Genomic DNA, 55149 nt, shown 5'->3' with positions numbered 1-55149 from the left:
ATGACCCGCTTCATCGGCCGCGAAGACTTCGTCAACCCGGTGTTCATGGACAAGACCTGGGGCGTATCCGACCAGGACATGTTCGACCGGGGCGCCGCCGAGCTGGCGAAGATGCCCACCGACAAACCGTTCTACGCGCTGCTGCAGACCCTCTCCAACCACACGCCTTACGCCCTACCGGCCGACCTGCCGGTGGAGAAGGTGACCGGATACGGCGCCCATGACGAGCACCTGACTGCCATGCGCTACGCCGACTGGGCCCTCGGCCAGTTCTTCGAGAAGGCGCGCAAGGAGCCCTACTTCAAAGACACCCTGTTCGTGGTGGTCGGCGACCACGGCTTCGGCAGCGACAAGCAGCTCACCGAAATGGACCTGTTCCGCTTCAACGTGCCGCTGCTGCTGATCGGCCCCGGCGTGCAGGAGAAATTCGGCAGCCTCGACCACACCGTCGGCACCCAAATCGACGTGGTGCCTACCATCATGGGCCGCCTGGGCGGCGAAGTGCGCCACCAATGCTGGGGCCGCGACCTGCTGAACCTGCCGGAAGGCGATCCGGGCATCGGCGTGATCAAACCATCCGGCAGCGACCAGACCGTGGCCATCGTCAGCGCCGACCGCATCCTGGTACAGCCCAGGGACTTCCCGGCGCGCCTGTACCAGTACCAGCTGGGCGCCGATGCCAGGGCCGAACGCATCCCCGGCGACAACGACCCGCGCCTGCAGAAATACCTGGAAGCCTTCCTGCAGACCGCCACCGGCAGCCTGTTGAGCAACACCGCCGGCGTCCAGGACGCGAAACAGAACCAGTGATGAACCAGGCCCCGCTCGATGCGGGGCTTTTTATGGGTGCGCCTGCAGGTAGAAAGTCCCTGCGCCGCTCCCGGATTTCATCTGGGCTACGATTTGCTACGAATCACCAGACCTTTCGCGCGCGCCAAATAAAAAACCCGGCCTTGATAAGGCCGGGCGAAGGGGGTGCGCTCAAGGAGCCATGGCGCACCTGGAGGAGCGAGGAGCAAAGCCGCGGATCAGGCGACCTGGGCGAGTTGAGCCTTGGCGGAAGCCAGGCCCTTCTCGTGGAATTCGGTGCCCAGGTTCAGGCCTTCGGCGTGTATGAAGGTCACGTCATGGATGCCGATGAAGCTCATGGCCTGGCGCAGGTAGGGTTCCTGATGATCCACCGGGCTGCCGGCGTAGATGCCGCCGCGAGCGGTCAGGACGATGGCGCGCTTGCCGGTGAGCAGGCCCTTGGGGCCGGTTTCGGTGTACTTGAAGGTGACGCCGGCGCGCAGCACGTGGTCCAGCCAGGATTTCAGGGTGCTGGGGATGGTGAAGTTGTACATGGGGGCAGCCATGACCAGTACGTCGGCAGCCAGCAGTTCCTCGGTCAGCAGGTTGGAACGCTGCAGGGCAGCCTTTTCGCTTTCGCTTTGCTGGTCGGCGGGCTTCATCCAGCCGCCCAGGAGGTCGGCGTCCAGGTGCGGAACCTGCTCGATGGCGAGGTCGCGGACGGTGATCTCATCGGCCGGGTGAGTGGCTTGCCACTTGGCGATGAAGTCCTGGGTGAGCTGGCGGGAAACGGAACCTTGCTGGCGGGCGCTGCTTTCGATGACGAGTACGCGGGACATATGGGCTACCTCCATCGGGGGGGTTGATTGCGTCGATGGGGCGCAGATTATTTCGTCACGAATCGATAAAAAAGCGTAAATATCCGCCTAAAAATATCAAGAAAATTGATTTGTAGCAGAAGGGGCACTAGGCTGGTTCCTGTGCCCGAATCCTGGTTTCGACTACGTGGGATTGCACGTCAGCTTGATCCGCAGCTTGATCACTGCACGGGTGAAATTGGCCGTCACATAGGCGCTCTTGCCACTCTCGATCACGGCTTTGCGCACCTTGGGGGTTTCAGGCCCGTTGACGAACACCGCCTTGCACTCCGCCGCGGTTCCACCCACGTTCTGGATATTGATGGCGGCCATGTTGCTTGCGATATCGGTGGTGTCGTAGACGATCTCGGCGCCGTTGTACTGCTTCTCCACCTCGATGGGGAAAGCGAAGGCCAGGGTTGGCAACAGGGCGAACAGGGCACAGCAGCGTTTCTTCATGGGCGGTCTCCAGTGCAGAGAACGCCAGCTTAACAGAGCGCCACAGGCGTCATCAGCGCCATCGGCGCACAGGATCTGCCGGCATGAGCAGCTAGAGGAGCAGCACCGCATGAAAGCCCCGCGCGTAACCCTGGACCAGTGGCGCACCTTGCAAGCCGTTGTGGATTACGGCGGCTTCGCGCAGGCGGCGGAAGCCACCCATCGTTCGCAATCCTCGGTCAGTTATACGGTCGCGCGCATGCAGGAGCAGCTGGGCGTCCCCCTGCTGCGCATCGAAGGGCGCAAGGCGGTGCTGACCGAAGCTGGTGAAGTGCTGCTGCGCCGCTCGCGCCAACTGGTCAAGCAGGCCAGCCAGCTCGAAGAACTGGCCCACCACATGGAACAGGGCTGGGAAGCCGAGGTGCGCCTGGTGGTCGACGCCGCCTACCCCAACGCCCGCCTGGTACGCGCCCTCTCCGCGTTCATGCCGCAAAGCCGCGGATGCCGCGTACGCCTGCGTGAGGAAGTACTCTCCGGCGTCGAGGAGGTGCTGCTGGAAGGATCCGCCGACCTCGCCATCACCGGCCTGGACATCCAGGGCTACCTGGGCGCCGCGCTAAGCCCGGTGGAGTTCATCGCCGTGGCCCATCCCGATCATCCCCTGCATCGCCTGCAACGCCAGATCAACTTCCAGGACCTGGAAAGCCAATTGCAGGTGGTGATCCGCGATACCGGCCGGACCCAGCCGCGCAACGTCGGCTGGCTCGGCGCGGAGCAACGCTGGACGGTGGGCAGCCTGTCCACCGCCGCCAACTTCGTCAGTAGCGGCCTGGGCTTCGCCTGGCTGCCGCGACACCTGATCGAGCGGGAGCTCGAGGATGGCCAGCTCAAGCCACTGCCCCTGGAACAGGGCGGCAGCCGTCATGCTTCTTTCTATCTCTATTCGAACAAGGACAAGGCCCTGGGGCCGGCCTCGCAGATCCTGGTCGAGCTGATCAAGACCTTCGACTCGGCGCCGCTGGACGCGCCATTCGCTGCCCCGCTCCCCAGCGCCTGACAGGAGGTCGCCCATGTCGTATTTCCAGAACGATGGTTGCCAGCTGCACTACGAGGACTACGGTCACGGCATGCCGGTGCTGCTGGTACACGGCCTGGGCTCCAGCACCCGCGACTGGGAGTACCAGATCCCTGCCCTTACCACCCACTACCGCGTCATCGTGATCGATGTGCGCGGCCACGGCCGCTCCGACAAACCCCAGGAGCCCTACAGCATCGCTGTATTCGCCGAGGACGTGGCCGCGCTGATCGAGCATCTGCGGCTAATCGACGTGCATCTGGTGGGCATCAGCATGGGTGGCATGATCGGCTTCCAGCTCGGCGTCGATCGCCCGGAGCTGCTGCGCAGCCTGACCATCGTCAACAGTGGTCCCGAGGTGAAGCCCCGATCCGCGAAGGACTACCTGGAGATTGCCAAACGCTGGACCCTCTCGCGCCTGCTCAGCCTCGACAGCATCGCCAGGGCCCTTGGCCACCTGCTGTTCCCGCTGCCCGAACAGGGCGACCTGCGCCGCAAGATAGAGGAGCGCTGGCCGCAGAACGACAAACGCGCCTACCTCTCCTCGCTGGACGCCATCATCGGCTGGGGCGTGCGCGATCGCCTGCAGCGTATCCAGTGCCCGACCCTGGTGATCACCGCCGACCGCGACTACACGCCAGTCTCCCGGAAGGAGGCCTACGTGAAGGAGTTACCGAATGCGCGACTGGTGGTCATCGAGAACTCCCGTCACGCCACACCGCTGGACCAACCCGAACGATTCAACGCCACCCTGCTCGACTTCCTGGCCGAAGTGGAGCGCAACAAGGAGCCGAAACCATGCTGAAAAAACTCGTCCTGGGCGCCTGCGCCCTGTTCGTTTCCCTCAACCTCCTGGCCGCCGACAAGCCTCACGTGCTGCTGACCACCAGCGCCGGGGAAATCGAGGTGGAACTGGACGCCGACAAGGCACCGGTCAGCGTGAAAAACTTCCTCGATTACGTGGACGCCGGTTTCTACAATGGCACCGTGTTCCATCGCGTGATCCCCGGATTCATGATCCAGGGCGGCGGCTTCGACACAGACATGAGCCAGAAGGAAACCCGCGACCCGATCAAGAACGAAGCGGACAATGGCCTGCGTAACCTGCGCGGCACCCTGGCCATGGCACGCACCCAGGCGGTGAACTCGGCCACCAGCCAGTTCTTCATCAACCACAACGACAATGCATTCCTCGACCACGGCAGCCGCGACTTCGGCTACGCGGTGTTCGGCAAGGTGGTGCGGGGCATGGATGTGGTCGACCAGATCGCCAACGTCCCCACCGGCAATCGCGGCATGTACCAGAATGTGCCATTGCAGCCGGTGGTGATCCTCTCCGCCAAGCGGCTCTGATCGATTCGGCCCGGATGTCCGGGCCACGTCCCTGCATCGATGCGACTGATCTCCATTACAAGCCGCATCGATTTCAACCCGGCGCCACTGGCTGGTCATATGGAGTCCCTATCCGGTTTCACCTGAAACCACCAACGGACCCAGAGAGGATCAGCCCATGAAGATTGCATCCGCCGTCAGCGCCGTGCTCGCCAGCCTCGCCCCCAGCGTGTTCGCCCAGGAATACCAGCGGGATATCGGGGCCGGCATCCCGGCCGTCGACTATCACTACGGCATGGAACTGGACGTTCAGCGCGTCCTGTATCGCACCGACGCCAGCCAGCGCGCGGGCGTGGTGCCCGTCACCATGGTCTACGAAGACAGCCAGGGCGAACTGCACAAGGTCCGCTTCCTGGAATGGGGCAGCCATACCAGCAACAGCTGACAAGCATGCGCAGGGAACCCGCACGGGTTCCCGATTCCACACCAGCCCCTCCCCCACCGAGACGGCCCCTCCTCGAATCCGGCGCCCCCCTGACGAACGGTTTCAACAGCGGGCGAAAGTACGCGCTTTTAGACCAGAGAATGGAAAATTTCCAGACGTGCGACAAACGGTCGCAGCACCTCAAGGACGGGGGATTCCAAGTGATCAAAAAACGCTCAACCAGGATACGCCGCAGGGGTTCACTGAACTAACCGTTTCCGATGGGTCAGATGAAGTCCCTTGTAAGCGAAACCCAACAGAGGAATACAAGCCCTATGAAAATGGCCTCGGTTGTAAGCGCCCTGCTCACTAGCCTCGCGCCCAGCGTATTCGCCCAGGATGGCCTGCAGAATCAAGGCACCGGCATCAAGCCGGTGGATTACCACTACGGGATGGATGTCGATATCCGCAAGGTACTGCACCGTACCGACACGTCCGACAAGGTCGGCGTCGTTCCCGTGATCCTCGTCTACGAAGACAGCGAAGGTGAAGTGCACAAGCTGCGCTTCCTCGAATGGGGCGGCAGCACCGTCTCCCCCGATCCCACCCAGCTCGGCTGATCAGTCCCGCCGGTAGGGCAGCAGGCCACGCGCCTCTTCGGCGTAGGCCAGCACGCCACCCCGCTCCTGCACCAGGAAATCGTCCACCGCAGCCCGCAAGCCGGGATGGGACAGCCAGTGCCAGGAGCGGGTGATCACCGGCTCGAATCCCCGTATCAACTTGTGCTCCCCCTGGGCCCCGGCATCGAAACGCTGGAGCCCCGCGGCGATGGCCTGGTCGATCCCCTGGTAGAAACAGGTTTCGAAATGCAGCCTGTCGAACTCCGCCAGACATCCCCAGTAACGCCCGTAAAGGGTGTCACCGCCCTGTAGCGAAAACGCCATGGCCACCGGCCGGCCGTGCTGCAGCGCCAGCACCACGCGAATCATCTCCGGCATCCGCTCAGCCAGCAGGCTGAAGAAGCTGCGCGTCAGGTAAGGCGCCTGGCCGCGCACCCGATAGGTGTTGGCGTAGCACGAATAGACGAAATCCCAGTCCGTCTCATCCAGTTCCTGGCCATTGCGCAACTGGAACTCGATCCCCTGCCCCGCCACCTGTTCGCGCTCCTTGCGAATCTGCTTGCGCTTGCGCGAACTCAGGGCGTCGAGGAAATCCTGGAAATCCCGATAGCCGTGATTGCGCCAGTGGAACTGGCAGCCGAGGCGTTCGAGCCAGCCGGCGCGGTTACGCAAATGATGATCGGCGAAGGCATCGGTGAAATTGATATGCAGCCCGGACAGGTCATCGGCAGCCACGTCGGCCACCGCCGCATCGAGCAGCTCGCGTGCCGCTGTGTCATCCACCGCCAGCAACCGCGCGCCGCCCACTGGCGTGAATGGCACCGCCACCAGCAGTTTGGGGTAGTAGGGAATGCCTGCACGTCGGCAAGCATCGGCCCAGGCCCAATCGAACACGTACTCGCCGTAGGAATGACTTTTCAGGTAAGCCGGCATTGCCGCCCTGAGCTCGCCATTCGCCCCGCGGAGCAGGTGATGGGCCGGATGCCAGCCGCTGCGGCCACCCACACTGCCGCTGTCCTCAAGGGTGGACAGAAAGGCATGACGCAGGAACGGCTGGTCGTCCGGCAGCAGGGCGTCCCAGTGCTGCGGGTCGAGTTCGTCTAGGCGGGAAAGGGTCTGGATCGGCATTGCGCCAGTCTGGCGCGGGCCGGGAAGGAAGAAAAGCGGGAACAAAAAAATGGGCGACCGAAGTCGCCCGAGGTGCCTTGCGTGCCTGTAAACCCAGAGTGACTCAACGCGATTTGCGTTTTTGCGAGTCTTTCCAGATGAAGTAACCAACACCGGCGAAGAAAGCGACCATGAGACCGACGGTGCCTATACCGGCAAAAACGACTGTATCGATGAACATGATCTGCCTCCTGCGTCTTGGCGTTGTTGCTTCGATGGGTTCAAGGTACCCGCACGGCAGGCGTGGAAAATTGACCTGGATCAACAGGCTCCGGGCGCCCGGGAGCAGCCTGTAGGGACACTGATCCAGGTCAATTTTTGGGGATGTGCGACAGCGAAAAAGGGTGGGAATGGACGTGCTTTGTGGGAGATTCCATGCCAGTCAGTTCCGTAGGTTGGTCCGAGGTACGAGGCCCAACGCTGCTCGGCGAGGCCGCCGCGTTGGGTTTCGCAAGCTCGCGGAGCGCCGCCCTTGCAGGGGCGAACTCATTCGCCAGGCAGGCCGGAGGTCTGCAATTGCGAACGCCCAGTTGGCCGGATACCTCCCTCTCCCCCAACCCCTCTCCCAGAGGGAGAGGGGAGCTGAAGCTGATGGGCCGAGACACCGTGAGCGAATTCATTCGCGAATGAATTCGCTCACACAACGATCGGATGCAGTGCTGGAGGTCGGGACGCGCAGTACCCCGCGCCCCCATATAGATAGAGAAGCTCAGCGCTTCTTCGGCTTCTTGGCTTTCTTGCCCTTGGACAGGGGCATGGCCTGCTCGAAGGCCTTGCGCATGTCGTTCAGGCGCTTCTCGTGGATGTCATGGATGCGCTTGTCGCGCTCGGCGCCGAAGTCGATCAGGTTTTCGTCGTTGCTCATCAGCGGATCCAGCGGAATGTGAGGTTGAGCCGGGGAGTGCAAGGGGTACGGGTCTTCGCCACCTGGTGCTGCCAATGATGCTGCGTCGGCCCGCTCATGACCAGTAGCGCGCCGTGCCCCAGTTCCAGGGAGTGCTCGATACGGCTGGCGCCCTTGCGTCGCAGGTCGAAACGGCGGGTGCCGCCCAGGTTCAGAGAGGCCACCAGGGGGTTGTGCCCCAGCTCGGGCTCGTCGTCGCTGTGCCAGCCCATGGAATCCTGGCCGTTGCGATAGTAGTTGAGCAGCACGCCATTGAGGGGCTGGCCCGTCGCCTCCACCAGCCGTGCGCGGATTTCCGCCAGCAACGGCGTCCAGGGCAAGGGTTGGTGAGTCAGGCCGGAATAACGATAGCTGGCCTCGGGATCGCCGTACCAGGCCACCAGGCGCGGCACCGGGTAATAGCGGCCATGCAGATAGACCTCGGGCTGTTCCCAAGGCGTTTCGGCCACGAGGCGCGCGAGCCAGTCGCTGGCCTCGTCCCGCGACAGGAAGTGCGGCTCGTAGCGCAGCTCGGCATCGGGCAGCTGGAGGGGGATATCGTCGAACAGGTCCACCGGCATCGGCTTCAGGGGAAGAGATGGCTCATTCTGCGCGCCTCAGACCTCCACATCCACCCACAGGCCCTGTCGCGGCAGCTCTTCCAGCGCCGACAGGTCTTCCTCGGCCACCTCGCCCGCCGCCAGTTCCTCCGGGGTATAGCCACGTCGTTGGCGGCGGCGCTGCTCTTCGCGCAACAGTTCCTCAGCCTCCTGGGGATGGCGCTTGTCCAGGCCCACGGCGCTTTCCTGCGCGCTCTCCTGCATGGGCGTGACTGGCGGAATGTCGGGGCGCGGCTTGACCACGTCCTGTTGGGCCGTGACGGGGACCAGGCTCTGCGGAATGGGTGGCAGCATGATGACGCCCTCCTTTGATCAGGCTGTCGGCCGTCTTCGGCGCTTCTTTACCGGCGCTCGCTACACTTTTGCGGATATATGGCCCGTATCCGGCGTCGCCCTGCGCCTTGGGTTCCGTTAACATACGCGGCTTTTTCATCTCAGGGAGACAGGCATGGCGCAGCAGTATCAACCGGGGCAACGCTGGATCAGTGACAGCGAAGCAGAGCTTGGGCTCGGAACCATCCTGACCTCGGATGGCCGTCTGCTCACCGTGCTCTACCCGGCCACTGGCGACACCCGCCAGTACGCGCTGCGCAATGCTCCCCTGACCCGCGTGCGCTTCGCCCCCGGCGACGAGATCACCCACTTCGACGGCTGGAAACTCAACGTCCAGGAAGTCGAGGATGTCGACGGCCTGCTCATCTATCACGGCATCACTGCCCAGAACGAGCGCCGCACCCTCCCGGAAACCCAGCTGAACAACTTCATCCAGTTCCGCCTGGCCAACGATCGCCTGTTTGCCGGCCAGATCGACCCGCACAAGTGGTTCGCCCTGCGCTATCACACCCTGGAGCACCGCTCGCGCCTGCTGCAATCGTCCCTCTGGGGTCTCTCCGGCGCCCGCGCACAGCCCATCGCCCATCAGCTGCACATCGCCCGCGAGGTGGCCGACCGCGTTGCGCCGCGCGTTCTGCTGGCCGACGAAGTGGGCCTGGGCAAGACCATCGAAGCCGGCCTGGTCATCCACCGCCAGCTCATCTCCGGCCGCGCCAACCGCGTGCTGATCCTGGTTCCGGAAAACCTCCAGCACCAGTGGCTGGTGGAGATGCGTCGCCGCTTCAATCTGCAGGTTGCCCTGTACGATGCCGAGCGCTTCGCCGAAAGCGATGCCAGCAACCCCTTCGAGGACACCCAGCTCGCCCTGGTTTCCCTTGAATGGCTGAAGGACAGCGAACGCGCCCAGGATGCCGCCTTCGCCGCCGGCTGGGACCTGCTGGTGGTCGACGAAGCCCACCACCTGGTCTGGCATCCGGAACAGGCCAGCCCCGAATACCGCCTGGTGGAGCAACTGGCCGAAGTCATCCCCGGCGTGCTGCTGCTCACCGCCACCCCGGAACAGCTGGGCCTGGAAAGCCACTTCGCGCGCCTGCGCCTGCTGGACCCGAACCGTTTCCACGACCTGGACGCCTTCCGCGCCGAAAGCGCCAACTACCGCCCCGTGGCCGAGGCCGTCCAGGAACTGCTGGACCAGGGCCGCCTGAGCGCCAAGGCCGAAGCCACCATCAAGGGTTTCCTCGGCGAAGAAGGCGAAAGCCTGCTCAAGGCCCTTGCCGAGGGCGACGCGGAAGCCTCGCCGCGCCTGGTGCGCGAGCTGCTGGACCGCCACGGCACCGGCCGCGTGCTGTTCCGCAACACCCGTGCCGCCGTGCAAGGCTTCCCCGAGCGCCAGCTGCACCCCTACCCGCTGCCCAACCCGGTGGAATACATGGAGCTGCCGATCGGCGAGCATCCTGACCTCTACCCGGAAGTCAGCTTCCAGGCGCAGCACGACAGCGGCGAGGAAGCCGAGCGCTGGTGGCGCTTCGACCCGCGCGTCGAGTGGCTGATCGACACCCTGAAGATGCTGAAGAAGTTCAAGGTGCTGGTGATCTGCGCCCACGCGGAAACCGCCCTGGACCTGGAAGACGCCCTGCGCGTGCGCTCCGGCATTCCCGCCACCGTGTTCCACGAAGGCATGAGCATCCTCGAGCGCGACCGCGCAGCCGCCTACTTCGCCGACGAGGAATTCGGCGCCCAGGTGCTGATCTGCTCGGAAATCGGCTCCGAAGGTCGCAACTTCCAGTTCGCCCACCACCTGGTGCTGTTCGACCTGCCGGCCCACCCGGACCTGCTGGAGCAGCGTATCGGCCGCCTCGACCGTATCGGCCAGAAGCACACCATCCAGCTGCACGTGCCCTACCTGGACAATAGCCCGCAGGAGCGCCTGTTCCAGTGGTATCACCAGGCACTGAATGCCTTCCTCGCCACCTGCCCCACCGGCAACGCCATCCAGCAACAGTTCGGCCCGCGTCTGCTGCCCATGCTCGAAGGCGGCGACGACAAGGCCTGGGATGCCCTGGTGCAAGAAGCCGAAGCCGAGCGCAAGCGCCTGGAAGCTGAAATGCACAATGGCCGTGACCGCCTGCTGGAACTCAACTCCGGCGGCGCCGGCGAGGGCGAGCGCCTGGTGGAGGAAATCCTCGAACTGGATGACCAGTTCGCCCTGCCTATCTATATGGAGTCCCTGTTCGAAGCCTTCGGCATCGACAGTGAAGACCACTCCGAGAACGCCCTGGTGCTCAAGCCCGGCGAGAAGATGCTCGACGCCGGTTTCCCCCTGGGCGACGACGAAGGCGTGACCGTCACCTACGACCGCAACCAGGCCCTGTCCCGCGAGGACATGCAGTTCCTCACCTGGGAACACCCCATGGTGCAGGGCGGCATGGACCTGGTGCTCTCCGGCTCCATGGGCAACACCGCCGTGGCGCTGATCAAGAACAAGGCGCTCAAGCCCGGCACCGTCCTGCTGGAACTGCTCTACGTCAGCGAAACGGTGGCCCCGCGCGCCCTGCAGCTCAGCCGCTTCCTGCCGCCCAAGGCCCTGCGCTGCCTGCTGGACGCCAACGGTAACGACCTGGCGGCGAAGGTCGCCTTCGACACCCTCAACGACCAGCTGGAAAGCGTGCCGCGCGGCAGCGCCAACAAGTTCGTCCAGGCCCAGCGCGACGTGCTCGCGGCGCAGATCAACGCCGCCGAAGCCAAGATCGCCCCGCGCCACGCCGAACGCGTGGCCGAGGCCAAACGTCGCCTGAAAGCCGAACTGGACGAAGAACTGGCCCGCCTCACCGCGCTCCAGGCGGTGAACCCGACCGTTCGTGACAGCGAGCTGGAAGCCATTCGTCACCAGCGTGACGAGGGCCTGCAACTGCTGGACAAAGCAGCCCTGCGCCTGGAGTCGATCCGGGTGCTGGTAGCGGGTTGATCGGGAAACCAGCAGAAAGTCCCTCCGCCGCCCCCTACGCCGCCCCCTCTCCGTTCAGGGAGAGGGTTGGGGAGAGGGCAGCCAGGCAGCACAAGTGCCACAAACAAGAAAGGCGCCCCGGGGCGCCTTCTTCATTCACTGTGGGAGGCTTTTGCAGGGCGGGGCGGGCGGCGCTCCGCGAGCGAAGCGAAACCCAACGCAGCAGACTTGCCCGGCAGTGTTGGGCCTCGTTCCTCGGACCAACCTACGGGACTGGCGGCTTCCCGGTTTGCCCAATAAATTCGCCCCGCAGGCTTTCCTCGCTCCGCTCTCCGCTTGACAGCCCCGCCCCCAGCCCGCAAATTACGCAAAGTGTAAATTGATTACGAAAACAATAACGCCGGCATCCGGAGCTCACACCGGAACGCCTGCCGCCGAGCGATTGCCATGGACCTCTATACCTATTACCGCTCCACCTCTTCCTACCGGGCGCGCATCGCCCTGGCGCTAAAGGGGCTGGAAGCCCGGCATATCCCGGTGAACCTGATCCAGGACGGTGGCCAGCAGCACAAGCCCGAGTACAAGGCGCTCAATCCGCAGGGCCGTGTGCCCAGCCTGCGCCTCGACGACGGCCAGGTCCTGACCCAGTCCCCCGCCATCATCGAATACCTCGAAGAACGCTACCCGCAGCCCGCCCTCCTGCCCCAGGGGCTGGAAGCGCGCGCCCGTCAGCGTGCGGTGGCGGCCATCATCGGTTGCGATACCCATCCGCTGCACAACGTCGCCGTGCTCAACCGCCTGCGCGGGCTGAAGGTGGAGGAAGCCGAGGTGACGGGCTGGATTCGCCACTGGATCGCCGAAGGCTTCAACGCGGTCGAAGCCCTGATAGGCGATGAAGGTTTCTGCTTCGGCGAGCCCGGCCTTGCCGACGTCTATCTGCTACCGCAGGTCTATGCCGCGCACCGCTTCGGGCTGGAGCTGTCAAACTATCCGAAGATCGCCCGGGTCGAACGCCTTGCCCTCGAGCATCCGGCCTTCATCCAGGCGCACCCCGATCAGCAAGCCGACAAGCCGGCCTGAGGCCACCTCCATGAAAAGCCTCGGATTCAAAGTCACCATCGGCGACTACCTCGCCCGCAGCGTACGCGGCATTTCCTGCGCGCCACCGACTGCCACCTCGCATTGACCCATACTTCCAATCAAATGCTTGAGGTGCCAAAAAATGGCTGACATCTTCGAAAACCCCATGGGCCTGATGGGCTTTGAATTCATCGAATTCGCCTCGCCCACCCCGAACACCCTGGAACCCATCTTCGCGATGATGGGCTTCACCAAGGTCGCCACCCACCGTTCCAAGGACGTGCACCTGTATCGCCAGGGCGAGATCAACCTGATCCTCAACAACGAGCCCAAGAGCCAGGCCGCCTACTTCGCTGCCGAGCACGGCCCGTCCGTGTGCGGCATGGCCTTCCGCGTGAAGAACGCCCACCAGGCCTACGCCCGCGCCCTGGAGCTGGGTGCCCAGCCCATCGAAATCCCCACCGGACCGATGGAACTGCGCCTTCCGGCGATCAAGGGCATCGGCGGCGCGCCGCTGTACCTGATCGACCGCTTCGGCGAAGGCTCGTCGATCTACGACATCGACTTCGAGTTCATCGAAGGCGTCGACCGTCATCCCAAGGGTGCCGGCCTGAAGCTGATCGACCACCTCACCCACAATGTCTACCGCGGCCGCATGGCTTACTGGGCGGACTTCTACGAGAAGCTGTTCAACTTCCGCGAGATCCGCTACTTCGACATCAAGGGCGAGTACACCGGCCTGACCTCCAAGGCCATGACCGCGCCGGACGGCAAGATCCGCATTCCGCTGAACGAGGAATCCTCCAAGGGTTCCGGGCAGATCGAAGAGTTCCTGATGCAGTTCAACGGCGAAGGCATCCAGCACGTGGCTTTCTTCACCGACGACCTGGTCAAGACCTGGGACGAGCTGAAGGCCCTGGGCATGCGCTTCATGACCGCGCCGCCGGCTACCTACTACGAGATGCTCCAGGACCGCCTGCCGAACCACGGCGAGCCGGAAGCCGAGCTGCAGGCACGCGGCATCCTGCTGGACGGCACCACCGGAGGCGGCAACAAGCGCCTGCTGCTGCAGATCTTCTCGGAAACCCTGATGGGCCCGGTGTTCTTCGAGTTCATCCAGCGCAAGGGTGACGACGGCTTCGGCGAGGGCAACTTCAAGGCCCTGTTCGAATCCATCGAGCGCGACCAGATCCGCCGCGGCGTACTGAGCACCGAATAAGGCTCGATCCGCTACGAAAAACCCGGCTTCGGCCGGGTTTTTCTTTTTCTACTGAGTCCCTGAACGACATCGGGTAGGGTGTGCACATTCCGAGACTCGGACTCCTGTCTATGCTTTCCATGGGGGTTGGAGGCGCACCACATGCAACTCGTCAGCGTCAGCATCGACAAGCCGGAATCGATCAACTTCATCTTCGGCCAGACCCACTTCATCAAGTCCGTCGAAGACATCCACGAAACCCTGGTCGGCGCCGTGCCCGGCATCCGCTTCGGGCTGGCCTTCTGCGAGGCCTCGGGCAACTGCCTGGTGCGTTTCCGGCACCGACGACGCCATGCTCGAACTGGCCAGCAGGAATGCCCAGGCCATCGGCGCCGGGCACAGCTTCATCATCTTCCTCGGCGAAGGCTTCTACCCGGTCAACGTGCTCAACAGCCTGAAGCTGGTGCCGGAGGTCTGCCGCATCTACTGCGCCACGGCCAATCCGACCCAGGTGATCCTGGCCGAAACCGACCAGGGACGCGGCGTGCTCGGTGTGGTGGACGGCTTCTCGCCTCGTGGCGTGGAAGGCGAAGAAGACATCGCCTGGCGCAAGGGCCTGCTGCGGCAGATCGGCTACAAGCTCTGAGCCCGGGGCAGCCTTGATTCTCAGTTTCGTAGCTCGGATGAAATCCGCGGAAAGTCCCACCGCCGCTCCCGGATTTCATCCCCGGGCCACGATTGGCTGCGACTTTCGCGCGCGCAAAAAAAGCTGCCATCGGCGGCAGCTTCAGTTTGCACCCTGGCGCGTCCTGCGCCCTTTCTGTTCCTGCAGGCAGGATGCCTGCGGCCGATGACAATCCAATGTCCGGATCGCTACAGGTAGATGTCAGTCGTCATCGGCATGCAGATCGTCCAGGGACACACGCTGGCGGTACTCGGCAACCGATACGGGCCACCCAAGCTGCTGGTGGATGCGCCGGCGCAGGCAATCGGCGGCGTCGGGTTCGCCATGGACCACGAAACTCCGCACTGGCCGCTGGCTGAAGCCCTTCATCCATTGCAGGATCTCGTCGGCATCGGCATGGGCGGAAAGGTTTTCCAGCATGACCACCTCGGCCCGGATGGGAATATCCTCGCCGTGGATTCGGACCTCCCGTGCTCCACCGGCGATCAGCGCGCCACGGGTGCCGCCCGCCTGGAAGCCCGACAGCAGAATGGTATTGCGTGCATTGGGCGCCAGCGCCTTGAGGTGATGCAGCACGCGCCCCCCGGTGGCCATGCCGCTGCCCGCGATGATCACCGCCGGCGAGCGCATCTGTTCGAGACGTTTGGATTCATCCACCGTACGGACAAAGCGTGCCACCCGGCAAACGCCCTCGCACTCCTGGCGACTCAGGCGATGCTCCGCGTGGAAACGCTGATAGAGCGCCGTGACGTCCGTGGCCATGGGGCTGTTCAGATAGATGGGCAGATCGGGAATGCGACCTTCCTGCTTCAGCCGATAGAGCAGGTACATCAGCAATTGCGCCCGGCCCACCGCGAAGGACGGCACGACGACAATGCCCTGCCGCATGGCGGTGCGGTTGATCACCTCGGCAAGGATTTCCAGCGTGTCTTCAGCGGGATGCTGGCGGTTTCCGTAGGTCGACTCCACCACCAGGAAGTCGGCGCTCGACACGCTTTCCGGCGCCACCATGAGCGGATCGTGCGGCCGCCCCAGGTCACCGGAGAAGAGGATGCGCCGGCCTCCGGCCGTCAGTTCCACCATGGCCGCCCCCAGGATGTGCCCGGCCGGCCGCAATTGCAGCCGGATGTCTCTGGCAACCTCACAGCCATGATGGAAAGCGACGGGCCGCAGGCGCTTCAGCGCACGCTCGGTATCCGCCTCGGTGTACAGCGGCCTGGCCGGATGATGCCTGGAGTAACCCCGCCGATTGGCGTACTCGGCCTCCTCTTCCTGAAGACGCGCACTGTCGCGCAGGAGGATCTCGGCCAGCGCACAGGTGGCCTCCGTGGCATAGATGGGTCCCTCGAAACCCTCGCGCACCAGCACCGGCAGATAACCGCTATGGTCCAGGTGGGCATGGGTGAGGACCACCGCATCCAGACGCTTCGGACGGATCGGAAACGGCTCCCAGTTACGCAGGCGCAACGCCTTGTAACCCTGGAACAACCCACAATCCACCAACACCCGCTGGCCATCATGTTCCAGCAGGTACTTGCTTCCGGTCACGGTACCGGCCCCGCCAAGAAAGCTGAGATGAGTTCCCATCGCTACGATTGCCCCCTGCGCTCCGAATGGAATCATGGGTAGCAAATCTAGCCTTTGACCCCATGACTTGCCGTGTCCTGGGTCAAGACACCCCGTGGCTCGATCACCCGCGGCAACGATCTTCAGGGTCCCTTAAGACTTCGCGCGGATACTGCCTCTGCATAAGCCAAACGCCCGGGGGCACCATGAACAGCGCCGAGTGGAACGCCTTGTTCCCATTCCGTTTCGGTCACCAGTCGCAGCAACACTACCTTTCCCTGCTGTTGGCCGGAGACGCCGGACGGGGTCAGGTCGAGGACTTCGTCCATCGCCGCTTTCTCAGCGTCCACGGTGCCGATATCCACCAGTACATGCCCGAGCTGCTGGGCATGCGCAACTTCCACGGGGCCCTCAGCGCCGTGGCCGGCATCCGCCTCGCCGAGCAGGAGGAGCTGTTCCTCGAGCAGTACCTGGAAGCGCCGGTCGAATCCCGGATCGCCAGCCTGACCGGTGTCCCGGTGGAGCGCCGACAGGTCGTGGAAGTGGGCAACCTGGCGTCGATAAGCGCCGGCAATGCGCGCCTGATCATCGTTGCCGTCACCTGGCTGCTGCACCAGCGTGGCCTGGAGTGGGTGGTATTTACCGGCGCTCCGGCGCTGATCAACAGCTTCCACCGGCTGGGTCTGGCCCCCCTGCATCTCGGCGAGGCCAACCCCAATCGCCTGGGCCGCGACCAAGAGCAATGGGGCTCCTACTACGAGCAGAAGCCCCAGGTGTTCACCGGCAACATCCACTTCGGCTACGAGCAGCTGCAACGCAACGGTGTCTTTGCGCACCTGGGTTTCCCTGAAGCCGACGAGGCGGCCCACCATGCAGCCTGAAGCCTTTCGCGAAATCCTGCGCCAGCACGCCAGCCACCTGCCGCAACCCCTGGCCCTGCGCGGTGATACCCGGCGCTACACCTATGCCCAGTTGCTGGCCGAGGTGGAACGGCGGGAAGGCCTGCTGCGCGCCGAACCCGAGGGTGTACTCGCCCTCGGCCTGGACAATGGCCCGGAGGCGCTGATCTGGGACCTGGCAGCGCTATTCAGCGGGCGCCCCTGCCTGATCCTGCCGCCCTTCTTCAGCCCCGCGCAACGTGCCCACTGCCTGGAACAATGCCAGGTCCGCCTCGCGGTGCTGGACGCCGGCTTCGCCAACGAGCTGGAAGGCGCCGGCTTCCAGTCTGACGGCACCTTCTGGCGAAAGCCCGGACAGGACCAGCCAACCCTGCCCGCCGGCACCCTCAAGGTCACCTACACCTCGGGCACCACCGGCCAGCCCAAGGGCGTCTGCCTGGGCGCCGATGCCTTGCTGCGGGTCGCCCATGAGCTGGAAGTCGCCAGTCGCCCCTGCGCACCGGCTCACTACCTGGCTGTGCTGCCGATGGCGGTGCTGCTGGAGAACCTTGGCATCTACGCGGCGTTGCTGGCCGGTGCCTGCGTCACCCTGCTGCCGCAGCGACAGATGGGCATCCAGGGCGCAAGCGGCGTGGACTGGCCAAAACTGCTGGCCAGCGTCGTCCTCAGCAGTGCCCAGAGCCTGATCCTCGTGCCGCAGCTGTTGCTGGGTCTGGTCACCGCCATCGAGCGCGGCCACCTGGACGCCGCGCAATTCCGCTTCGTCGCCGTGGGCGGGGCGCGTGTATCGTCGGACCTGCTGGCCCGTGCCGCGCGGGTCGGGCTGCCGGTATTCGAAGGCTACGGGCTCTCCGAATGCGCCTCGGTGGTCTGCCTGAACCATCCCGGCGCCGTTCGCCCGGGCAGCGTCGGCCAGCCCCTGCCCCATGTCCAGGTGCGGCTGGCGGACGACGGCGAAGTACTGGTCAGCGGTTCCACCCTGCTCGGCTACCTGGGCGAAGCGCCCTTTGCTGGCGACTGGTGGCCCACGGGTGACCTGGGCGAGTTCGACGCCGACGGCTACCTGCACCTCAAGGGCCGCAAGAAGCACCAGTTCATCACCAGCTTCGGCCGCAACGTGAACCCGGACTGGGTGGAGGCCGAGCTGACCCAGCGCGGCGTGATCGCCCAGGCCTTCGTCCATGGCGAGGGCCTGCCCGGCAACCTCGCCCTGCTCTGGCCGCTGGACCCGAACTGCGATGGGCAGGCCCTCGCCGACGCCGTGGCCTGCGCCAATGCCGCGCTGCCCGACTACGCACGGGTCAGGGCCTGGCAGCGCCTGGAAACCCCTTTCAACGCCGCCGACGGGCTACTCACCAGCAATGGTCGCCTGCGCCGCGAGGCCATCCTCGCGCGCTACCGCGACACCCTGTTCGAACTCCAGAACGAGGCAAGATCATGAGTTTCTTCGACCAGTTGCAAGCCGCCACCACCCGCGAACGCGAGGCGCTGTTCAGCGTCCCGGTGATACGCGAGGCGCTGGCCGGACAGGTCAGCCTGGAGGGCTACCGCGCCTTCCTCGGCCAGGCCTACCACCACGTCCGCCACACCGTGCCGCTGATGATGGCCTGTGGCGCACGCCTGCCCTCGCGGCTGGAATGGCTGCGCGGCGCGGTGTGCGAATACATCGACGAAGAATACGGCCACGAGCGCTGGATCCTGAACGACATCGCCGCCTGCGGCGGTGACCCCGAAGCCGTCAGCAACAGCCGCCCCTCGCTGCCCATCGAGCTGATGGTGGCCTTCCTCTACGACCAGATCGCCCGCAGCAATCCGGTGGGCCTTTTCGGCATGGTCAACGTGCTGGAAGGCACCAGCATCGCCCTGGCCACCCAGGCCGCCGGCAGCATCCGTGAAAGCCTCGGCCTGCCGGCGGACGCCTTCAGCTACCTGTCCTCCCACGGCGAACTCGACCAGGACCACATGGCCACCTACCGCGCTCTGATGGACCGCCTGGACGACGAAGGCGACCAGCAGGCGGTGATCCATGCCGCCAAGGTGGTCTACCAGCTCTACGCCGACATGTTCCGCGGCCTGCCTCGCGCCGGCGAGGTGTCCCATGCGTCTCGCTGATTGCCGCGTATTGCTCACCGGCGCCAGCGGTGGCATCGGCCTGGCCCTGGCCGAACAGCTCTGTGCCCGCGGTGCCCGGGTGCTGGCGGTGAGCCGGCAGCCGGAAGCCCTGGCGCCCCTGCTGGCACGCTATCGGCAGCAACTGGTCTGGACCGGCGCCGACCTGCGCCAGGCGCAGGGACGCCAGCGTGTGCTGGAAGTCGCACGCGGCATGAGCGGTATCGATGTGCTGGTGAACGCCGCCGGGGTCAACTGCTTCGCCATGCTGGAGCAGGTGGACGACGAGCAGATCGAGGGCATGCTCGCCCTCAACGTCACCGCCACCGTGCAGCTGACCCGTGCCCTGCTGCCGCTGCTGCGCCAGCAGAACCACGCCCTGGTGGTCAACGTCGGCTCCATCTACGGCTCCATCGGCTATCCCGGCTACGCCGTCTATTGCGCCAGCAAGTTCGCCCTGCGCGGCTTTTCCGAGGCCTTGCGCCGGGAGCTGGCAGACACCCCGGTGAATGTCCTCTACGTCGCCCCCCGCGCCACCCGCACCGGCATGAACAGCCAGGCCGCGATGGCGCTGAATGCCGAACTCAAGGTCGGCGTGGACGAGCCGGATCAGGTGGCCCGGGCGGTGATCGCGGCCATCGAGAAAGACCTCAGCGAGCTCTACCTGGGTTGGCCGGAGAAGTTCTTCGTCCGCCTCAACGGCATGCTGCCCGGCGTGGTGGACCGGGCGCTGTCCAGACAACTGCCGATCATCCGCCGCTTCAGCGGTGCCCACCACGGCAAGGAGCATCCATGATGAACAAGCTCATTGGCACCCTCGGCCTGTTCCTGGTTCTCAGCATCCCCGCCTGGGCCCTGGACGACGCCGGCAATCAGCGCCTGGCGGCGATCCAGCAGCGCTGGGCGGAAATCCAGTACCAGGTAATGGAACAGCAGCGCGCCGACGAATTCGAGAAGCTCGCCGCCCAGAGCAGCGCGTTCACCCGCAGCGCCCCGAACTCCGCCGAAGCCTGGATCTGGCACGGCATCGTCACCAGCAGCTGGGCTGGCGCCGAAGGCGGCCTGGGCGCGCTGGGCAAGGTCAAGGACGCCCGAGACGCCCTGGAGCGCGCCATCCAGCTCGACCCGACCGCCTTGCAGGGCTCGGCCTACACCAGCCTCGGCGCGCTGTATGACCGGGTGCCCGGCTGGCCGGTCAGCTTCGGCGACGAAGACAAGGCCGACCAGTTGCTGCGCAAGGCCCTGGAGATCAATCCGGCGGGCATCGACAGCCTGTACTTCTGGGGCGACCACCTCTACCGCCAGGGCCACCCGCAGCAGGCACGCGAAGCGCTGCAGAAGGCCAGGGCCGCCGCCCCACGCCCCGGTCGCGAGCTGGCCGACCAGGGCCGCCGGCGCGAGATCGATGCTTTACTGCAGGAAATCGGCAACCCCTGACGGACATTCATGAGACTGCTTCTCGTCGAAGACGACAACGCCCTCGGCTCCGGCGTGCGCGCCGGCCTGCGCCGGGACGGCTACACAATCGACTGGCTGACCGACGGCGCCAGCGCCCTGCATGCCCTGCAGACCGAAGAGTTCGACCTGGCGATCCTCGACCTGGGCCTGCCGCGCCTGGACGGCCTGCAGGTCCTGCAGCAATTGCGCGCCGGCGGCTCCATCCTGCCGGTGCTGGTGCTCACCGCCCGCGACGCCCTCGATGACCGCATCCTCGGGCTGGACGCAGGGGCGGACGACTACCTGGTCAAACCCTTCGACCTCAATGAACTCAAGGCCCGACTGCGCGCCCTGCTGCGCCGCAGCGCCGGCCGGCCACAAGTGCTGATCGAACACGGCGGCGTGGTGCTCGACCCCGCCAGCCAGCAGGTCAGCTACCAGGGCAGCCCGGTCGCCCTGACGCCCAAGGAGTACCAGCTGCTCCACGAACTGCTCTCGCAACCGGGCAAGGTCATCACCCGCGAGCGCCTGGTGCAGACGCTCTACGGCTGGGACGAGGAAGCCGAAAGCAACACCCTGGAAGTGCATATCCACAACCTGCGCAAGAAGCTCTCCAGCGACCTCATCCGCACCGTGCGCGGCATCGGCTACCTGGTGGACGGACGCCCATGACCTCGTTGCGCCGCCGCACCCTGTGGCTGGTGATGGTTCTGCTGCTGCTCGGCACCCTGCTCATCGCCTACTTCAACTACCGCGACAGCCGCCACGAGATCGAGGAAATCTACGACGCCCATCTGGCGCAGAACGCGCGCCTGCTGATGGGCGTGATGCGCATGCCCCTGGCCAAGCCCGAACAGGACGAGCTGTACCGTTCCTTCAACGACGCCCTCGGCAGCGCCGCCCCGCGCAAGGTCGGCCATCCCTACGAGAGCAAGCTGGCCTTCCACGTCTGGAGCAAGGACGGCCGAAGCCTGGTGCAATCGCCCAGCGCACCGCCTTTCGACCACGCGCCGCTGAAAACCGGCTTTCACTACATCCAACTGGCCGGCCACCACTGGCGTGGCTTCGTCCTGCCCGACCCGGAACGGGGCCTGCTGATCTGGGTGGGTGAACGCGACGACGTGCGCCAGGACCTGGTACAGCGCATCGTCCGCCATACCCTGGGGCCCAACCTGGTGGGCATTCTCGTGCTCGCAGCGCTGGTCTGGCTGGCCATCGGCTGGGGCCTGAAGCCCTTGCAGAACATGGCGCAGGTGATCCGCAGCCGCCACGCCGAATCCCTGGCACCGTTGCAGATCGTGCCGCTACCCAGGGAGCTGGAACCCATGCAGGCGGCGATCAACCGCCTGCTGGCGCAGATCGAACAGATGCTGCAGCGCGAACGGCGCTTCATCGGCGACGCCGCCCACGAGATGCGCACGCCGCTGGCGGTGCTGCGCCTGCACGCGCAGAACGCGCTCGAAGCCACCAGCGACGAGCAGCGCGCCGAGGCCCTGCGCTTCCTGACCCAGGGCGTCGACCGCCTGACCCGGGTGGTCCACCAGTTGCTCACCATGGCGCGGGTGGAACCGGAACTGGCGCGGCAGAAATGGCAGCGCCTGGACCTGGAACACCTGGTCCGCGAGCACCTGGCCGAGCTGACGCCGCTGCTGCTGGACAAGGGCCTGGAACTGGCCCTGGAAGTGGCCGGCGGCGACTTCCACACCACCAGCGACGCCGCCGCCATCGGCATCGCCCTGCAGAATCTGGTGACCAACGCCACCAACTTCTCCCCGCCCGGCGGCGAGGTGAAGGTCAGCCTGCTGCCGGACGGCCGGGACTTTCTCCTGCTGCGGGTGGAAGACCAGGGCCCAGGTATCGAAGAAACCCGGCTGGAACGCCTGTTCGAGCGCTTCTACAGCCAGGACAACCCCCAGGGCGCCGGCCTTGGCCTGGCCATCGTGCAGATGATCGCCACCCGCCTGGGCGGCAGCATCACCCTGTACAACCGCGAAGGCGGCGGGACCTGCGCCGACCTCAAGCTGCCCCGGCTGGCTCCGGGATGACGCCGGGTCTACCGCTCCGCGGAATCACAGCAGCGACAGGCAAATTCGGCTGTACTGAACTAGCACGCTATCTCTCCGAGGGAGGCAATGCCATGGGAACTCCCCGCCTTCCTGTTGTCCTGGCTGCGATGTTCCTGCTGGTTTCGGCAGGCGCATCCTGGGCCACGGAACAGGCCCAACAACGCCGCGCTGCGCGGGAAGTCCGCCAGGAAACGCGCCAGGACGCCCGCCAGATCAAACAGGACTGCCGCGCTGCCGACATGCAGTACAACGCCCAGTGCCGCCAGGACAAACGGCACACCAAGCAGCAAGGGCGCGAAAGAGCGCGGGATATCAAGTACTGAGCGCCCCCTTGGACCTGATCCTGCAGAGACGAACTCAATCGCTCACCCTGCGGGATGGCTGGGGCAACTGCGTTGCCCATAGCGAATGAATTCGCCCCCACAAGGTATGGGGCCCTGCCGTGGAATATGTGCAAGGGCGGCGCGCTTTTCCTGTGGGGGCGATTTCAATCGCCAAGCAGTCCGAAGGACTGCCCAATGGGATCGCAGGGGGCAACGGTGTTGCCCATAGCGAATGAATTCGCCCCCACAAGGTATGGGGTCCTGCCGTGGAATATGTGCAAGGGCGGCGCGCTTTTCCTGTGGGGGCGATTTCAATCGCCAAGCAGACCGAAGGACTGCCCAATGGGATCGCAGGGGGCAACTGCGTTGCCCATAGCGAATGAATTCGCCCCCACAAGGTATTGGAGGCCCGCCGGGAGAGGTTCGCTTTTCCTGTAATTGCCCTCATGTGACAGATGTTTCACGCGCGAGCCAGATGAAAACTTGGCGCGGTTGTACGGAAGCGACAACACTGAATCTCGACACGCCCCGGAGCCCATCGAGATGCCCGAGAACGCCGCCACCCCGAAGCCCCGCAAGGGATTGCTGCTCCGACTGCTGCGCTGGCTGTCCTGGTTGCTGATCATCGTCGCGCTGGCGGGAGTGGCGATCTACCTGGCCTTCGGCCCCGCGCGCATGATCGATCGGTTGAAACCCCCACCACCGGCGTTTCCCGAAGAGGTGATCGAGGAGCCGGCCGCGGTGGCGAAGCCGGTCGCCGCGCCGCCCCCCGCCGCCATGCAGCAGGCGCCGGCCGACTCCCAGGCCCTGACCGCCCTGCTGCTCGACAGCATCGAGGACATCTGGGGCGAGTTCCTCGCCCGCGCCGACTACACCTACAAAAAACCCAAGGTGGTGAGCTTCCGGGACCGGCTGGAGTCGCCCTGCAAGCTCAAGGGCACCTTCAGCGGGCCCCTGTATTGCTCCGGCACCTCGCAGCTCTATCTCGACATGACCTACCTGGACGACCTGCAGGAGAACGTTCCGCATGTGGGCGATCTCGCGCGTAGCTACGTGGTCGCCCACGCCGCCGCGCACCATATCCAGAAGCTGGTGGGCGTGGTGGGTGGGTTCAGGAATCTCGATGCCGAGCTGGACCCGAGCCGAAGCCGCGCAAGCCTGCGGCTCAACCAGGAGCTGGTGGCCGATTGCCTGGTGGGCAGCTGGATCAGCTATGCGCGGCGCAAGTACGCCTGGCTGGACCCCGAGCAGCTGGACGAGGCGCTCAAGGCCGTGCGCGAACGCGACGCCGCGCGTGCCGCCGCGGGTCTGCCGCCCATGGCCGACCCTCGGGAACTGCCCGATCCGGAGACACGCCTGCGCTCGCTGAACGTCGGCATCGAATCCGGCGACCCGCGGGAGTGCAGCGCGTTGCTCGCCATCGAGGAATAACGCTCGACTACCGGCAGCGAACCGCTCAGGCCGGCTGCCGCCCCCCCATTCGCAGGCTGATGGCTTCGGCCGCACGGTGCAGGCGCTCGGCGGCGGAGCCTTCGGTATCGGCACTGAACACGCTGGCCGCCCCCACCACCGTGATCACCCCGGCGAGCTTGCTGCCGGTGGCGAACAGCGGCGCCGACAGCGCATTCACCCCCGGCATCAACAGGCCATGCACCGGGTGCAGCCCGGTGGCACGGATCTGCGCCATCTGTTCCTGCAACTCGGCAACAGCGGGCGCCCCGGGCTGGGCCATTTCCTCGTCCCGCAGGAAAGCGGTTTCGGCCTCGGGCAGGTAGGTGTTGAATACAAGGCCGGTGGACGATCCCAGCAGCGGCAGCACCGAGCCCACCTGGGTCACCAGGGTCACCGCGCGCAGGGCCTGTTCGACGTGAACCACAGTCGGCCCCTTGTTGCCCCATACAGCGAGGAAGCAGGTTTCGTTCAGCGTGTCACGCAACTCCACCAGGTGCGGCATGGACACCTTCACCACGTCCAGCCGGCCAATGGCCGCCAAGCCGACCAGCAGCGCCTCGCGGCCGAGACCATAGTGATTGGTGGTGGCGTCCTGCTCGGCGAAGCCGCTGGCGATCAGCGCCTGCAGATAGCGGTGCACCTTGCTCGCCGGCATGCCGACGTGCTCGGCCAGCTTCGACAGCGAGGTGGCCGGCGCCAGCTCCGCCAACCCCTTGAGGATGTCAGTGCCCACCTCAGCGGCCTGCACCTTCTGCCGCCGCGGTGCGCCCGCGCTGTCGTTCTCGCTCGTCATGTCATGGCCTTGGTCGGTGTGGAGGGCGCTGTTATAGCTTGACCCCTTTTTCCTTTCAAATTACGTTATGCGTAATCAAATTACAAAAACAGCGAGGTCAACATGGTCTCCCCCGCTCCGCTCACCTATCAGTCCGGTTTCAACAACGAATTCAGCAGCGAGGCGCTGCCCGGTGCCCTGCCCGTCGGCCAGAACTCCCCGCAGAAAGTGCCCTACGGCCTGTACACCGAGTTGCTTTCCGGAACCGCCTTCACCGTGCCGCGCAGCGAGGCCCGGCGGACCTGGATGTACCGCATCAAGCCGTCGGCCAACCATCCGCGGTACCAGCGCCTGGAGCGCCAGATCGCCGGCAACCGCCTGGGTCCGGTGACGCCCAACCGCCTGCGCTGGAACCCGCAGGACATCCCCGCCGAACGCACCGACTTCATCGACGGCCTGCTGACCATCGCCGCCACCAGCGATGCCGAACAGGCCTCCGGCGTCAGCGTGCACCTGTACCGCGCCAACGCCTCGATGCAGCGGGTGTTCTTCAATGCCGACGGCGAACTGTTGATCGTTCCCGAGCAGGGACGCCTGCGCATCGCCACCGAACTGGGCCTGCTGGATATGGAGCCCCTGGAAATCGCCGTGATCCCGCGGGGCATGAAGTTCCGTGTCGAGCTGCTGGACGCCAGCGCCCGTGGCTATATCTGCGAGAACCACGGCGCCGCGCTGCGCCTGCCGGACCTCGGCCCCATCGGCAGCAACGGCCTGGCCAACCCGCGGGACTTCCTCGCCCCGGTCGCCCACTACGAAGACCTCGATGAAAAGGTGGAGCTGGTGCAGAAGTTCCTCGGCGAACTCTGGGCCACCACCCTCGACCACTCGCCGCTGGACGTGGTCGCCTGGCACGGCAACAACGTGCCCTACAAGTACGACCTGCGCCGCTTCAACACCATCGGCACGGTGAGCTACGACCACCCGGACCCGTCGATCTTCACCGTGCTCACCTCGCCCAGCGACACGCACGGCCAGGCCAACGTCGACTTCGTGATCTTCCCGCCGCGCTGGATGGTGGCCGAGAGCACCTTCCGTCCGCCGTGGTTCCACCGCAACCTGATGAACGAATTCATGGGCCTGATCCAGGGCGCCTACGACGCCAAGGCAGAAGGCTTCGCCCCGGGCGGCGCCTCGCTGCACAATTGCATGAGCGCCCACGGCCCGGACAACGCCACCACCACCGCCGCCATCGCCGCCGATCTGAAACCGCACAAGATCGACAACACCATGGCCTTCATGTTCGAGACCAGCCGCGTGCTGCGCCCCAGCCAGTACTCGCTGGAATGCCCGCAGCTGCAAAGCGACTACGATGCATGCTGGGCCGGCATGGCCAAGACCTTCGACAAGGGCAGGATCTGACATGACCCAAATAGACAACCGCCGTAGCTGGATCGCCTCCGCCAACGGCCACCCGGATTTCCCCCTGCAGAACCTGCCGCTGGGCATCTTCAGCCCGGCGGGTGCTTCGCCGCGCGGCGGCGTGGCCATCGGCGACGCTATCTTCGACCTGAAGGTGGCCAGCGACGCCGGCCTGTTCAGCGGTGAAGCCGCCGAAGCGGCACGCTCCGCCTGCGGCGACAGCCTCAACGCCTTCTTCGCCCTCGGCGCCTCTGCCCGCCGCGCCCTGCGCGCGCAGCTGCAGGAGCTGCTGGCCGAAGGCAGCAGCGCCCAGGCGCGTCTGGAAGCCATGGGCCAGGCCCTGCTGCCGGCCGCGTCCACCTGCCAGCTGCATCTGCCGGCAAAGGTGGGCGACTACACCGACTTCTATGTGGGCATCCACCACGCCAACAACGTCGGTCGCCTGTTCCGCCCGGACAACCCGCTGCTGCCCAACTACAAGTACGTGCCCATCGGCTACCACGGCCGTGCGTCCACCGTCTGCGTCTCCGGCACCCCGGTGCGCCGCCCGCTGGGCCAGACCATGCCGCCGGGCAACGAGGTGCCGAACTTCGGCCCGAGCAAGCGCCTGGACTACGAACTGGAACTGGGCATCTGGATCGGCCAGGGCAACGAGATGGGCGAATCCATCGCCATCGCCGATGCCCAGCAGCACATCGCCGGTTTCTGCCTGCTCAACGACTGGTCCGCCCGCGACGTGCAGGCCTGGGAATACCAGCCCCTCGGCCCGTTCCTGGCGAAGAACTTCGGCACCACGGTTTCTCCCTGGGTGATCACCGCCGAGGCCCTGGAACCCTTCCGCACCGCCCAACCGGCGCGTCCGGAAGGCGACCCGCAGCCCCTGCCCTACCTGCTGGACGAAGCCGACCAGGCCAATGGCGCCTTCGACATCGAACTGGAAGTGCTGATCCTCACCCCCGCCATGCGCGAGCAGGACCTGGCGCCCCATCGCCTGGCGCTGAGCAACACCCTGAACATGTACTGGACCGTGGCGCAGATGGTTGCCCACCACAGCATCGGCGGTTGCAAGCTGCAAGCCGGCGACCTGTTCGGCTCCGGCACCCTGTCCGGCCCGGAACCGCAGGCGTTCGGCAGCCTGCTGGAGAGCACCTTCGGCGGCAAGCAACCGATCACCCTGCCCAGCGGCGAGCAGCGCACCTTCCTCGAAGACGGCGACGAAGTGATCCTGCGCGCCCGTTGCCAACGGAATGGCTATCCGAGCATCGGCTTCGGCGAATGCCGGGGCGTGTTGCTGGCGGCACGCTGAGATGAAAAAGGGGCAGCCAACCGGTTGCCCCTTTCATTTCTAGCGGTGGCTCTTGCCGTCGTTCTTGCTCGAAGAAACGCCCGCCTTGCCCAGGCCGTCGGCGTTGTGATCGCCGGGCGTCGTGTCCGAGACGGCACGAGCATTGGCCAGGCCGCGGCTGTCCCGGTCGCGGGCGACGGCGGACGTCGCCACGCCGTGGCCCTTGTCGTCATTGCGCAGACTGCCGTAGCGGTTGCCCTTGTCTTCGCCATTGCGGGTGGCCTTGCCGGCATGGTCGGCGCTCTTGCCATAGCCATGGCCCTTGCCATCGTGGCTGCCGGCATGACCGCCGCCGACACCACCGCCAAAACCGCCACCATGGCCGCCGCCATGGCCACCACCGTTACCACCGCCATTTCCGCCCCCGTTGCCTCGGGCGTAGGCGGAGTCCACCAGGGATGCACCGCCGGGCAGGACGGTACCCGCCGCCAGGACCATCGCACAGGTAGCTGCGGCCAACAGGGTTTTCTTCTTGATCAATTTGGAGCCTCCACGGGCGTTGTTTCAGGGTTAGCCGTGAGACCGCTTTCCCGTACACAGGTTCGCCGCCGAAAGACGAGTGGAGAGCTCGGTCGATGCCCGATTGGCAAAGCATGAACGCCATCACGAATCCGCACGCATCGAGCCCGGGAATTTTCTGCAATAGTGGCGGCACTCGCCCCTGCTTTCGCAGTCCATCAGAAAAGGGAAAGCCCCCATGGAGGCCAAGGACATGACTACGACCCGCACCCTGATCGCTGCCCTCGCCAGCATCGCCCTGATTACCGGTTCACCCGCCCTGCTGGCGGACGCCGGCAAGGGCAAGGGGCATGACAAGGGCCACTCCAGCCATCAAGGCAGCAACTGGTCCGACGGCCCGCGGGTGGATATCGGCGGCATCCGCATCATCCTCGACGACAATCGCGACTACTGGGGGCCGGCCCAGGCCCTGCCGCCGGGCATCCAGAAGAACCTGGCACGCGGCAAGCCGCTGCCGCCGGGGATCGCCAAGAAGCTCGACGGCCGCCTCGTCAGCCGTCTGCCCCATTACGAAGGCTATGACTGGGTACGCGCCGGCACCGACCTGATCCTGGTGGCAGTGGCCACCGGGATCATCTACGAGGTGCTGGAAGACGTGATGGATTGAATCCTTCATTCCCCTCTTAGGTTTGTCCGAGCGCAGCGAGGCCCAACGCAGAAACTCAACCTCGCACTGTTGGGTTTCGCTTCGCTCTACGCCAACCTACAAAGGCATCGGGTTTTCGGATATGCCCGGCCTACGCCCGCTTGCTCAGCAACCGCGCCAGGCGGTCGCCGCCGAACTGGATCAGGGTGACCAGCACCACCAGCAGGATGATCACGGTCAGCATGATCTGCGTATCGAAGCGCTGGTAGCCGTAGCGGTAGGCCAGGTCGCCCAGCCCGCCCGCACCGATGGCGCCAGCCATGGCGGATGAGTTGATCATGGTCACCAGGGTGATGGTGAAGCCCCCGACTATGCCCGGCCGCGCCTCCGGCAGCAGCACGCTCCAGATGATGTGGCGCCGCTGGCAGCCCATGGCCTGGGCCGCTTCCACCAGGCCGAAATCCACCTCCCGCAGGCTGACTTCGGCGATACGCGCGAAGAACGGCATGGCGGCGATGGTCAGCGGCACCACCGCCGCCCAGACGCCGTAACTGGTGCCGACGATCAACCGGGTAAAGGGAATCAGCGCCACCATCAGGATCAGGAAGGGAATCGAGCGCAGCACGTTCACCACGCTGCCCAGCGCGCGGTTCAGCATGCGTGCCTCGAAAATGCCGCCGGGACCGGTGGTGACCAGCACCAGCGCCAGTGGAATGCCCACCAGAAACACGATCAGCGACGAGGCCCCGACCATCAGCAAGGTGTCGAGAATGCCCTGCAGCAACCGGTCAAGCATGGGCGACATAGCCGAGCACCTCCGCCTTGTCCGCCAGGGGCCGCGCCCGTTCCAGCAGGTCCAGCCCCCCCTGTCCCGCAAGCGTCGCGCTGAGCAGCAGATGCCCCTGGGCACGCCCCTGAATGCGGTCGATGCCGCCATGCACCAGGCTCACCCGCGTGCCCAGGGCCTGGGCGATCGCCAGCAGGTCCGGCTCGCGGCCGCTGGCGCCGGTGAAATGCAGGTCCAGCAGCAGTTCGCTGGCACCTTCGCCGGGCTGGCTGAGCAGCCGCGCCAGCAGGTCGTCCGGCAGGTCGTGACGCAGGGTACCCAGCAGGGTGCGGGTAACCTCGTGCTGCGGGTCGCCGAACACGCGCCAGACTTCGCCGTGCTCCACCACCCGGCCACGCTCGAGCACCACCACGCGGTCGCAGATTTCGCGGATCACCGCCATCTCATGGGTGATCAGCACGATGGTCAGCCCCAGGCGTTTGTTGATATCGCGTAGCAGCGCAAGAATCTGCTGGGTGCTTTCCGGGTCCAGCGCCGAGGTGGCCTCGTCGCAAAGCAGGATTTCCGGCTGATGCACCAGCGCCCGGGCGATGCCGACGCGCTGCTTCTGCCCGCCCGAAAGCTGCGCCGGGTAGGCATCGCGCTTGTCCGCCAGCCCCACCAACTGCAGCAGTTCACTGACCTTGCGCTCGATCTCAACCCTGGGCACGCCAGCTACCTTCAACGGCAGCGCGACGTTCTGCCAGACGGTCTTGGCGGACATCAGGTTGAAGTGCTGGAAGATCATGCCCACGCGGCGGCGCAGCAGTACCAGCTGCTTCTCGTCGAACTGGCCGATGTCTTCCTGGTCGATCACCACCTGCCCGCTGCTGGGCTTTTCCAGGCGGTTGAGGGTGCGGATCAGCGAGGACTTGCCCGCGCCGCTGCGGCCGATGATGCCGAACACCTCTCCCCGGCGGATTTCCAGGTCGATGCCCTGCAGTGCCTGCACCAGCCCCTTGCTGCCCTGATAGACCTTGCCCAGCCCCTGCAGGCGGATATGCGGCAGGTCCAGGCTGATATTGCGGTTGAAACTGACCATGTCGGGCCTCTCTGTTCCGTGGTGATTGGCGCCGGATTGCTCTTCTGTGGGGGCGAATTCATTCGCGATGGGCAGCACAGCTGCCCCCTGGCGATCTGCAGGGCGAACCTGCGGTTCGCTTGGCGATTGAAATCGCCCCCACAAGAAGCAAACGCCGACCCCGTGTTACTCCCAACCCGGCTGGTAGAGCTTGCCGTGGGCCTTGTCCAGCGCGGCGCGTACCTGCGGAGAGTGCTGGTAGATGTCCACGAACGTGCTCAGGCGGCCGTCATCCTGGTAATCGGCGCGGGTGACGAACTGGATGATGTATTCGCGGTTTTCGATGCCGTCGAACAGCAGCGCGCTGTTGGGGTCGAGGGTGCCGGCCAGGCGGATGTAGTGCGGGTAGCCCTGGGCCAGGTCGACGTCATCCAGGGCGCGCACCAGTTGCACCGCCTCCAGCTCGATGATGTCGAGCTTCTTCGGGTTCGCCACGATGTCCTCCAGGGTCGCCTTGTAGCCCACGCCTTCCTTGAGTTTCAGCAGTCCGGCCTTCTGCAGCAGTTGCAGGCCGCGACCACCATTGATGGGGTCGTTGGCGATGGCCACCTTGGCGCCTTCCGGCAGGTCGGCCAGCCCCGCGTACTTCTTCGAGTAGAGGCCGACGTTGTTGATCACGCCGGGCGCGAAGGGCTTGAGGTCGAAACCTCCCTCCTTCTTGGCGTTTTCCAGGAAGGGCGTGTGCTGGAAGTAGTTCACGTCGATATCACCGGCGGCCAGCGTGATGTTCGGCGCGTTCCAGTCGGTGAACTCCACCAGTTCCACCTTGAGGCCCGTCTTCGCGGCCTCTTCCACCGCCACTTCCAGCGGCGGGGCGAAAGCGGCGGTGGTGCCGACCTTGAGGACCTTGGAGTCGGCGGCATGGGCGATGCCAGAGGCCAGCAGCAGGCCGAGGGTGAGGGATTTGAGCAGGTGTTTGGGCATGGTTTCGATCCTTGGGGAAATGGAGGTCATTTACTTGTGGGGGCGAATTCATTCGCTGAGCGGGCCGAAGGACCGCCCTGCAGGAAATCAGGGAGCGCTGCGCGCTCCTTAGCGAATGAATTCGCCCCCACAGGAAAAGCAGGAACAGCACAGGCGAAACGCGCGCCCGGATGGCTGTCGGGCAGCCGATCCCCCGCCCCAAACAGCTTCTGGCGCAGGGTCCCTTCGGCGTAGGCAGTCTTGTAGGCACCACGCGCCTGCAGTTCCGGCACCACCAGGTCGATGAAATCGGCGTAGCTTTCCGGGGTGACGATGCGGGTGAGGTTGAAGCCGTCCAGGCCGGTCTCGTCGACCCAGGCCAGGAGTTCGTCGGCCACCTGGGTGGGCGAGCCCACCAGCAGGATGTAGCGCCCGCCCAGGGCGTGCTGCTCCAGCAACTGGCGGCGAGTCAGGCTGTTGTCCTTGAGCTTGCTGGCGGCCGACTCGATGGCGTTGGTCTTTACGTAGGGGATCGGCTCGTCCAGGGCGAAGCGGGAAAAGTCGATGCCGGTGGAGCTGGCGAAGTGCGCCACGCCGGCCTCGGCGCTGGCATAAGCCAGGTACTCGGCATGCCTGGCGCGGGCTTCGACTTCCGTCGGCGCGACTATCACGCTGATGCCCATGAACACCTTCACCGCGTGCGGATCACGGCCAGCAGCCTGGGCGGCGGCGCGGACCTTATCCACCTGGGCTCGGGTGGCGGCCTTGTTGTTGCCGCTGATGAACACGCACTCGGCATGCTCGCCGGCAAAACGCAGCCCGCGCGCGGAAGATCCGGCCTGGAACAGCACCGGCGTGCGCTGCGGCGAAGGTTCGCAGAGGTGATAGCCCTCCACGTCGAAGAACTCGCCATGATGGACGACCTTGTGCACCTTGTCCGGCCGGGCGTAGATGCGCCGTTGCCGGTCATTGAGAACGGCGCCCTCCTCCCAACTGCCCTCCCAGAGCTTGTAGAGCACCTCCAGGTACTCGTCGGCCTGGTCGTAGCGGCGGTCATGCTCCACCTGCCGGGTCAGGCCCATGGCGCGGGCAGCGCTTTCCAGGTAGCCGGTGACGATGTTCCAGCCCACCCGGCCATCGCTGAGGTGGTCCAGCGTCGACATGCGCCGGGCGAACAGATACGGCGCGTCGTAGCTCAGGTTGGCGGTGATGCCAAAGCCCAGGTGCCGGGTCACGCCGGCCATGGCGGAAACCAGCAGCAACGGGTCGTTGACCGGTAGCTGGATGCTTTCCTTGAGGGTCAGGTCGAGGTTGCCCTGATAGACGTCGTAGACGCCGACGATGTCCGCCAGGAACAGGCCATCGAACAACCCGCGCTCCAGCAGTTGCGCCAGTTCGGTCCAGTAGGACAGCCTGTGGTAGTCCGCCGAGCGGTCGCGCGGGTGGGTCCAGAGCCCGTGGTTGATGTGCCCCACGCAGTTCATGTTGAAGGCGTTGAGGAGAACCTGCTTGCACGCCATCAGATCGTCCCCCGGCGCGGCGGCAGTTGGCCGTTGAGGTAGAAGTTGCCCACCGCGTGGTACTTCCAGCGCACCGGGTCATGCAGCGTGTGCACCCGCGCGTTGCGCCAGTGGCGGTCGAGGTTGTGCTCGGCAAGGCTGGCGCGGCTGCCGGACAGCTCGAACAGCTTGCTGCCGGCGGCCAGCGAGATGTCCGTAGTCAACGCCCTGGCTTCGGCCACGCCGATGGAGGCGGCAGCTACGGTTTCGGCCGATGGCGCGGCGGTGGCGGCATCCAGCAGGCGGCCGGCGCGGTCGAGGATGGCTTCGGCGGCGTGCAGGCGGATCGCCAGGCGGCCGAACTCCTGAATGGTTAGCGGATCATCGCTGGCCCTATCCACGCCGGAATCGATCCACGGACGCGAACGGCTGCGCACGAACTCCAGCGCATCCTCATAGGCGGCGCGGGCGATGCCGGCGTCGATGGCCGCATGGAGGATCTGGGCGAAAGGACCAACCGTGGTCGGGCGCTCGAAGGCGGCCTGGAAGGACACCAGGTCCTCGGTGCGCACCGGCACATTCTCGAACAGCACCGACCCGCTGCCGGTGGTGCGCTGACCGAAGCCGGACCAGTCGTCGATAACGGTCAGCCCGGGGGCGTTGCGCGGCACGAAGGCGAGGTACTGGTGGCCATCCTCGCCCACCACCAGGGTCGGTACGCGCTGGGCGTAGAGGGCTCCGGTGCAATAGAACTTGCGGCCGTGGATGCGATAGCCGGCGCCTTCCCTGATCAGCCGCGTATTGCGGTCATTGGCGGTGCGGGTGCCGATCTCGGCCAGGGCGTTGCCGAAGCGCTCGCCGGCCAGGACAGCGGCGAACAGGCGGCGCTGCTGGGCCTTGCTGCCGTTCACCCGGAGGACTTCCAAGGCGTAGAAATGGTTCTGCGGGATCTGTCCGAGGGAGGCATCGGCGGCACTGATGATGGCGATGACCCGCGCCAGGGTCACCCGCGATACGCCAGCGCCACCGAACTCGCGCGGCACGCTGATACCCCACAGGCCAGAGCGGGTGAAGGCGTCGAGCTCCTCATGGGGCAGGCGCCGGTAGCGGTCGCGATCGGCAGCGCCGGGCTTGAACTCGGTGGCGATGCGGCGCGCCACGTCGAGGGCTTCGGCATCGTCGCGGATGATGGCAACGCTGATGGCCGGGGCGGGTTGCGGCAAAGTCATGGTGAACTCCTCAGATCCAGGAATGACGGGCCGGCCTGGCGCCGTTGAGGTGATAGGCGCCGACGGCCTGGACCTTCCAGCGCACCGGGTCGTGCAGGGTGTGTACGCGGGCGTTGCGCCAATGGCGGTCGAGGTTGAACTCGGCAAGGCTGGCGCGGCTGCCGGCCAGTTCGAAGAGCTTTTCGCTGGCCAGCAGGCTGATCTCCGTGGTCAGCACCTTGGCCTCGGCCACGGCGATAGAGGCACGGGCGGCAGCCTCGTCATCGATGGGTGCGGCGGAGACTTCATCGAGCACCTGCCCGGCACGCTCCAGCAGGGCGTTGGCGGCGTTCAGTTCGGTCTTCAGGCGGCCGATCTCGGCGATGGTGAAGAGCTCTTCGCTGGCGCGTTCGACGCCGGCATCCACCCAGGGCCGCGAGCGTTCGCGGATGAAGGCGATGGCATCGTCGATGGCCGCCTCGGCGATACCAGCGTCGATGGCTGCCTGAATCAGCTGCGACACCGCGCCCTGGATGCTCGGCACCTCGGCCAGCCGGCTGTTGTGGAACACCAGGTCGTCGGACACCGGTGCCTGGTCCAGCAGCACGGTACCACTGGCGGTGGTGCGCTGGCCGAAACCGGACCAGTCATCGACTATGCGCAGCCCCGGTACACCGCGCTCGACCAGACCGAGCACGCCAACGCCGTTGTCGTCGATGGCCTTGACCGCCACCCAGTGGGCGAACAGCGCGCCGGTGGAATAGAACTTCTCGCCGCTGACCCTCAGCCCCTCGCCGGTGCGGGTGATGCGCGCCTTGATCTCCAGGGTGTTGCGGGTATTGCGCTCGGGGCCGGCATTGGCCAGCCGGCGACCGGCAAGGATGCCGGCGAACACCTTGCGCTTCTGCGCCTGGCTGCCGACGTTTTCGACCACACTGAGCAGGCCGAACTGGTTCTGCGGAATCTGCCCCAGGGCAGGGTCGGCGGCGCAGATGATGCGGAACACTTCGGCCAGGGTGACGTGGGACACCTCGGCCCCGCCATATTCGCGCGGGATGCGTATGCCACCCAGCCCCAGGCGGGTGAAGTGCTCCAGCTCGCGCCACGGCAGCAGGCGGTCGCGGTCGCGTTGTGCGGCCTGTTTCCTGGCCAGCCTCGCCACCTCGTGAGCGGCTTGCAGGGCCTCGGCATCGTTCTCGATCAGCGCCGCCGGGAGTAATGGCGGGGCTTGATCACGAAATGCGTTGTGGGCGGTTTCGTTTGTCATGGGGTGCGGCCTTCGATTGCAGGGTTGCGCCCGCCCCTCTCCCCCAGCCCCTCTCCCAGAAGGGCATGGGGAGGCAAGAGGCGCGAGGCTGGGGAGTCAGAACACCGGGGAGGCATTGCGCAGGGCCTGTACAGGACGGCCCGGTTCGAACAGCTTGCTGGAGGCGTTGATGGCAGCGGTGGTAATCCGGGCGTCGGGAAGGCCGACGAGGTACTGGGCGGAAATCGGGGTTTGCGACATGGGACTCTCTGCATTGCCATTTCGCCGCGAACATTCGCGGCCTCACTTGCAGAAGGACATAGCAGTACCCGTGCCAGCTTTATTTATTCTTTAAAATCAATGTATTAGAGAACTTACCCAACAGTTCCAGACGAAGCAGGCGGGCAACTTGCTGGTCAGATGTTGCTGGAGAGACATCTGGATGGCGCCAGCATAAGTGCAATTTTTTTGCACTAAACCACCAACAACATTCATTAGCCCGCTATCCAGTCATCCCTTAGCATTCCCGCCATCCCCGACGCCCGGCCCGGCGAGGGTCTGCATGAGCAGCCCCCTCCGAGGAACCGTGCGCGAGAAAAAGACGTTTCCACATCCAGGGATGGAGCCCCCACTTCGGTGGGATTGAGGGGACCCGGGGCCTGTACGAAAAGCCGTCCGGTTTCGGCACTTTCCGTACAGCACCTCCGGCCTCTCCGTTTATCAACTGCCTAGTGTCATGCCCATGCCCCAGAACTCTCTGCGTCTCTGGCTGCAACGCCTGCTGCCGGACGCCAGCAATGCCTCTCCCCGGGAGTGGCTGCGCGCCGCCATCGGCGGCTGCATCGCCGTTTCCCTCGCCACCCTGGCCGGAATCCAGCTATTCGGCACTGACCTGGCGCTACGCATGGCCGCGCCCTTCGCTGCCTCCTCCGTACTGCTCTTCGCCGTGACCTCCAGCCCGGTGGCCCAGCCCTGGCCGGTGGTGGCCGGCAACGTCCTGGCGGCAGCCACCGGCCTGCTGGTCGGCCACTGGGGCCTGCCGCCGCTGGCAACCGCCGGCCTGGCCTTCGCCCTGGCACTGGTGGTCATGCAGGCCCTGCGCTGCCTGCATCCGCCGAGCTGCGCCGTTGCCCTGGGTGCCGCGCTGGGTGGTCCGATCGTCGCCGCGCAAGGCTGGCACCTGCTGCTGCCGGTGCTGGTCGGGTCACTGCTGCTGGTGGGGACGGCGCTGGTATTCAACAACCTCAGCGGTATCCCCTATCCGCGCAAGATCGCGCATCCGGCCACCGGCCCGCACCTGACCGCCGACCCCTTGCCGAGCGAGCGCAATGGCATCGCCGAAATCGACCTGGACCGGGCCCTCTCCGAGTTCGGCAGCTTCGTCGACGTGACCCGCGATGACCTCCAGCGCCTGCTCCTGCTGGCCGAGAAGCACGCCTTGCGTCGCAGCATGGGCGACCTGCGGGCGGCGCGGATCATGTCCCGCGACCTGCGCACCATCGCGCCGGATGCGCCGGTCAGCGAAGCCTGGAAGCTGCTCGACCGGCATCACCTCAAAGCCCTGCCGGTGCTGGATGACAAGGAGCAGCTGGTGGGCATCCTGACCCTCTCCGACCTGCTCGGCCACGCCGCGACCGCCGCACCGCGCAGCATCGCCGACCGCTTCCGCTCCCGCCGCGAGGCGCCGGTGTCACGCCTGATGACCCGTCCGGTGCGCTGTGTGACCGTGGATACGCCGGTGGTCGAGCTGGTGTCGCTCTTGTCCGACCAGGGCCTGCATTGCCTGCCGGTATTGAACGACGTCGGCCGCGTGGTGGGCATCGTCAGCCAGAGCGACTTGATCGCCGCGCTCTATCGCAACTGGCTGCAGGAGCTGCACCAGCAGCCGGTGCTGCAGCTGGCGAGCTGAGTCCGGCACGCACCTGGCCTGCTTTTCTGTGGGGGCGATTTCAATCGCCAAGGGCCGCGCAGCGGCCCCGTAGGGTGCGCTGCGCGCACCGAAACCCCGCGCCGGAATACCTGGTGCGCACGGCGCACCCTACGTGAGAGCCAAGTGATTCGGGATCAGATCGGGTCCCAACGCCGGGACCAGTCGATGTCCTCGGCCACGACTTCCCGCAGCAGGTCGATGGCCTGGCGCAGGGCCGGGGAGTCCTTCTCTCGGGAGTAGACGAGGTAGGTGGGATAGGTGAATTCCGGCGCCTTCTCCACTCGTTCCAGCTCGCCGTTTTCCAGGTGCCCCTGCACCACGCGGGCGCGGAAGTAGCCGGAGCCGCCGCATTGCAGGATGTAGTGCAGGGCCAGCGGGCCGAGGTTGGTGGCCAGCACGGCGCTGGCCTTGTCCGGGAGCGCGGCATCGTGGCGCTCGCGGAATTCCGGCCCCCAGTCGTTGTAGATGTAGGGTTCGGGATTGGTCGCCGAACGCACCTGGATCAGCTTTTCCTCCATCAGCAGCTCCACCTGCATGCCCGCCCAGTAATCCGGGCGGTAGACCAGCGCGGCATCCAGCAAACCACTCTGCAACATCTGCTGCAGATGGCTGGCTTCGCCGACTTCCGCGCGCACGGCGAGGGACGGCATGCGTTCGCGCAGGCGGATCACCCAGCTGAGCACCAGCGGGCTGCACAGGCTCATCTCGCCCCCCAGGTTGAGCACGTCGCGGTAGCCCTCGGGCAACGGCAGGTCGCGTCGTGCCGCCTCCCAGGTCTCCACCAGCTTGTTGGCGTAGGCGACGAACACCTCGCCGTCGGCGGTCAGCCGCGCCCCGGCACGGTTGCGCACGAAGAGCCGGCAATCCAGTTGCTGCTCCAGGTTCTGCACCCGCGCGGTGATGGTGGTCTGGGTGACATGCAGGCGTTCGGCGGCGGCGACGAAGCTGCCGGTGCGGACGATCTCCAGGAAGGTACGCGCCAGGTCGATATCCATGGGCTTGCTCGGGTACTGAAAGGTGGGCCGAGTTTACCGGCTGACGCAGCGCGTCGTGTCGACTTGTGCAGCGAAATCATTGGCCATGCCTGCATCAGCTGTCGCCTGGCTGGTTGATTCATCCCCCAGGAAGACCCGAACCGCTTCTGCAGGCGGGGCGCTCCGCGAGCTTGCAAAACCCAACGCTGCAGGCGCGCCCACAGCGCTGGGCCTCGTTCCTCGGACCAACCTACGGACGGTACCCCTTCCGGGGTCAGGGCTGCAGGTCGAACAGGGCGCTGCCGCTTTCCATATCGAAGGGCGCGGAGAAGTGCTCGTGGACGATCTTCCAGGCGCCGCCGCGCTTGACGTAGCCCTGGGTGCCGCGCATCCAGCTGGTCTTCACCACGCCGTCCTGCTCGCCGCCGCAACGGACCAGGCAGTGCAGGAATGCCACGTCGCCACTGGCGTGAATGGTCAGCTCGGCGGGTTCGAAAATGCCGTCGCCAGAGCACATCTCCATGCAAAAGCGCCAATGCTGGCCATAGGCGCCGAGGCCCTTGAACTCCAGCTTGAGAATGGCGTCGTAGGCGATCACATCATCCGCGTAACAGGCCAGGATCGCATCCACGTTCTTGGCACGGGCGGCCTTCAGCCATTGGTCGAAGACTTCGTGCACTTCCAGTTCGGTGGTGGCCTTCAGGGTTTCGCTGCTCATGGTAGGTCTCCAGGTTTCCGCCAGGGCTGCACCGGCAGCGTGCCGGTGGTTTCACCTCTGGTCGATGGCCGCTGTCCGGCTTCGACATCCGCTTCGCCACGACCGACGAGCGGTGCCGTCACGCCTCCAGCTCACGCAGGCGCTTCTCGATGAAGCGCCGCTCGGGTTCCTGTCGCACCAGCGCCAGGGCGCTGTGGTAGGCCGCCCGCGCTTCGTCCTTGCGCCCCAGGCGCCGACAGAAATCAGCCCGGGCGGCATGGGCCAGGTGGTAGTCACGCAGTTCTCCGTCCTCCAGCAGCGCGTCCACTTCCGCCAGGCCCGCTTCCGGTCCGTCACGCATGGCGACCGCCACGGCGCGATTGAGGGCGACCACGGGCGACGGCACGAGGCGTTGCAGCACGTCGTAGAGGCCGACGATCTGCCTCCAGTCGGTCCTCGCCGCATCCGGCGCCTGGGCATGCACGGCGGAGATGGCTGCCTGCAGCAGGTAGACGCCGACGCGCCGGCTGGCCAGTGCCTGGCTCACCAGGGCAAGGCCTTCGGCGATCTGCGCCTGGTCCCAGAGGCTGCGGTCCTGTTCGTCCAGCAGGATCAGTTCGCCGTCCGCCGTGGCTCGGGCGGCGCGGCGCGAGTCGTGCAACAACATCAGTGCCAGCAGGCCCATCACTTCCGCGTCCGGCAGCAGCTCCAGCAGCAGGCGCGCCAGGCGGATGGCCTCGGCGGAAAGATCGGTGCGGGTCAGGGAATCGCCGGAGGTAGCCGAGTAGCCTTCGTTGAACACCAGGTAGATGACCCGCAGGACGTTATCCAGCCGTTCTGGCAGTTCGGCCAAGGCCGGCACCTGATAGGGGATGCGCGCATCGCGGATCTTCGCCTTGGCCCGCACGATACGCTGGGCGATGGTGGACGGCGTGCTGAGGAAGGCGCGGGCGATTTCCTCGGTCTTCAGGTCGCAGATTTCACGCAGGGTCAGCGGCACCTGGGCGTCGGCCGGCAGCGCCGGGTGGCAGCAGGTGAAGATCAGCCGCAGGCGGTCATCCTCCACATCCTCGCCCTCCTCGAAGGCGCTGGCGGCCTCTTCCAGTTCGGCCACCAGGTGACGCTTCGACGCATCGAAACGGGCGCGCCGGCGCAGGCTGTCGATGGCCTTGAAGCGCCCCGCCGACACCAGCCAGGCACGTGGGTTGGCGGGGATGCCATCCCGCGGCCATTGCTGCACCGCAGCGATGAAGGCATCGTGCAGGGCTTCCTCGGCCAGGTCGAAATCCCCCAGCAGGCGGATCAGCGTGGCGAGGACACGGCGCGAATCGCTGCGGTAGATCGACTCGACCCGCTGGCGCAGCTCGGCCTCCTCCATCAGGCCCTCCCAGGCATCACCAGGCGACGCCCAGGGTCGGCCGCACTTCGGGTTCGCGTACCGGGCGCACTTCGATGCAGCCCAGGCGGGCCGGCGGAATCTTCGCGGCGATCTGCAGGGCTTCGTTGAGGTCGCGGGCTTCGATCAGGTAGAAACCGCCGAGTTGCTCCTTGGTTTCCGCGAAGGGCCCGTCGGTCATGGTCACCCGCCCGCCCTGGATGCGCAGGGTGGTGGCGGTGCGTACCGACTCCAGGGCATCGGATGCCAGGTAATGGCCGCTGGCGGTGAGCTGCTCGGTGTAGTCCACGCATTCGCCGGCGATGGCCTGGTAGTCGGCATCGGTCAGGGTGGCGAGCCTGGCTTCTTCGATATAGATCAGGCACAGGTATTTCATGACGGGTTCCTCGGGTGGCTGCGGGGTACTGACACCCATTGGTCGTTCGGCCGCGCCGGGAATCGACAGGGCCGCAGGAAAATTCCGCTCTTCGTCAGGGATGACCATGCCCTGTGGGAGCGCATTCATTCGCGAATGAATGGGCTCCCACAGGAAGGAATTCAGGATAGCCCCGCTCCGTCACCTCGCCCGGCGAAGGGCCGAGCGGTCCGTTCCGGGTTATTTCTCGGCGGCGGCCTTGAGGTTGTTCAGGCCCTGGTCGAACTTGCTGCCCACCATGTCCTCCATGTCGAAGAACACCTGCATCAGCCGGTGGGTATAGGGCGACGGCCCGTACATGGCCCAGGTGAGCTGGGTGCCGCCACCCTGGGGCTGGAGGAGGAATTCGGCGGTGTTGTGGGCCTCGAAGGGCATCTGGAAATCCAGCTTGATCTCCACCCTGGAGGCCGGTTCGCTGCGGGTGATTTCCATGCGCCCGGTACCCACTTCGTTATTGCCCTGCCAGGCATAGGCGGCGCCCACGCCTTCACCCGGCCCGCTGTAGCTGCGCTTTAGGGCGGGGTCGAGCTTTTCCCAGGGCGACCAGGCCGTCCACTTGCGGAAGTCGTTGATCAGCGGGAAGACCTTCTCCGGCGGCGCGGCAATGGTGGTCGTACGCTCGATGCGGAAGTGGTCCGGAATGAAGGCGGCGTATCCCAGTACGCCGAGAATCGCGACGACGATGATGGCGAGGATGGCTTTGAACATGGCGCCCTCCAAGGGCTTGCAGGCAGGTTGGCTGGCACATCGGCAGTACTGCCAGAACAAGGTTAGCCGCTCTGCGCGGGGGTGCCCGGCAGCCTGATGACGGCGGAAGCGCTTCGCGGGCAAGCCCGCTCCTGCAAGCCCGCAATCTCAACCGATGAAGGCGCTGGCGCGGTAATCCCTGGGCGACTGCTGGAAATGCTTCTTGAAGGTGCGGCTGAAATGCGCCGAATCGGTAAAGCCCCAGCGGAAGGCGATGTCGGTGATGGACTCGTTGCGCAGACGCGGGTTGGCCAGGTCGGCGGCGCTGCGCTTGAGGCGGGCGCGCTGGATGAAGCGGCAGACACTGTCGCCCTGGTCCTCGAACAGGCGGTAGAGCTGGCGTACGGAGATGTTCAGTTGCCTGGCCAGGGTCAGCGGCGTCAGGCCGGGCTCCGAAAGCGACTGCTCGATCAGTTGCTGGGCCAGGCTGCGCATGCCGGCATTGTGGCAGCCGTCCAGTTCGCTGGTGGTCTGCCCGGCCCGTTGCCGCAAGGTCGGCGCCAGCAGGGCGATCAGCGCTTGCTCAAGGGCATCCCCCTCCTCCAGGCCCGCGCAATGATCCAGCTCGCCGCCACAGATCTGCTCCACCAGGGTGCGCAGTACACGGCCGCTGGCGCAGTGCTGGGACAGCTTGCCGAACTTCGGCCGCCCCTCTGGCATATGGCGGCAGACGTCCTCGCGGGACAGGTGGAAGGAGGCGTGCTCGATCAGGCCATGGGGGAGAATTTCGCAGGCGCGGGCCGAATCCATCAGGGCCATTTCGCCTGGACCGAGTTCGACGCTTTCACCGTTCTGGCGCAGTTCAGCGCGGCCGCTGCGCTGGACGACGAGGAAGCAGTGACGGTCGTCATCCTGGTCGATGGAGGTGCGCTGGCGGCTGATCACCCCCGCATTGGTGCGGATCTGCGCCACTTCCAGGCCGGAAAGGTCCTGGCGGGCGATCTCGCCGATGAACAGGCCGTGAGCCAGCGCGGGGCGCGACTCGAATCGGCCGCAGACGCCCCGCAATGAACGGAGCCAGGCATCGAAATCAGGAGAGCGGACAGCTTGGGCAACCATCGGAGACCTCCGGAGCGGGCTGGAGCCACATTGTTTTTATGACGATCTAATTAACATGTTAATCATATGACGGCAAGCCATCTCCCACCTGAAGGCTCCGCGCACAAAAAAGGGCCGCAATGTGGCCCTTCTGCTACCCGTGGCAGGGATCAGATATCCGGCTCGAAGAGCTTGCGCCTCATCACCAGCTTGACCCACGCCAGGGCGATCAGGCTTACCAGGCCGAGCACGGCACCGGTCAGCAGGTACACCGTCTGCGTCATCTCTGGAGACGGCGAGTTGTTCAGGGCGATGTAGCCCATGCCGAGGATGCCGACGATCTGCGGCAGCGGGTAGAACTTCGACTTGTAGGGGCGCGGCAGATCGGGGTGGCGGCGACGCAGAACCATCACGTTGATGTGGGCGATGATGTAGGCCAGCAGCCAGCTGGTGGACGCGGCGATCAGCAGGGTAATGATCGAATCCGGCCCCATCAGCAGGAACGGCAGGGCAATGATGATCGCGACGAAGACGATTGCGATCCACGGCGTACCGAAGCGCTTGTGCAGCACCTTCATCTGCGGGAAGGCCTGGCCGTTCTCAGCCATCCCCCACAGCATGCGCGGCACCGCGGCCAGCACGGTGTTGACGGTAGAGCAAGTGGCGGTCAGCGCCATTACCGTGGCGATGATCACCGCGCCCTTGCCGAATACCGCGAACACATAGTCCAGGTACGGCAGCGGCGAGGTGGTCAGGGTTTCCACCGGCAGGTAGCGGCTGGCGCCAATGCAGAAGAGTACGAACAAGGCAAAGGTGATGGTCAGCGAGAGCATCATCGCGCGTGGGATGTTGCGCTCCGGCCGACGCACTTCACCGATCAGCGGACAGATGAACTCGGCCCCCACCAGCAGCCACATGGCCAGGGCCACCAGGCCGATGAAACTGCCATCGAGAACGCCGCCCCACCCCCAGTTCACATCCGCCACGAAGTTCGCCGCCGGTGCTTCGGCCAGCCCGCCCACGGCGCTCAGGCCCACCAGCAGCAAGGCCGCCACCATGGCGAAGGTGAAGAGGTTCTGCAGCTTGGCGAAGACGTCGGTGCCGAGGATGTTCAGCACCGTGAGGGCGACCAGGATGAACAGCGGCACCAACCTCGCGGGGAATACGCCGGGGAACAGCTTGTCGAGAATCGCATCCACCAGCAGCAGCTCGGCGGAGAGCCCGAACATCGCCACGATCACGTAGCCGGCGAACACGGCGACGATGGCCGGGAAGTGGCCGATGGCCTTCTGCGTGTAGGTCGCCAGGGTCCCTGCCTGGGGAAACATCAGCGCCAGCTCGGAGAAACTCTGTACATAGCACTGCGCCAGGAGGAAGGCCACGGCGAAGGCGGCGATGAAGCCCAGGCCGCCAAAGCCCAGGCCCTGCAATGCCGACATCATCGCGCCCTGCACCACCACGACACCAATGCAGATGGCGATCATGCTGGCGAAACCCAGGGGCTTCTTCGCAGGCCCGACGGACGCGCCGGCCGACGCCGGAGTCGCCATGTCGAGAACGCTGCTGGAGGTCTTGTTCATTCTTGTATTCCTCACGGATGGATGCAGGGGACGTTTCTCAGTAGGCGATGCACACCGACTTGTTCTCGGTGAAAGCTTCGATGGCCGCATGGCCCATCTCGCGGCCGATGCCGGACTGCTTGAAACCGCCGAAGGGCATGGACGGGTCCAGCAGGTTGTGGGCGTTGACCCAGACGGTGCCGGCCTTCAGGCGCGGGACCAGGCCCATCACCTGCTTCAGGTCGTTGGACCAGATGCTCGCCGCCAGCCCGTAGGGCGTGTCGTTGGCCAGCCGCAGCACTTCGTCGACCTCGTCAAAGGCCGTGGCGACCAGCACCGGGCCGAAGATTTCCTCGCGCACCACCCGCATGTCCGGACGCACATCGGCGATCACCGTCGGCTTGACGAAGAAGCCCTGCTCACCGTGCGCCTCGCCGCCGCAGATGACGCTGGCGCCTTGCGCCCGGCCGCTGTCGATCATGTCCAGTACCCGGCGTTGTTGTCTGGCGGAAATCAGCGGGTTGATCTGCGCGGACGGATCCAGGCCCGGCCCGATGCTGAGTGAACCGGCAATGCCGTGGAGGCGCTCCAGCACCTGGTCGAAGGATTTGCGCTGCACGTAGAGACGCGAGCCGGCGGTGCACACCTGGCCCTGGTTGAAGAAGATGGCCCCGGCGGCACCGGCGGCGGCCTGGTCGAGGGCGGTGTCGTCGAGCACGATCACCGGCGACTTGCCGCCCAGCTCCAGGGTGAAGCGGGTCATGTTCTCAACCGCCGCGTGACCGATCAGCTTGCCCACCGGGGTGGAGCCGGTGAAGGCCAGCTTGTCGATCCCGGGATGGGCCGCCAGGGCGGCACCCGCTTCGGCGCCCACACCCGTGACGATGTTCACCACGCCTGGCGGGATGCCCGCTTCCAGGCACAGTTGCCCCAGGCGCAGGGCGGTGAGCGGGGTTTCGTCCGCCGGCTTGAGCACCACCGTGCAGCCGCACGCCAGGGCCGGCACGATCTTCCACAGGGCCATCAACAGCGGGAAGTTCCAGGGCACGATGGCGCCGACCACGCCCACCGGCTCCGGCACCGTGTAGGCGCGGTACTTGCCGCCGGGAATGGCGCCAATGGAGACATCCAGGCTCTTGCCTTCGATCTTGGTGGCCCAGCCGGCCATGTAGCGGGTGTATTCCACGCCGGCGCCCACTTCGATGGCGCGGGACAGGTTGATCGACTTGCCGTTGTTCAGGGTTTCCAGTTGCGCCAGCTCTTCGCCATGGGCCTCCAGCAGGTCGGCCAGCTTCAGCAGCAGGCGCTCGCGGTCCGCCGGACGCTGGGCCGCCCAACTGCCCTCGAAGGCACGGCGGGCGGCTGCGACCGCCTGGTCCACGTCGGCCTTGCCGGCTAGCGCCACGCGCGCCAGTTCTTCGCCGGTGGCGGGATTGAATAGGGGCATCTCGGCAGCGGACAGCGCTGGACGCACTTCGCCGTCTATCAGCAGGCCGTGGCGGGCCTGGACAAAGGCCTCCACGCGGGGGTCAAGGGCAATGCTCATCTCGATTCCTCTTCTGGTTCGGTCGCCGCGGCGGCGGGGTATCTCGGATAGTCGAGTGGCACTCTGCGGCAAACCCGGCGGGCGCTCTTGACCCGGCCTGCCGGGGGACTTGCCACTGGCTGCCAGGGCTTCACCAGAGTTCGAGGGGGTAGTCGAGCACCAGCCGCGTTTCGTCGACATCGCCGTCCGCGTAGGCCGCATTGCCCCGGTGCCAGGCCTGGCTGGCGCGCAGGGACAAGCCGGCCAGCGGTCCGGCCGGGACCTTCCAGCTCAGGCCGGCATCAGACTCGAAGTGCCGCCCATTGCGTCCGTAGAGACCGGCATAGCGGCTGTCCGCCGCCGTGCCGCTGCCATCGCTGCCACGCCCACGGGCATGCAGGGCATGGACCTTGACGCCAGCCAGGCCGAGGGCGCCCAGATCGAGGTCGTAGCGCAGTTGCCAGGAACGCTCGCCCGGCCCTTTGAAATCGGAGTAGCCCAGGGAGTTGGCCAAGGCATTCGAGGCGCTGGCGCGGCCGTCGCCGAAGGCCATGTAGTCGAATGGCTGGTCGCCGCGTACCCGCTGGTAGGCCAGGGTCAGACGCTGCGGTCCCTGATCGAAGGCCAGCGCCAACGAAACCGCCAGGTTGTCGATGGCGCCGAAGCGATCCTGGCCGGTGTCGCGGCTGCGGCAGGCATCCAGCTTCACGCGCAAGGCACGCTCGGCCATCAGCGGCAGGCGGTAGTCGGCGCCCAGATAGTGCTGCCGCCAGACGTCCTCGAAGCGCGAGCTGTAGAGGCTCAACACCAGGTCATCCGACAGCGTCCAGACACTGCCCAGGTAGTCCACCGAGTCGATCCGTCCCCGGCCCAGGACGGTGGATATCTCGCCATGCACCTTCGACTCGCTCGGCCCCGACGCCGCGGTGAAATGCCCGGCCTCGAGCAACCAGCCATCGATGCTGCGGCTCTCGGCAAGCAGGCCGTAGCCCATGCCCGGCAGAGTGCGGTTGCTGCTGGCGGCGAACACCGGCGCCGTGGTGGTCATCTGGCCGTATTTCAGCTGCGTCGCGCCGTGGCGCAGCTTCAATGCGCCGCCGGCCTTGCCGTAGTGGTCGTCGGGATGACCATCGGTGCCCACTGGCAGGTTGCCGGTGCCGGTGCGCCCGCCACCGCTGTCCAGCTTGAGGCCGAGCATGGCATGGGCATCCAGCCCGAGCCCGAAGGTGCCCGGCGTGTAGCCGGAACTGAAGCGGGCCTGCAGGCCCTGGGTCAGCTCCTCGCGGTAGCCATTGCGCGCCGCTTTCGGCTTGGAGCGGTTGCGCCCGGCGTTGTTGGGCTGGTCGCGGTAGTCGCGGTTGAAGTAGTAGGTACGGTTCAGCAGCGTCAGGCGGCTGTCCTCCACGAACCCCTCGGCTTTCACCGAGTGAGGCAGCACTGGCAACCCGCAGGCCGCCACCAACATTCCCAGCTTGCGCATCATTGTTCTCCTTAACGATGACCTTCCTCCGGCACTCCACTCCGTCCATTTGGCCACCGATCCGCGAGCGGGCTCGATCCTCCGTGCCAGCGTCTTGACCCTCCCTGCCCCGGGCAGGCAGAGACAAGTGCCCAGGCAGGGAAAGACAAGCAGCGCCTCCGCCTTTGGCGGACAAGAACGGCCGAAGTGGCCCGTCAACGCCGCCTCGCCCCCACAACAACAAGGACCGTCGCCATGCAAATGTCCCCACGCGCCCTGCTGTTCGGCCTCGCCCTGCTCCTTCCCGCGCTGGCCATCCAGGCCGACCAGGCCACCAATTACCCGCCTTATCTCACCGAAGCCCGGCTGCAGCTGGCCGACTACCTGCCTCAGCCGCCCGCGCCCGATTCGCCGGTCGCCCGCGCCGACCTCCAGGCCGTGCTCGACGCCCAGGCCGCGCGCAGCGCCGCACAGGTGAAGAAAGTGCAGGCCGACGACCAGTGGCAGGACGGCGTCTTCCCCTTCGCCGCCGACCTGCTCGGCAAGGGCTTCGACGCAGAGCGGCTGCCGCTCACCCGCGCCTTCTTCCGTCGCGCCCAGGAAGACCTGGTGCAGGTGCTGATGCCGGCCAAACAGCACTTCGACCGGCCCCGCCCCTACGAGGCCGACCCCAGGGTGAAACCCGTGCTGCCACCGCCGCAGGGCGATTCCTACCCCAGCGGCCACAGCATGAATGCCTACCTCAACGCCACCCTGCTGGGCATGGCGGTGCCGGAACGACACGCCGAGCTGTTCGAGCGCGCACAAGAGCATGCCGGCAGCCGGGTGATCGCCGGGGTGCACTACCCCAGCGACCTGCTGGGCGGGCAGCTCGCCGCCGCGGCGCTGGTGGCGAATCTGCTGGCGGACCCGCAGGCCGCCGCCGACTTCAACCGGGTGCGCCAGGAAATACGCGCGGCCTTGGGATCGGTCGGGGACTAGGCAGGGTCAGGCAACCGGCCTGGCAGGGACAGACAAGACGTCCCGGGCCGGTTGCGGCACAAATGGCCCACACAGCCGCACCGCTGCACGACAGGAGAATTCACATGACTACCCGAGACACCGCCTTCTGGCACCCCATGCTGCACCCCAACGAAATGAAACAGCGCGAACCCATCCGCATCCTCCGTGGCGAGGGCTGCTTCGTCTTCGATGACAAGGGCAACCGCCTGGTGGATGGCGTGGCGGGGTTGTGGAACGTCAACGTCGGCCACGGCCGCGCGGAGATCAAGGCAGCCATCACGGCACAGTTGGACGAACTGGAGTATTTCCAGCTGTTCGACGGCATCAGCCATCCCCGCGCCGAAGAACTGGCCGCCAGGGTGATCGGCATGCTGGAACCGGAAGGCATGCGTCGCGTGGCCTTCAGCTCCGGCGGTTCGGACGCGGTGGAAACCGCACTCAAGCTGGCCCGCCAGTACTGGAAGCTGCAGGGCCAGGCCGACCGCACCAAGTTCATTTCCCTGCGCCAGGGCTACCACGGCACCCACTTCGGCGGCGCCTCGGTGAACGGCAATACCGTCTTCCGCCGCAACTACGAGCCGCTGCTGCCGGGCTGTTTCCACGTCGACACGCCCTGGCTCTACCGCAACCCGTACAGCCAGGACCCGGAAGAACTCGGGCAGATCTGCGCCGACCTGCTGGAGCGGGAAATCCAGTTCCAGAGCCCGGACACCGTGGCCGCCTTCATCGCCGAGCCGATCCAGGGCGCCGGTGGCGTGATCGTGCCGCCGGAGAACTACTGGCCGCTGATCCGCAAGGTCTGCGACAAGTACGGCGTGCTGCTGATCGCCGATGAAATCGTCACCGGCTTCGGCCGCGCAGGCGAGATGTTCGGCAGCCGCCTGTGGGGCGTGAAGCCCGACATCATGTGCCTGGCCAAGGGCATCTCCTCCGGTTACATCCCCCTTGGCGCCACCGTGGTCAACGAACGCATCGAGCAGGCCTTCGCCAACAACGGCAACTTCACCGGCGCGCTCATGCACGGCTACACCTACTCCGGACATCCGGTGGCCTGCGCCGCGGCCCTGGCCAACCTGGACATCGTCGAGAAGGAAAACCTGCCAGCCAATGCCGCGAAGCAGGGTGACCACCTGCTGAAAAGCCTGGCCGCCTTCCCCGAGCGCTTCGCGGCAGTGGGCGAGGTGCGCGGCAAGGGACTGATGGTGGCCCTGGACCTGGTGGCCGACAAGGCGACCCGCGAGCCCATCGACCCCATGGGTGGCTACGCCAACCGCGTCGCCGAAATCGCCCGCGCCAACGGCGTGATGGTGCGCCCGGTGGGCACCAAGATCATCCTCTCGCCACCGCTGGTGATCGAGCAGGAGCAGATCGACACCATCGTCAATGCGCTGGCCATTGGTTTCCAGGAAGCCCGCTGAGGAGATGTGCCATGACCACCCAACCCGAATGGATCACCGTCGGCGCCCTGGCAGAGGGTTTCGCCCCTGAAGCCTTCATCCTGCCGAGCCTGGCCGACCTCGCCGGCCGCACCCTGACCCTGCACTTCGCCAACGGCTGGCGCATCGAGCACCGCTTCGAGGCCGGGCATCTGGCCTGGCGTGACGCTTCCGGCGCAGGCGGCGAGGCGCCCTACCGCGCCACCTCGGTGCGCGAAGGCCTGTACCTGGTGGACTTCCTCAAGCCCGAAGACGGCCGCACCCTCTCCGTCAGCCTGGTGCTGGATATCGCCAACGCCGCCTTCACCGCCGTGCTCGGCCGCATGCCCAAGGAGGCCGAGTGCCGTGGCGACCTGTTCGGCAAGGCCCTGGCCGGCGCCGAGCTGACCAGCGTGCAGGTGGAGTTCCTCCACGGCAGCCTCGACCGCCCCTGGCGCGAAGGCGCCTGCCCCCATGCCCCGACCCGCGAGCTGGTTGGCCTGCGCAACCTCTATCGCTACAGCCCCAGCGAGGCCTACGAACACATCTACCTCAACGAGGACTTCTATAGCTGGCAGTGCCTGAAGGGCGTCGAACAGGGCCTGGCCGACACCGACCGCTGCCACACCCTGAAGATCGCCGATGAGCTTTATCTGTTCGTCTGGCGCGAGAAGATCATCCCCACCCTCGGCGTGGTGCTGATCGACCTGGCCAGGCACCGCAGCGACGGCAAGATCTGCGGCTATGCCGGTGGCGACTTCGGCCAGTTGGCGAACTTCCCGGTCAGTTCCCACTGTAGTGTGCTGAACCGCACCGAGTACCCGCTGTGAAGGGCCATCTTGTGGGAGCGAGTTCATTCGCGAAGCGGGGCGAAGTCCTGCCGATGGAAACTCCCCAGGGGCCGCTGCGCGACCCTTTTCGAATGAATTCGAACCCACAGGAAAAGCCAGCCGGAGCCCACGCCTTGAGGGAGCGAATTCATTCGCGAAGTGGGGCGAAGCCCCGCCCATGAAACTTCCCCGGGGCCGCTGCGCGGCCCTTTTTCGAATGAATTCGAACCCACAGGAAAAGCCAGCCGGAGCCCACGCCTTGAGGGAGCGAATTCATTCGCGAAGCGGGGCGAAGTCCTGCCCATGGAAACTCCCCAGGGGCCGCTGCGCGGCCCTTTTTCGAATGAATTCGAACCCACAGCAAAAGCCAGCCGGATGTCACGCCTTGTGGGGGCGAATTCATTCGCGAAGCGGGGCGAAGCCCCGCCCATGGAAACTTCCCCGGGGCCGCTGCGCGGCCCTTTTTCGAATGAATTCGAACCCACAGCAAAAGCCAGATCCAATGCCACACCCGGCAGGTAGCCTGTATATGCAATCCGGGAAGCGGCGATCGGGACCTCTCCTGACTTCATCCGGATACGATCTGCCGACGAAAACCTGCCGAGCTCAAACCCAAAGTAACGTGCTTGACGTTAAGATATTAATCTTCTTTCCCCGTCCCGCCCGTAGCCCTTCCGATATCCGAACCCACCCCCTGGCCTGCCGCCATTCGCGCCCTGCGCCCCCCAACTTCCGTCTCTACTTCGCCGGCGTGTTGCTGCTCGGCTATTGCGCCTGGCTGCTTCCACGCCAGCGCCTGCTGGGCCGGGATATCGCCGCGAACAGCGAGAGCCTGCGCTGACCCTATCCTGCATCTGTAGGATGGCGGCCTCCTCGGGCGAACCTGATACTCGCTCCAGGCCCTGCCCCGTCGCAAAGACGAAGAACGGCCATGACTGGAACCCGTGACAGAACAAGAACAACGTCGCACGAGGGGATACCGCATGAGGAATGACCAGGCTGATCGAACGATCACCAGCGCATTGCTGGAAGCATTCAGCGATACCGTGTTTGAGCTCCAGCGCCTGGCCAGGGACAGGTCCATCGAACGCTTCCACACCCTGGCCCTGGAGCGGTTGCAGCAACTGCTCGACTTCGACAAGGCCTGGTGGGGCCGCTCCGCGATGATCGACGGCCTACCGGAGGAACACAGCTCACACCTGTTCAACCTGCCGCCGCACTACCTGGCAGACTGGCAGTCGATCCGCCACGAGGACGTGACCGTCGGCCTGGTCAGCGCCACGCCCGACAGGTCGGTGATCGTCGACAGCGCCAACAGCACACCGGGCCTGCAATGGCTGGGGGAACGCCACGGCTTCCGCGAGTTTCTCTGCGTGATCCATTCCGACCCGCAGACCGGCCTGGTAGACCACCTGACCCTCTACCGCTCGCCATCGTCCGCCCCCTTCAGCGAGCAGGATCGACTGCTGATAGACCAGCTGATACGGCACCTCGCCGCCGCCGTCTCGGCCAACCAGATCCGCACCCTGGTGGCCAAGCGGGAAAGCCTGTCCAACCCGCGCAACCTGGCGCTGGCCGTATGCGATGCCCGCGGTACCCTGCATTGTGCCGAACGCGGCTTCGTCGACCTGCTGCTCACCGAGTGGCCCGACTGGACCGGCCCGCAGTTGCCCGAGAGCGTCAGCCCCGAGGGCTATCAGGGAGAACGCCTGTTGCTGGAAGTCTCCGCAGTGGGCGACCTGCATCTGCTCGCCGCGCGCAGCCACAGCCCGCTGCAACAGCTCAGCGCGCGTGAGAACGACGTGGCCCTGCGCTTTGGCGAAGGCAAGACCTACAAGGAAATCGCCCGCGACCTGGGCCTGGCGCCCAACACTGTGCGCCACCACATACGCACCATCTATTCCAAGCTCGGCGTGAAGGACAAGGCGAGCATCGCCCACCTCCTCCACTCGCCACCCGACTGATTCCCGCTTTCCCCGCCGCCTGAACTCCGGCTGCTCCACATGGGACGGCAGGGCGGCGTCTTGCCCGAAGAAACCCACCGCCCCAGAAAAAGAGATACAACGCCCATGACCCGCACCCGCGCCTTCCGTCACGCCCTCCTCGGCAGCGTGCTGCTGCCCCTCGCCGCACAGGCCGCCGACATGAACGCCCGCGATTTCTTCTCCGCCCCCTCGGGAACCCAGCTCGGTGTGGTCTACCTGCCCACCAATCGCGCCAACGACTTCCACGGCCCGGCAGACCGCACCGGCAAGGCGGACCTGGAGGTCAACGCCCTGGCCTACCGCCATGTGTTCTTCACCGATGCCTGCGGCACCCTCTGCACGCCGCAGTTCATCGTTCCCTACCTCGACATCGATTCCCGCCTTCCCGGCACCACCGGTCACACCAGCGAGCGCGGCATCGGCGACCCGCAGATGGGCGGTACGTTGTTCATCATCAACGACCCGGCCACCCGCAACTACAGCGGCCTGCTGACCCTGCTCACCGTTCCGGTGGGCGAGTACCACGGCAACAACCCGGATGTATCCCCCGGCGCCAACCGCTGGGGCCTGACCTTCAATTACAACTACACCCGGGGCGTCGGCGAGAAGTGGGTGCTGGAAGCCAACCTCGAAGCCCAGATCTACGGCAAGAACGACGACTACTACGGCATGGACCTGGAGCAGGACCCGCTCTATCGCCTGCAGGCCTTCGCCTCCTATGACTTCACCCCGGCCACCTACGGCGCCCTGCGCCTGGTGCATGCCGACGGCGGCGAACTCAGGCTGAACGACCGCAGCCTCGACGACACCCGCCAGCGCTACACCCAGCTGGGTGTCGAGCTCGCGCACTGGCTGGACCGACAGAACCAACTGATGGTCGCCCTCTCCCACAACGTCGCTACCGACAACGGCTACCACGGCGCCCAGGCCCTGCTTCGCCTGGCCCACGTGTTCTGACCCAGGAGACACCGCCATGAACGTCCAATCCCGGCAGCCGCTGGCGCTGCAGGCCGCCATCGTCGTGTTCGCCGCCATCACCTCGGCGGTACTGCTCACCGCCCCCGCCATTGCCACCCGCTTCGCCGTCGAGCTGGGCCTGAACCCGGAGCGGATCGGCAACCTGTTCTCCATCGAACTGGGCGCCATGAGCCTCGCCACCCTGCCCTCCTTCTGGTGGCTGAAGCGGGTCGACTGCCGTCGCGCCGCGCTGATCGCCGCCCTGCTGTTCATCGCCGGCAATCTCGCCTCGGCGGCGGCGGCGAGCTACCTGCCCCTGGCCGCGCTGCGCTTCGTCACCGCCCTGGCCGGCGGCTCGCTGATGGTGCTTTGCATGTCCTGCGCGGCGACACTGCCCAACCCAAGCCGCGCCTATGGCTTCTGGGTGTTGGGCCAACTGGTGCTCGGCGCCATCGGCCTGAGCCTGCTGCCACGCCTGTTCGAGGCCCACGGCCTGGGCGTCGGCTACCTGCTGCTGGCCAGCCTGACGCTGCTCGGCCTGCCCCTGGTACGCGCATTTCCGGCTGCCCACCGGGCGCCCGAGCGCCGCGCGCGCAGCGGCTCGGCATCACGCTGGAAAGTCGCGGCGGCGATCCTCGGTCTGCTGGGCTTCTACGTCGCCCTCAGTGCGGTCTGGACCTTCATCGGCGCCATCGGCGCCCAGGCCGGCCTGAGCGCCCAGGCCAGCGGCGACATCCTCGCCATCGCCACCCTGATGGGCATCGCCGGCGCCGGCTGCGCGACCCTGATCGGCGAGCGCCTGCCGCGCACGCCGCTGCTGTGCAGCGGCTTCGGCCTGATGGTCGCCGCTACCCTGCTGCTGCTCGACCAGCCCCAGCTCGCGCGCTTCGCCGTGGCCGTCCTGCTGTTCAAGTTCACCTGGACCTATGTGCTGCCCTTCATCCTCGCCAGCCTGGTGGACCTTGATGAATCCGGCCGCCTGATGAGCCTGAGCAACCTGGTCATCGGCTCCGGTCTGGCCCTGGGGCCGGCCATGGCGGGCCGCCTGCTCGGCGACAGCGGTGACTTCCGCTCCCTGCTTCTGGTCGCCGGCGCCCTGACCACCCTGTCCCTGCTCGCCACCCTCGGCAGCCGCCTGCGCCCCGCTTCCCTCAACACCGCCCAATCCCTGTAAGCCAAGGAAAAATCCGCCATGAACCGCCGTACCGCCTTCTTCTTCGACGAACTGTCCCTCTGGCACAGCGCCAGCCAGCACGCCCTGATCCTGCCGGTGGGAGGCTGGGTGCAGCCGCCCTCGGCTGCCGGCCACGCCGAATCCCCCGAAACCAAGCGCCGCCTGAAGAACCTGATGGATGTCTCCGGCCTCACCGCCCGTCTCGATCTGCGCAGTGCCCCTGCCGCCAGCGAGGAGGACCTGCTGCGCGTGCATCCGGAGCACTACCTGAAACGCTTCAAGGCGCTGAGCGACGCCGGTGGCGGCAACCTCGGCGAGCACGCGCCCATCGGCCCGGGCAGCTAC

At 65.9% G+C, this 55149-nt stretch carries 55 protein-coding genes and 2 pseudogenes (2 of these 57 cut by a window edge); 31 read left to right on the top strand and 26 right to left on the bottom strand.

The genetic code is table 11. The features are described from left to right. Window positions 1-810, top strand: a pseudogene (locus ACFW0B_RS04645) (LTA synthase family protein) (its annotated part extends 636 nt beyond the left edge of the window); the annotation flags it as partial. A gap of 218 nt (window positions 811-1028) precedes the next feature. On the opposite strand, the gene ACFW0B_RS04640 reads toward ACFW0B_RS04645, so the two are convergent. Beyond that, a complete protein-coding gene (locus ACFW0B_RS04640) occupies window positions 1029-1628 on the bottom strand; it encodes an FMN-dependent NADH-azoreductase (protein ID WP_449146778.1) in 600 nt (199 codons plus the stop codon). 162 nt (window positions 1629-1790) lie between these two features. Then, window positions 1791-2105: a 3-phosphoglycerate kinase gene (locus ACFW0B_RS04635; protein WP_449146777.1), complete on the bottom strand. Its 315-nt coding sequence runs from the start codon at window positions 2103-2105 to the stop codon at window positions 1791-1793. Window positions 2106-2214: 109 nt separating this feature from the next. On the opposite strand from ACFW0B_RS04635, the gene ACFW0B_RS04630 reads away from it, so the two are divergent. The 5 genes from ACFW0B_RS04630 (at window position 2215) to ACFW0B_RS04610 (ending at window position 5535) form a co-directional block, all read left to right on the top strand. Then, entirely contained in the window at window positions 2215-3141 is a 927-nt protein-coding gene (locus ACFW0B_RS04630; protein WP_449146776.1) for a LysR family transcriptional regulator, read from the top strand. A gap of 13 nt (window positions 3142-3154) precedes the next feature. Beyond that, window positions 3155-3964 (top strand): alpha/beta fold hydrolase, encoded by an 810-nt coding sequence (locus ACFW0B_RS04625; protein WP_449146775.1) that lies wholly within the window; start codon window positions 3155-3157, stop codon window positions 3962-3964. Further along, window positions 3958-4512 carry a peptidylprolyl isomerase gene (locus ACFW0B_RS04620; RefSeq protein WP_449146774.1) on the top strand — a complete coding sequence of 185 codons (555 nt, stop codon included), beginning with the start codon at window positions 3958-3960 and terminating at the stop codon, window positions 4510-4512. Before ACFW0B_RS04625 ends, ACFW0B_RS04620 begins: the two co-directional genes overlap by 7 nt. 157 nt (window positions 4513-4669) lie before the next feature. After that, window positions 4670-4936: a DUF2790 domain-containing protein gene (locus ACFW0B_RS04615; RefSeq protein WP_151132492.1), complete on the top strand. Its 267-nt coding sequence runs from the start codon at window positions 4670-4672 to the stop codon at window positions 4934-4936. Window positions 4937-5250: 314 nt separating this feature from the next. Further along, window positions 5251-5535, top strand: a complete 285-nt coding sequence (locus ACFW0B_RS04610; protein WP_449146773.1) for a DUF2790 domain-containing protein — start codon at window positions 5251-5253, stop codon at window positions 5533-5535. Here ACFW0B_RS04610 and ACFW0B_RS04605 read toward each other — a convergent pair whose 3' ends face one another. From ACFW0B_RS04605 to ACFW0B_RS04585, 5 genes are all read right to left on the bottom strand, one after another. Further along, window positions 5536-6663, bottom strand: coding sequence for a GNAT family N-acetyltransferase (locus ACFW0B_RS04605; protein ID WP_449146772.1), 1128 nt, complete (start codon window positions 6661-6663; stop codon window positions 5536-5538). A gap of 103 nt (window positions 6664-6766) precedes the next feature. Continuing rightward, on the bottom strand, window positions 6767-6883 hold the full coding sequence (gene ccoM, locus ACFW0B_RS04600; RefSeq protein WP_449146771.1) for a cytochrome c oxidase subunit CcoM: 117 nt from the start codon (window positions 6881-6883) through the stop codon (window positions 6767-6769). A 528-nt stretch (window positions 6884-7411) separates the two neighbouring features. Beyond that, window positions 7412-7567 (bottom strand): hypothetical protein, encoded by a 156-nt coding sequence (locus ACFW0B_RS04595; protein WP_449146770.1) that lies wholly within the window; start codon window positions 7565-7567, stop codon window positions 7412-7414. Continuing rightward, window positions 7567-8160 (bottom strand): alpha-ketoglutarate-dependent dioxygenase AlkB family protein, encoded by a 594-nt coding sequence (locus tag ACFW0B_RS04590; protein WP_449146769.1) that lies wholly within the window; start codon window positions 8158-8160, stop codon window positions 7567-7569. Before ACFW0B_RS04590 ends, ACFW0B_RS04595 begins: the two co-directional genes overlap by 1 nt. A gap of 42 nt (window positions 8161-8202) precedes the next feature. After that, window positions 8203-8499, bottom strand: coding sequence for an aspartate-semialdehyde dehydrogenase (locus ACFW0B_RS04585; RefSeq protein WP_449146768.1), 297 nt, complete (start codon window positions 8497-8499; stop codon window positions 8203-8205). 154 nt (window positions 8500-8653) lie between these two features. On the opposite strand from ACFW0B_RS04585, the gene rapA reads away from it, so the two are divergent. The 4 genes and pseudogenes from rapA (at window position 8654) to ACFW0B_RS04565 (ending at window position 14406) form a co-directional block, all read left to right on the top strand. Further along, entirely contained in the window at window positions 8654-11503 is a 2850-nt protein-coding gene (rapA, locus tag ACFW0B_RS04580) for an RNA polymerase-associated protein RapA (RefSeq protein ID WP_449146767.1), read from the top strand. A gap of 426 nt (window positions 11504-11929) precedes the next feature. Beyond that, window positions 11930-12562: a maleylacetoacetate isomerase gene (gene maiA / locus ACFW0B_RS04575; RefSeq protein WP_449146766.1), complete on the top strand. Its 633-nt coding sequence runs from the start codon at window positions 11930-11932 to the stop codon at window positions 12560-12562. Between the two features lie 142 nt (window positions 12563-12704). After that, on the top strand, window positions 12705-13781 hold the full coding sequence (hppD, locus tag ACFW0B_RS04570) for a 4-hydroxyphenylpyruvate dioxygenase (RefSeq protein WP_449146765.1): 1077 nt from the start codon (window positions 12705-12707) through the stop codon (window positions 13779-13781). Between the two features lie 141 nt (window positions 13782-13922). Beyond that, window positions 13923-14406 (top strand): annotated as a pseudogene (locus ACFW0B_RS04565) (adenosine-specific kinase). Window positions 14407-14646: 240 nt separating this feature from the next. Here the strand turns inward: ACFW0B_RS04565 and ACFW0B_RS04560 are convergent. Beyond that, a complete protein-coding gene (locus tag ACFW0B_RS04560; protein ID WP_449146764.1) occupies window positions 14647-16032 on the bottom strand; it encodes an MBL fold metallo-hydrolase RNA specificity domain-containing protein in 1386 nt (461 codons plus the stop codon). 185 nt (window positions 16033-16217) lie between these two features. Between ACFW0B_RS04560 and ACFW0B_RS04555 the strand changes: the two genes are divergently transcribed. From ACFW0B_RS04555 to ACFW0B_RS04515, 9 genes are all read left to right on the top strand, one after another. Further along, window positions 16218-16892, top strand: a complete 675-nt coding sequence (locus ACFW0B_RS04555; protein WP_449146763.1) for a thermostable hemolysin — start codon at window positions 16218-16220, stop codon at window positions 16890-16892. Then, complete coding sequence (locus ACFW0B_RS04550; RefSeq protein WP_449146762.1) at window positions 16882-18351, top strand: AMP-binding protein; 1470 nt, start codon at window positions 16882-16884, stop codon at window positions 18349-18351. The genes ACFW0B_RS04555 and ACFW0B_RS04550 overlap by 11 nt, the downstream gene beginning before the upstream one ends. Continuing rightward, window positions 18348-19022, top strand: coding sequence for a TenA family transcriptional regulator (locus tag ACFW0B_RS04545; RefSeq protein ID WP_449146761.1), 675 nt, complete (start codon window positions 18348-18350; stop codon window positions 19020-19022). The genes ACFW0B_RS04550 and ACFW0B_RS04545 overlap by 4 nt, the downstream gene beginning before the upstream one ends. Continuing rightward, a complete protein-coding gene (locus tag ACFW0B_RS04540; protein WP_449146760.1) occupies window positions 19009-19815 on the top strand; it encodes an SDR family oxidoreductase in 807 nt (268 codons plus the stop codon). The genes ACFW0B_RS04545 and ACFW0B_RS04540 overlap by 14 nt, the downstream gene beginning before the upstream one ends. Next, window positions 19815-20456, top strand: coding sequence for a tetratricopeptide repeat protein (locus ACFW0B_RS04535; RefSeq protein ID WP_449146799.1), 642 nt, complete (start codon window positions 19815-19817; stop codon window positions 20454-20456). Before ACFW0B_RS04540 ends, ACFW0B_RS04535 begins: the two co-directional genes overlap by 1 nt. A gap of 9 nt (window positions 20457-20465) precedes the next feature. Continuing rightward, complete coding sequence (locus tag ACFW0B_RS04530; RefSeq protein WP_449146759.1) at window positions 20466-21128, top strand: response regulator; 663 nt, start codon at window positions 20466-20468, stop codon at window positions 21126-21128. Beyond that, complete coding sequence (locus ACFW0B_RS04525) at window positions 21125-22501, top strand: ATP-binding protein (protein WP_449146758.1); 1377 nt, start codon at window positions 21125-21127, stop codon at window positions 22499-22501. Before ACFW0B_RS04530 ends, ACFW0B_RS04525 begins: the two co-directional genes overlap by 4 nt. 92 nt (window positions 22502-22593) lie before the next feature. After that, window positions 22594-22845 carry a hypothetical protein gene (locus ACFW0B_RS04520; protein WP_449146757.1) on the top strand — a complete coding sequence of 84 codons (252 nt, stop codon included), beginning with the start codon at window positions 22594-22596 and terminating at the stop codon, window positions 22843-22845. A 543-nt stretch (window positions 22846-23388) separates the two neighbouring features. Continuing rightward, window positions 23389-24276: a neutral zinc metallopeptidase gene (locus ACFW0B_RS04515; RefSeq protein WP_449146756.1), complete on the top strand. Its 888-nt coding sequence runs from the start codon at window positions 23389-23391 to the stop codon at window positions 24274-24276. A gap of 25 nt (window positions 24277-24301) precedes the next feature. Here ACFW0B_RS04515 and ACFW0B_RS04510 read toward each other — a convergent pair whose 3' ends face one another. Then, window positions 24302-25090, bottom strand: a complete 789-nt coding sequence (locus ACFW0B_RS04510; protein WP_449146755.1) for an IclR family transcriptional regulator — start codon at window positions 25088-25090, stop codon at window positions 24302-24304. 102 nt (window positions 25091-25192) lie between these two features. Here ACFW0B_RS04510 and hmgA point away from each other — a divergent pair, with 102 nt between their 5' ends. Further along, entirely contained in the window at window positions 25193-26488 is a 1296-nt protein-coding gene (gene hmgA / locus ACFW0B_RS04505) for a homogentisate 1,2-dioxygenase (protein WP_449146754.1), read from the top strand. A 1-nt stretch (window position 26489) separates the two neighbouring features. Continuing rightward, window positions 26490-27794 carry a fumarylacetoacetase gene (gene fahA / locus ACFW0B_RS04500; RefSeq protein ID WP_449146753.1) on the top strand — a complete coding sequence of 435 codons (1305 nt, stop codon included), beginning with the start codon at window positions 26490-26492 and terminating at the stop codon, window positions 27792-27794. A gap of 39 nt (window positions 27795-27833) precedes the next feature. Here fahA and ACFW0B_RS04495 read toward each other — a convergent pair whose 3' ends face one another. After that, entirely contained in the window at window positions 27834-28313 is a 480-nt protein-coding gene (locus ACFW0B_RS04495; protein WP_449146752.1) for a hypothetical protein, read from the bottom strand. 232 nt (window positions 28314-28545) lie between these two features. On the opposite strand from ACFW0B_RS04495, the gene ACFW0B_RS04490 reads away from it, so the two are divergent. Then, on the top strand, window positions 28546-28959 hold the full coding sequence (locus ACFW0B_RS04490; protein ID WP_449146751.1) for an anti-virulence regulator CigR family protein: 414 nt from the start codon (window positions 28546-28548) through the stop codon (window positions 28957-28959). 130 nt (window positions 28960-29089) lie between these two features. Here the strand turns inward: ACFW0B_RS04490 and ACFW0B_RS04485 are convergent, their stop codons facing one another. The 7 genes from ACFW0B_RS04485 to ACFW0B_RS04455 form a co-directional block, all read right to left on the bottom strand. Beyond that, window positions 29090-29743 carry a methionine ABC transporter permease gene (locus tag ACFW0B_RS04485; protein ID WP_449146750.1) on the bottom strand — a complete coding sequence of 218 codons (654 nt, stop codon included), beginning with the start codon at window positions 29741-29743 and terminating at the stop codon, window positions 29090-29092. Further along, window positions 29727-30806, bottom strand: coding sequence for a methionine ABC transporter ATP-binding protein (locus ACFW0B_RS04480; RefSeq protein ID WP_449146749.1), 1080 nt, complete (start codon window positions 30804-30806; stop codon window positions 29727-29729). Before ACFW0B_RS04480 ends, ACFW0B_RS04485 begins: the two co-directional genes overlap by 17 nt. 165 nt (window positions 30807-30971) lie before the next feature. Further along, complete coding sequence (locus ACFW0B_RS04475) at window positions 30972-31769, bottom strand: MetQ/NlpA family ABC transporter substrate-binding protein (RefSeq protein ID WP_449146748.1); 798 nt, start codon at window positions 31767-31769, stop codon at window positions 30972-30974. Between the two features lie 26 nt (window positions 31770-31795). Next, window positions 31796-33268 carry an LLM class flavin-dependent oxidoreductase gene (locus tag ACFW0B_RS04470; protein ID WP_449146747.1) on the bottom strand — a complete coding sequence of 491 codons (1473 nt, stop codon included), beginning with the start codon at window positions 33266-33268 and terminating at the stop codon, window positions 31796-31798. Further along, window positions 33268-34476, bottom strand: a complete 1209-nt coding sequence (locus tag ACFW0B_RS04465; protein WP_449146746.1) for an SfnB family sulfur acquisition oxidoreductase — start codon at window positions 34474-34476, stop codon at window positions 33268-33270. The genes ACFW0B_RS04470 and ACFW0B_RS04465 overlap by 1 nt, the downstream gene beginning before the upstream one ends. A 10-nt stretch (window positions 34477-34486) precedes the next feature. Continuing rightward, window positions 34487-35722: an SfnB family sulfur acquisition oxidoreductase gene (locus ACFW0B_RS04460; RefSeq protein WP_449146745.1), complete on the bottom strand. Its 1236-nt coding sequence runs from the start codon at window positions 35720-35722 to the stop codon at window positions 34487-34489. A 96-nt stretch (window positions 35723-35818) separates the two neighbouring features. Next, on the bottom strand, window positions 35819-35962 hold the full coding sequence (locus tag ACFW0B_RS04455; RefSeq protein ID WP_449146744.1) for a hypothetical protein: 144 nt from the start codon (window positions 35960-35962) through the stop codon (window positions 35819-35821). Between the two features lie 481 nt (window positions 35963-36443). Here ACFW0B_RS04455 and ACFW0B_RS04450 point away from each other — a divergent pair, with 481 nt between their 5' ends. Further along, window positions 36444-37610 carry an HPP family protein gene (locus ACFW0B_RS04450; RefSeq protein WP_449146743.1) on the top strand — a complete coding sequence of 389 codons (1167 nt, stop codon included), beginning with the start codon at window positions 36444-36446 and terminating at the stop codon, window positions 37608-37610. Window positions 37611-37765: 155 nt separating this feature from the next. Here ACFW0B_RS04450 and ACFW0B_RS04445 read toward each other — a convergent pair whose 3' ends face one another. The 9 genes from ACFW0B_RS04445 to ACFW0B_RS04405 all read right to left on the bottom strand — a co-directional run bounded on the left by ACFW0B_RS04445 (window position 37766) and on the right by ACFW0B_RS04405 (window position 47447). Then, window positions 37766-38626 carry a LysR family transcriptional regulator gene (locus ACFW0B_RS04445; protein ID WP_449146742.1) on the bottom strand — a complete coding sequence of 287 codons (861 nt, stop codon included), beginning with the start codon at window positions 38624-38626 and terminating at the stop codon, window positions 37766-37768. A gap of 253 nt (window positions 38627-38879) precedes the next feature. Then, window positions 38880-39323 (bottom strand): YybH family protein, encoded by a 444-nt coding sequence (locus ACFW0B_RS04440; RefSeq protein WP_449146741.1) that lies wholly within the window; start codon window positions 39321-39323, stop codon window positions 38880-38882. 118 nt (window positions 39324-39441) lie between these two features. Continuing rightward, window positions 39442-40665, bottom strand: a complete 1224-nt coding sequence (locus ACFW0B_RS04435; RefSeq protein ID WP_449146798.1) for an RNA polymerase sigma factor — start codon at window positions 40663-40665, stop codon at window positions 39442-39444. A gap of 31 nt (window positions 40666-40696) precedes the next feature. Further along, entirely contained in the window at window positions 40697-41074 is a 378-nt protein-coding gene (locus ACFW0B_RS04430) for a YciI family protein (RefSeq protein WP_449146740.1), read from the bottom strand. Window positions 41075-41293: 219 nt separating this feature from the next. Further along, window positions 41294-41821 (bottom strand): SRPBCC family protein, encoded by a 528-nt coding sequence (locus ACFW0B_RS04425; RefSeq protein ID WP_449146739.1) that lies wholly within the window; start codon window positions 41819-41821, stop codon window positions 41294-41296. A 147-nt stretch (window positions 41822-41968) separates the two neighbouring features. Next, the gene (feaR, locus tag ACFW0B_RS04420) at window positions 41969-42919 is read right to left on the bottom strand and encodes a transcriptional regulator FeaR (protein WP_449146738.1); all 951 of its coding nucleotides are present in this window, start codon (window positions 42917-42919) and stop codon (window positions 41969-41971) included. Between the two features lie 149 nt (window positions 42920-43068). After that, window positions 43069-44478, bottom strand: coding sequence for an APC family permease (locus ACFW0B_RS04415; RefSeq protein WP_449146737.1), 1410 nt, complete (start codon window positions 44476-44478; stop codon window positions 43069-43071). Window positions 44479-44515: 37 nt separating this feature from the next. Further along, window positions 44516-46003, bottom strand: coding sequence for an aldehyde dehydrogenase family protein (locus tag ACFW0B_RS04410; RefSeq protein WP_449146736.1), 1488 nt, complete (start codon window positions 46001-46003; stop codon window positions 44516-44518). 130 nt (window positions 46004-46133) lie between these two features. Continuing rightward, complete coding sequence (locus tag ACFW0B_RS04405; protein ID WP_449146797.1) at window positions 46134-47447, bottom strand: OprD family porin; 1314 nt, start codon at window positions 47445-47447, stop codon at window positions 46134-46136. Window positions 47448-47696: 249 nt separating this feature from the next. On the opposite strand from ACFW0B_RS04405, the gene ACFW0B_RS04400 reads away from it, so the two are divergent. The 8 genes from ACFW0B_RS04400 to ACFW0B_RS04365 form a co-directional block, all read left to right on the top strand. After that, window positions 47697-48422 carry an acid phosphatase gene (locus ACFW0B_RS04400; RefSeq protein WP_449146735.1) on the top strand — a complete coding sequence of 242 codons (726 nt, stop codon included), beginning with the start codon at window positions 47697-47699 and terminating at the stop codon, window positions 48420-48422. A 104-nt stretch (window positions 48423-48526) separates the two neighbouring features. Further along, a complete protein-coding gene (locus ACFW0B_RS04395) occupies window positions 48527-49861 on the top strand; it encodes an aspartate aminotransferase family protein (RefSeq protein WP_449146734.1) in 1335 nt (444 codons plus the stop codon). 11 nt (window positions 49862-49872) lie between these two features. Beyond that, window positions 49873-50688, top strand: a complete 816-nt coding sequence (locus ACFW0B_RS04390; protein WP_449146733.1) for a molybdenum cofactor biosynthesis F family protein — start codon at window positions 49873-49875, stop codon at window positions 50686-50688. Between the two features lie 622 nt (window positions 50689-51310). Further along, a complete protein-coding gene (locus ACFW0B_RS04385; protein WP_449146732.1) occupies window positions 51311-51529 on the top strand; it encodes a hypothetical protein in 219 nt (72 codons plus the stop codon). Window positions 51530-51671: 142 nt separating this feature from the next. Beyond that, window positions 51672-52652: a helix-turn-helix transcriptional regulator gene (locus ACFW0B_RS04380; RefSeq protein WP_449146731.1), complete on the top strand. Its 981-nt coding sequence runs from the start codon at window positions 51672-51674 to the stop codon at window positions 52650-52652. 105 nt (window positions 52653-52757) lie between these two features. Then, window positions 52758-53630, top strand: coding sequence for a transporter (locus tag ACFW0B_RS04375; RefSeq protein WP_449146730.1), 873 nt, complete (start codon window positions 52758-52760; stop codon window positions 53628-53630). Between the two features lie 16 nt (window positions 53631-53646). Next, window positions 53647-54804, top strand: a complete 1158-nt coding sequence (locus tag ACFW0B_RS04370) for an MFS transporter (RefSeq protein WP_449146729.1) — start codon at window positions 53647-53649, stop codon at window positions 54802-54804. 18 nt (window positions 54805-54822) lie between these two features. Beyond that, window positions 54823-55149, top strand: the beginning of a protein-coding gene (locus ACFW0B_RS04365; RefSeq protein WP_449146728.1) for a class II histone deacetylase. 792 nt of this gene lie beyond the right edge of the window; the window shows 327 of its 1119 coding nt (coding positions 1-327); its start codon is at window positions 54823-54825; its stop codon lies off the right edge, out of view.

This window comes from Metapseudomonas phytobenefica, from assembly GCF_043392685.1.
In the GTDB taxonomy this organism is placed as follows: Bacteria; Pseudomonadota; Gammaproteobacteria; order Pseudomonadales; family Pseudomonadaceae; genus Metapseudomonas.
The sequence above is the reverse complement of the archived record's forward strand: the minus strand, read 5'-3'. Positions and strand labels throughout refer to the sequence as shown.

Bases quoted from the DNA above. Each gene is read 5' to 3' on its own strand.
- ACFW0B_RS04640 (WP_449146778.1), bottom strand. From the start codon at position 1,628: ATGTCCCGCGTACTCGTCATCGAAAGCAGCGCCCGCCAGCAAGGTTCC.
- ACFW0B_RS04635 (WP_449146777.1), bottom strand. From the start codon at position 2,105: ATGAAGAAACGCTGCTGTGCCCTGTTCGCCCTGTTGCCAACCCTGGCC.
- ACFW0B_RS04630 (WP_449146776.1), top strand. From the start codon at position 2,215: ATGAAAGCCCCGCGCGTAACCCTGGACCAGTGGCGCACCTTGCAAGCC.
- ACFW0B_RS04625 (WP_449146775.1), top strand. From the start codon at position 3,155: ATGTCGTATTTCCAGAACGATGGTTGCCAGCTGCACTACGAGGACTAC.
- ACFW0B_RS04620 (WP_449146774.1), top strand. From the start codon at position 3,958: ATGCTGAAAAAACTCGTCCTGGGCGCCTGCGCCCTGTTCGTTTCCCTC.
- ACFW0B_RS04615 (WP_151132492.1), top strand. From the start codon at position 4,670: ATGAAGATTGCATCCGCCGTCAGCGCCGTGCTCGCCAGCCTCGCCCCC.
- ACFW0B_RS04610 (WP_449146773.1), top strand. From the start codon at position 5,251: ATGAAAATGGCCTCGGTTGTAAGCGCCCTGCTCACTAGCCTCGCGCCC.
- ACFW0B_RS04605 (WP_449146772.1), bottom strand. From the start codon at position 6,663: ATGCCGATCCAGACCCTTTCCCGCCTAGACGAACTCGACCCGCAGCAC.
- ccoM (WP_449146771.1), bottom strand. From the start codon at position 6,883: ATGTTCATCGATACAGTCGTTTTTGCCGGTATAGGCACCGTCGGTCTC.
- ACFW0B_RS04595 (WP_449146770.1), bottom strand. From the start codon at position 7,567: ATGAGCAACGACGAAAACCTGATCGACTTCGGCGCCGAGCGCGACAAG.
- ACFW0B_RS04585 (WP_449146768.1), bottom strand. From the start codon at position 8,499: ATGCTGCCACCCATTCCGCAGAGCCTGGTCCCCGTCACGGCCCAACAG.
- rapA (WP_449146767.1), top strand. From the start codon at position 8,654: ATGGCGCAGCAGTATCAACCGGGGCAACGCTGGATCAGTGACAGCGAA.
- maiA (WP_449146766.1), top strand. From the start codon at position 11,930: ATGGACCTCTATACCTATTACCGCTCCACCTCTTCCTACCGGGCGCGC.
- hppD (WP_449146765.1), top strand. From the start codon at position 12,705: ATGGCTGACATCTTCGAAAACCCCATGGGCCTGATGGGCTTTGAATTC.
- ACFW0B_RS04560 (WP_449146764.1), bottom strand. From the start codon at position 16,032: ATGGGAACTCATCTCAGCTTTCTTGGCGGGGCCGGTACCGTGACCGGA.
- ACFW0B_RS04555 (WP_449146763.1), top strand. From the start codon at position 16,218: ATGAACAGCGCCGAGTGGAACGCCTTGTTCCCATTCCGTTTCGGTCAC.
- ACFW0B_RS04550 (WP_449146762.1), top strand. From the start codon at position 16,882: ATGCAGCCTGAAGCCTTTCGCGAAATCCTGCGCCAGCACGCCAGCCAC.
- ACFW0B_RS04545 (WP_449146761.1), top strand. From the start codon at position 18,348: ATGAGTTTCTTCGACCAGTTGCAAGCCGCCACCACCCGCGAACGCGAG.
- ACFW0B_RS04540 (WP_449146760.1), top strand. From the start codon at position 19,009: ATGCGTCTCGCTGATTGCCGCGTATTGCTCACCGGCGCCAGCGGTGGC.
- ACFW0B_RS04535 (WP_449146799.1), top strand. From the start codon at position 19,815: ATGAACAAGCTCATTGGCACCCTCGGCCTGTTCCTGGTTCTCAGCATC.
- ACFW0B_RS04530 (WP_449146759.1), top strand. From the start codon at position 20,466: ATGAGACTGCTTCTCGTCGAAGACGACAACGCCCTCGGCTCCGGCGTG.
- ACFW0B_RS04525 (WP_449146758.1), top strand. From the start codon at position 21,125: ATGACCTCGTTGCGCCGCCGCACCCTGTGGCTGGTGATGGTTCTGCTG.
- ACFW0B_RS04520 (WP_449146757.1), top strand. From the start codon at position 22,594: ATGGGAACTCCCCGCCTTCCTGTTGTCCTGGCTGCGATGTTCCTGCTG.
- ACFW0B_RS04515 (WP_449146756.1), top strand. From the start codon at position 23,389: ATGCCCGAGAACGCCGCCACCCCGAAGCCCCGCAAGGGATTGCTGCTC.
- ACFW0B_RS04510 (WP_449146755.1), bottom strand. From the start codon at position 25,090: ATGACGAGCGAGAACGACAGCGCGGGCGCACCGCGGCGGCAGAAGGTG.
- hmgA (WP_449146754.1), top strand. From the start codon at position 25,193: ATGGTCTCCCCCGCTCCGCTCACCTATCAGTCCGGTTTCAACAACGAA.
- fahA (WP_449146753.1), top strand. From the start codon at position 26,490: ATGACCCAAATAGACAACCGCCGTAGCTGGATCGCCTCCGCCAACGGC.
- ACFW0B_RS04490 (WP_449146751.1), top strand. From the start codon at position 28,546: ATGACTACGACCCGCACCCTGATCGCTGCCCTCGCCAGCATCGCCCTG.
- ACFW0B_RS04485 (WP_449146750.1), bottom strand. From the start codon at position 29,743: ATGTCGCCCATGCTTGACCGGTTGCTGCAGGGCATTCTCGACACCTTG.
- ACFW0B_RS04480 (WP_449146749.1), bottom strand. From the start codon at position 30,806: ATGGTCAGTTTCAACCGCAATATCAGCCTGGACCTGCCGCATATCCGC.
- ACFW0B_RS04475 (WP_449146748.1), bottom strand. From the start codon at position 31,769: ATGCCCAAACACCTGCTCAAATCCCTCACCCTCGGCCTGCTGCTGGCC.
- ACFW0B_RS04470 (WP_449146747.1), bottom strand. From the start codon at position 33,268: ATGGCGTGCAAGCAGGTTCTCCTCAACGCCTTCAACATGAACTGCGTG.
- ACFW0B_RS04465 (WP_449146746.1), bottom strand. From the start codon at position 34,476: ATGACTTTGCCGCAACCCGCCCCGGCCATCAGCGTTGCCATCATCCGC.
- ACFW0B_RS04460 (WP_449146745.1), bottom strand. From the start codon at position 35,722: ATGACAAACGAAACCGCCCACAACGCATTTCGTGATCAAGCCCCGCCA.
- ACFW0B_RS04455 (WP_449146744.1), bottom strand. From the start codon at position 35,962: ATGTCGCAAACCCCGATTTCCGCCCAGTACCTCGTCGGCCTTCCCGAC.
- ACFW0B_RS04450 (WP_449146743.1), top strand. From the start codon at position 36,444: ATGCCCCAGAACTCTCTGCGTCTCTGGCTGCAACGCCTGCTGCCGGAC.
- ACFW0B_RS04445 (WP_449146742.1), bottom strand. From the start codon at position 38,626: ATGGATATCGACCTGGCGCGTACCTTCCTGGAGATCGTCCGCACCGGC.
- ACFW0B_RS04440 (WP_449146741.1), bottom strand. From the start codon at position 39,323: ATGAGCAGCGAAACCCTGAAGGCCACCACCGAACTGGAAGTGCACGAA.
- ACFW0B_RS04430 (WP_449146740.1), bottom strand. From the start codon at position 41,074: ATGAAATACCTGTGCCTGATCTATATCGAAGAAGCCAGGCTCGCCACC.
- ACFW0B_RS04425 (WP_449146739.1), bottom strand. From the start codon at position 41,821: ATGTTCAAAGCCATCCTCGCCATCATCGTCGTCGCGATTCTCGGCGTA.
- feaR (WP_449146738.1), bottom strand. From the start codon at position 42,919: ATGGTTGCCCAAGCTGTCCGCTCTCCTGATTTCGATGCCTGGCTCCGT.
- ACFW0B_RS04415 (WP_449146737.1), bottom strand. From the start codon at position 44,478: ATGAACAAGACCTCCAGCAGCGTTCTCGACATGGCGACTCCGGCGTCG.
- ACFW0B_RS04410 (WP_449146736.1), bottom strand. From the start codon at position 46,003: ATGAGCATTGCCCTTGACCCCCGCGTGGAGGCCTTTGTCCAGGCCCGC.
- ACFW0B_RS04405 (WP_449146797.1), bottom strand. From the start codon at position 47,447: ATGTTGGTGGCGGCCTGCGGGTTGCCAGTGCTGCCTCACTCGGTGAAA.
- ACFW0B_RS04400 (WP_449146735.1), top strand. From the start codon at position 47,697: ATGCAAATGTCCCCACGCGCCCTGCTGTTCGGCCTCGCCCTGCTCCTT.
- ACFW0B_RS04395 (WP_449146734.1), top strand. From the start codon at position 48,527: ATGACTACCCGAGACACCGCCTTCTGGCACCCCATGCTGCACCCCAAC.
- ACFW0B_RS04390 (WP_449146733.1), top strand. From the start codon at position 49,873: ATGACCACCCAACCCGAATGGATCACCGTCGGCGCCCTGGCAGAGGGT.
- ACFW0B_RS04380 (WP_449146731.1), top strand. From the start codon at position 51,672: ATGAGGAATGACCAGGCTGATCGAACGATCACCAGCGCATTGCTGGAA.
- ACFW0B_RS04375 (WP_449146730.1), top strand. From the start codon at position 52,758: ATGACCCGCACCCGCGCCTTCCGTCACGCCCTCCTCGGCAGCGTGCTG.
- ACFW0B_RS04370 (WP_449146729.1), top strand. From the start codon at position 53,647: ATGAACGTCCAATCCCGGCAGCCGCTGGCGCTGCAGGCCGCCATCGTC.